The following is a 57,671-nucleotide window of genomic DNA, read 5'->3' as shown; positions in this document are numbered from 1 at the left end:
GTCCTGTATAGGGTAGATGTAATGTATGCAACTGAGGAATAAGCGGTTTAATTTTTAAATAATGCTCTTTGTCATGTTCAAAATAAGGATCATAAACAATAATATATTCACACTCAGGATTAATATCCTGTGCTTGAATCTGCATATCTGCATTTAAATCTGCATCATAAAAATCGGTATAGCGCTTATCGTCTACATCTTCAGGATTGATCGAATATTGTGGCACCATTGCCACCACACGGTTCATTTTGAGTGGCTTAGAATATTTAATTGCAGCATAACCACCCATCGAGCCACCATAGCCGACAATACGTTGATACTTTTGCAAAATGGGTGTTAAAAATTCAAGTAAAGCAGACATACTTACCGCAGGAAACCAAGACTTTTGCTTGGGCATAATGCCGACCATACTATAATCATATTTCATCAATGACTTTTCAGCATTGATCGATGTTCCTTTCGCACGCGTAATTAAATCGCCAAAAGACAACACTAGCGTTTCAGTCGTTCCCTCTAGGTAAATGGCTCTGATATGCTCATCTTCAAAAATTATCTGCTTATCCATCGCAATACCGTGAACCGGACTCTCCAAAAGGCTAAAAAATGAAACAATGAATGACTTGCCGAGCCATTACATGTGGTGTCATATTTTATAGATTCTACACAGATTAAAAAGCGCAAAATATGACACATTATTTACATCCTGCTGCACAAAAAGGCTTCAGTTCAGCAGCTGAATTGTACCAACAAGCACGCCCAGATTATCCTCAAGACATCGTATCTTGGCTCAAAAATGAACTGAATTTAGATCAGGATTCTATTGTTGTCGATCTTGGTTCAGGAACAGGAAAGTTTTTGCCTTATCTCAAACAGATCACACCTCATATTATTGCTGTTGAGCCTGTTTCAGAAATGCTTGAACAATTGAAAATAGTACATCCTGATGTACAAACCATACAAGCGAACAGCGATGAAATTCCACTTAAAAATGAATATGTTGATGCTATTGTATGCGCCCAATCTTTTCATTGGTTTGCAAATGCTGAAAGTCTACGTGAAATCCATCGGATTTTAAAACCCCAAGGACATCTTGGGCTCATTTGGAATCAACGTGATGAACAGGTTAATTGGGTTAAAGCAATTGCTGACTTATTGGCTCAATACGAAGGTGATACCCCACGCTTCCATAGTGATTTATGGAAAAATGCCTTTAACTCAACAGAAATGCAACAATGTTTTGATGCTCCAACATTAAGTACATTCAATCAATTACATACAGGCTTAGTCGAACAAGTCGTGAGCCAACGTTTGCTCTCAACGAGTTTTATTGCCGCTATGCCAAGTGCCTCGCAAGTTCAAATGAAACAACAATTTGATAAACTAGTATATGATTACACAGGAAAGCAAGCTCAGGATGAAATTAGCTTTCCCTATCGAACTTATGCTTACCATTATCAAAAATTGGTCGGTCAGTAATACATAAAAACCATTAAATCAGTGTCAGGATATGAATATGAAGCTCCGTTTTCAACCCGTTGTATTGAGTATGTTGTTCAGCTCCATGGTGTTGGTTGCAGGCTGTTCTCAATCCAATGATGCAAACTCTGATAGTAAAAATAAAGATCTGTCGAGTGATGTAAAAAAAGAGCTTAAAACTGCTCAGATTAAACCATTCCCAAAAACAGCAGATGATAGACATGATATTGATCTACTCATTGAATATGATCAAAAATTCAATGAAATGAATAGTGCGCTTGAAGCTGATTTGAAAAAGATGCTTGATGAAGGTAATCTCACACCTGAACTTGAATTACAACGCAAAAAAGACAGTGTACGTTCTGCTCAAAATATGCTGAAAGATTTAGATTTAAAAACCGAGCAAGGGCGTTATATTCAAGGGTTGCTCTATCAATATTGGGAAAAACAAGCAAAAAAATATAAAAATGGTCAGAGTTCTATGAACCAAAAAGATCATCCCAATAATAAAGTTAAAGGAATGGGCGATTTAATTACTGCCAATAACCAACTTGAATATTGGAAATCACAAAACTCTTATACCGAAACCGATGAAACGAGTAATACAGAGGCTGACGGTGAGGCTTCGAGTGAAGTTCAAACAACCTATTAACCTAATATTTAAAACTTGAAAGATTTCTTCAGGTTTTAAATATCAAACGCATCTTAGGCAATGTTTAGGAAATTCTGACTCGACATTGCCATTGCTCCACACCTTGCATAGATGAATCTTTGGCTTCCCACGGACGAATATGAACGAGGTGAATGTCGTCTTGTCCTATTTTTTCAGCCGTAAATTTAAAGGTTTTTGTACCAGGAACACCCACCATGCCTGCATTGGACTCACCTGCCAAATAGGTTTCTTCCATCTTCAATAAAGTCAGAGGTTTAGCGAGTTGCCACTGATAACCTGTCGATGGATTCTCAGGCAAAGTTACAACAATCACCTCTCCCTGATCAACTTCTAACAATGCAGGACACTTCTGCTTCAAGATATATTGATGTGTTTTACCATCCACTGTTGATCCTGAACTTTGACACGCTGTTAATCCCAACATCAGACAAGTAAATGCCATACCCATGAACAATTTCATAATTTTAAACACTCATACTCTCTTATAAATTTTAACGATATCAAATCTTAAATATTTTGTTTTTCAATCCATTGAATTGAATCTACTCGAATGAGTTTACATGCCCCATCACCAACGCCATTCCAATCGAGTGCCGATTTCCACACCAAATCTTTATCGTTAATTTGTACCAAATCACCTGTTAAATGCACCAAATCACCACGTTTCACTTTTTTAATATCTTCAGCCACTTGCGGATTGGCAGGAATAATATGCATATTACTTACCAATTGCGTTGCCATTTGTGCAGGCAATGGTGGATGTGCCATCTGCCAATTTAAGAAGCGGTCATATTGATTAATCGAAATCTGACGGGCAATATCTGGTCGAGTAAAAACACCTCGTGTCACAGCGTAATCGATGGGTGAAAACTTAGCTTGCTCATCATTAGTATATTCTTTTGAACCCAAAATACGGAACTCACCTTGAAAGGCTTCAAGTACTGAGATTTTTTGATTCGCATCAGTTGGGGCTAAACCATTGGCAATATTATATTCAGGATTAAATTTTTTAAAATTTACCGACTGTGACTTTAATGATGACCTAAATTGCGACTGTGCTTGTTGTTTCGCAATAGCACTGTTTGGATGTGCAATATTCGCTTTCAAGTCACTGACAGCGTTTTGTCTAGTATTCTGTCCTGCAACATTAACCGATTGAAAAGCATAGGACTGTAAAGCAAATAAGCTCAAAGCCCCGATACACAAAAGATATTTTAAGCCTGTTGCCGATGACTTATAAATCTTTGGCTGTACGCACTCAGCATTGTGTTTCATCTGTCCTTGCTTCCCATTCAAACTTTATTCATATTTATCATAAGCCTGAAAACTGAAATAAATATTTGCTTTCGGTAACAATATGCAGAATTTTCGTCAAGCTTTTGTCAGTTCTGCACAGTGACATTTTGGATAGACAGGCTAAAATCATACAATAAAGACGCTATATCAATATCCGACAACACAGCTCACAATAAGAAGCCAAAGCCATGATTTATAAGTATTACCAACAGCATATTTTCCCGCATATTCTGAATCAAGTGATGCAAGTACCAAGCCTCATGGAAAGTCGAGCAGAATTACTCAAAAGCATTCAAGGCGATGTATTAGAAATTGGTTTTGGTACAGGTTTGAATATTCCCTTTTATCAAGCAGTCGATACACTCTATGCGCTTGAACCCAATGCGGATGTCTTTCAGCTTGCTCGAGAGCGTATTTTCAAGGCACCATTTTTAGTTCAGCATTTACAAGCAAGTGCTGAAAAATTACCTTTTGCTGATAACTCTGTTGATCATGTGGTGAGTACGTGGACAATGTGTAGTATTGCCAATTTAGATAAAGCTTTGGCTGAAATTCGCCGTGTGCTCAAACCCACAGGTACACTACATTTGGTCGAGCATGTTGAATATCATAACAATGATACATTGAAAAAATTGCAAAATTTATTAACCCCGATACAAAAAATTATTGCTGATGGCTGTCATCTTAATCGCAATATTGAATTATTAATGCTCAATGCGGGTTTTAAATTTACACAAAAATCTTATTATGATGCTGAAGGTATTCCACACATTGGCAGACGCATGTTTTTTGCTCGCGCACAGAAAATAGCGCAGGAGCATTGATACAGTAGATTAACTTTCAATTCATATTTTAATTGTATAAAAATTGACTCAGGTCTTTGCGCTGACTTAGACCTCATCAAAATCAATACGAATCGTTTCAAAACGTACTCGTCCCTCTCTAATCGCTTGTGCAATCGCTTGTTGCCCTTTGGTTAAACGTGCTCCACCACTTTTAATATCGATCAATACCACTTCAATATCTTCAGCTTGTCCATCACCATCACGAAAATCGGTATAGCCATCAAACACTATATAATCAATAGGGTCACCTAAAAATTTAGCATCACTCGGTAAATACCGAAATTCAGGCATAATTGGTGCCATTTGCTCTGCCATTTTTCCTTTCAGTACAGCACGACTCGTATTTACACTGCGTTTCTGCGCGTGTACCAATGCCTGTTGATGCTCCATTTCAAGCTCAGTAATATACTGCTCGTACTCGGCTTTAATTTTTCCATTTCGTGTTCCCGACAACACAAGCGTTGTCAGTACGATGCCAATGCACGCTCCGATCAACATTGCCATCCCAACGGACATGCGCAATTCCTATATACTTTAGTTTCGCTCAATGTAAACAACTTTCTCATTTTACTCAATGTAAACAAACTTATAACTTTTATGCAATGTAACCTATCTGTGCAAAATTAATGCTAAGCTAAGATAAAGAATGCTGTGCTGAATCAATTATTGAAGGACTCATGAAAACTATACTTATTGCAAATTTAAAAGGTGGTTGCGGCAAAACAATGACGGCGATTACGCTCACTTCAGCACTCGCTCAAAAAGGCTATAAAGTCGCTCTTGCCGATGCTGATACGCAAAAATCTGCATTGCAATGGTTAAAACAACGTCCTGCACATGCAGCACCTATTCAAATTTTAGATTGGCGTCATGAAAAATCGATTGGCGATGCACCCAAAAATTTAGATTATTTAATTATTGATGCACCAGGAGCACTGACAGGTGAACATGCCGAACAACTCATTAGTGAATGTCATGCCATTGTTACGCCACTTCAACCCTCTTTCTTTGACATAGACAGTACCAAACGCTTTTTAAAACATATTCAAGAGATTAAACGTATTCGCAAAGGTAAAGTTGCTATGCATTTACTTGCCAATCGTATAAAAGCCAACAGTGCCAGCTCAAAAGAAATTCAACAATTTTTTGAAAAAATTGAGCATCAGCCTGTCGCATGGATTGCTGAACGTAGTGCCTATGGTCAACTTGCTATGCAAGGTTTAAGCATTTTTGATAAAAATCAAAAAAACTTTTTACAAATTCAGGAACAATGGCAACCTCTACTCAATGCGCTAATTGAAGACTCATCAAGTTGGTTTTAAAACTTTATTATTCAATGCTGAATCACTAAGCTGATCTTGTCGACACTCAGAAAACAGCACATTTTTGAATTTTCATATATGATGGAAACAGAAAGCGAGGATTCTATAACTGGTTTTTATGTTATGAATCGAAATAATAATCTCCTATTCATCCGAGTAATTTGTGCAAGAATTTAATCCGACTTTACAGCGTGCATTGCTATTTGGGCTGCTTTTTATCCTGATTTTTCTTGGATTTGACATACTCAAGTACTTTATCGTGCCTGTGCTATGGGCATGTATTATTGCCTATATGACATGGCCCTTGTATAAGCGGATTCAACGATTTTGTGGTACGCAACGTTCTACACTCAGTGCCTCAATCATGATTACGATCATTGTTTTAGTCATTGGGCTTCCACTCACATTTGCAATTTTTATTTTGCAACACGAAGGTCGAAATCTCTATTTTGATCTACAACGTCAGTTTTCTTCAGGTCATTTAAGCGTTCCCGACTTTATTCGTGAACTACCAATCATTGGTAAAGAAATTAGTCGTACTGTCCGTGAAATTAATACCGATCCAAATAGCTTTTCACAAACCATTGGTGTTTGGATTCAAGGTCACATGAATTACGGTAAATTTGTACTCAATGAAATTACCCGAAATTTAGTGAAACTTGGTTTTGCAGTGATGTCGTTATTCTTTTTTTACCGCGATGGCCAGACTATTGTGGAACAAGTCAGTAAAGCATTACACAAAATTATTGGTCCTCGTGTGCACCACTATATGGACACTATTTCAGAAACAACTCGGGCAGTTGTCTATGGGGTTGGACTGACTGCGATAGCACAATCCATTCTTGCGGGTATCAGTTATTTTGTCGCAGGTGTACCTAACCCAATGGTATTGACCATTGTGACATTCCTTTTCGCTCTCATTCCCTTTGGTCCACCATTGGCTTATGGTGCAGTGTCATTGTGGTTATTTTCACAAGGGCAAACAATGGAGGCAATTGGTGTCATGGCTTGGGGCGTGTGTGTCGTCAGTACTGCCGACAACGTTATTCGCCCATTGGTGATTTCAGGTGCAACTAAAATTCCATTCTTACTGATTATGTTTGGTGTTTTAGGTGGATTGGCAAGTTTTGGCTTAGTCGGACTGTTTATTGGTCCTGTAATTCTAGCTATTTTACTGGCAATTTGGCGTGAATGGTTACACGAAACTACGGCACCTGAGCCAATGCCAGACAGTACACTTGCTTATGATCTTGATGATGATCCTGATTTTAAATAATTGATTTTATTTTTATTTGATAATAACGCGATGCCATTTTCTATAGCATCGCTTTATTTTTCCAATTTCTTCACGCTTCAACGATGATTGTTCTAAAATATTAAAATCATTCAATACTTATTACACACCAACCACGCAATCATCCGTTAATAAATCTATACAATCAAACTGTTAAAAGCTCCTAGTATGACAAGCACACTTTTGTTTGAATAAATAGAATAACAAACAAAATTGGAATACTTTTTCATGCCTCAGGTTTACTCATATTTTCAAATACTCGCTGCATCGACCTTACTTGGTTTTTCTCTCGTAGGCTGTAGCACGACACCATCGAAAGAAAAAAAAAGCACTGAAAAAGTTGTGGTTCTTGTCAATGCTGTAAGTTCAGAAGGTATTGGAGCAAAACTAGGGACAATCACATTGCAAGATACTGCTCGTGGTTTAAGTATCCAGTCTAAGCTCTCTAATCTCCCTTCTGGTTTTCATGGTTTTCATATCCATGAAAAAGGCTCATGTGCTCCTGCTGAAAAAGAAGGCAAGAGTGTCGCTGCACTTGCAGCAGGTGGACACTTTAATCCACATCAATCAGGTCATGGCACACCAAATGATGGTCATATGGGCGACCTACCTGTACTCAATGTCGACTCAAGTGGTAATGCCAATACGACCGTTTTGGCGCCTCGTTTAAGTTTAAAAGATGTGAAAGGGCTTGCGATTATGATCCATGCTGGTGGGGATAATTTCTCAGACTATCCAAAACCATTAGGTGGTGGAGGTGATCGTATTGCTTGTGGTGTAATCCAATAATCTATTTGCGGAAATATTTGTGGATAAAGTAAGCTTTATCCACAATTTTAAAAAGATGTGGATACATTCTATTTCCCTTTCTCAAATATCCACTTTGTTTCGATTAGTGATTACACATAGCACAGTTTATTGCTAAAGATTAAAATAGAAAAATTCCACTCAGGCTTATATTTCCGTGAATTCTTTGCATGCATATTTCCGAAACATCCACTCGAGTTCAATTCTGATCTATTGCTTGCAAATTTTTATTGTGCTGAGTGGAACAACACTAGGTTTATATTTTTCAGGTTATACCGAACTTATTGTTCCAATTACTTTAGGTGCAATTGCGACAGCATTGACCGATTTCGATGATCGTCTTAGTATCCGCCTGCGTAATTTAATCTATGTTTGCATCTTATTTTTTGCAGTCAGCAGTATTTTATATTTACTACATCCTTATAAATTCATCTTTATTTTATACCTATCACTCTCTAGTGGCATGCTCATGCTTATGGGGGCATTTGGTCAACGCTATGCAACCATTTCATTCGGAACAATTTTATTATCAATTTATACCATGTTTGGATTGGGTGAATATGAACATTGGTATCAACAATCGATCTATTTTGTATTAGGTGCATTGTGGTACGGCACGACATCTATTCTATTTTATTTGCTTAAACCGACCCAAGCAGTACAAGACAATTTAGCGCAAAGTTTTCAAGCCCTTGCTCAAGTCCTTGAAAAAAAAGCCAAGCTCTTTGATCCAGATAATACCCACAATGTCGAACAGCTCCTTTATAATTTATCTTTAGAAAATAGTCTTGTGGTGCAACATTTAAATACTACGAAAGCCTCTTTACTCACTCGGCTCAAAGCCTCTCGTGCAAATAGAAACACGATTTATTGGCTAAATTTGTATTTTTTAGCCCAAGATATTCATGAACAAGCGACTTCAAATTATTTGCACTATGAAAATATTCATCAAAATTTTAGTCGTACTGATCTAATCTACCGCATTCAAAAAAACATTCGCCTACAAGCGCGCCATTGCGAACAACTTGCGCAGTGCATTATTCAAAGACAAAGTTTTCAGATTCATCCCGATCATGAAATGATTTTAAATAATTTAGAGAATTCACTTCAAGAATGGATAGAGCAAAATCCACAAAACTTAGAAGTAAAGAACTTACTTTTAGTGTTCAATAATTTACGTAATGTCCAAGCACAATTTAAAAATCTCAGCATTGAGCAAGAAAGCTACCAACAAAGTTATACACGCCATCAAGACAATCTGAATCTACTCGATGATGATATTCATGGCGTAGATGATTTATGGCTCAAGCTTAAACAAAATTTGACCCCAAATTCAGCATTATTTCGTCATTCCATCCGTATTGCCTTTGTCTTTGCTATTGGTTATGCCATTTCACTTTTACCCTTTGCCAAAAATGGCTATTGGATTTTACTCACGAGTTTATTCGTCTGTCAGATCAGCTACTTTGCCACTAAAAGCCGTCTTAAAATGCGAACTTTGGGTACACTTTTGGGTGTTATTTTAGGTATTCCCGTTCTATATTTTGTGCCAAGTATTGAAGGGCAATTGGTGCTCACCATTATTTTTGGCGTGTACTTTTTTTATTTACGTTCCAAAAAATATGCCATGGCGACCCTCATGGCAACACTTATGGTTTTGCTTATTTTCAATCTAAAAGGTGCGGGTTTCTCAATTATTTTACCAAGAATTATGGATACTCTTTTAGGCTGTGCCATCGCATGGTTTGCTGTGAGTTTTATTTGGCCCGATTGGAATTTTCGCAATATTTCCAACAACATCCGTAAAAGTAGCCAAGCCACTTTGGGGTATTTTGATGCTGTAGTTGAACAATACCAACATGGTAAAACCAATAGTATAGAGTACCGTCAATCACGCCGTTTAGCTCATAATGCTCACATTGAGCTATCCAATATGATTTCGAGTTTAAGTACCGAACCTCATCCGAACCAAGATTTAATTCACAATGCATTTCGTTATTTAGTCTATAGCCACAGCCAACTCAGTTATGTGTCAGCTTTAGGCAGCCATCGTACACAGGTACAAGATGCTCAAATTTTAGATTTAATGTTGTGGTGTAAAGAAACATTGAATGATGTCTTACTCAATCAAACCCCTTTAGATCAAACGCTGATTACACAAAAATTGAATGACATTCATCAACTCAGTGAGCAAGATAATCTATCTGATAATCTGCAACTTGCCCTCAAACAAATTAGTTTGTTGCTTGAAACTTTACCTGAATTAGTCAGGCTTAAAACAGCATTGCTTAAGTTGGAAATTAAATAAATTACAATATTTTCACTTTCAAAATGACATTTGTAAAATGTTGAAGTAGAAAATAACGGAATGATATTTTTAAATTTTGTTCAACTTTTCATCCATTTAAGCTACACTCGATATTCATTCTCATTTGATTAAGTGACCATGAATATCAAAAGTTTACGTGTTGTTGGTTTTCTTGAAGGGATTTCCTTCTTACTACTTATTTTTATTGCAATGCCCTTAAAGTATATTTGGGACAATCCTATTTTGGTTAAATATGTCGGTATGGGGCACGGCGTATTATTTATTGCATTTTTAGTTGTTCTTTTTGTTGTATGTGAAAAGCAAAAATGGTCACTTAAAATGTTTTTACTTGGATTAATTGCCTCTATTTTACCCTTTGGCCCTTTTGTTTTTGATCATAAATTGAAAAAATCAGAACAGAATTAAGTTCATATCTCACAGTATTTTCCTGATATTTTGAATAAAGAGGGAAGCTATTTCCCTCTTTATTACTCTACTTAATCATAATAAGATTAAAACTCACCTCTCTCTTTTCTTTCTTGCATAATCTTATTCAAAGTTTGTCGTGGAAAACTAAACCAAATTAAAATCAGTGTGATACAAGATAATGCATAAGCCCACAGGTGAAAATGTACATAAGCGATACGTACCAACTCAATCACAATAAAAAAACTAAACATCATCAGCACTGAAACAGCAGCAGCAACGGTTCCTTTAGATACATTAGATGACATCAGGGCAAAACGATACAAAACTGAAAAGCTAATTCCCTCACCAAAACTAACCAAAGTCATGCCCAAAACAACACTATATAAAAAGTACTCTTGCCATATTAAGCCCAATCCGACTATCAATGTTCCACATAACATTAGGGGTAAACCGATCAATACAGTTTGACCTAATCTCAAACGATCAATCATTTTGATCAGGACAATATTGCCCAAAATCAGCCCACCTAAAACAGGAAATTGTGCCAATCCATATTGCATACTACTCAGACCAAGTTCTTCAACCAACATGACAGGAGATAGCGCAATCCAAAGCATGAGCGGCATGGCTACCATCGGCAGACCTAAAGTCAGTGCTAGAAAGTTTTTATTCTTAAATACTTTCTTATAATCATCCCAAATATAAGCCAATGGCTCTTTTGGAATGCTTACTTTCACTTCAGGCATTTTTGCTTTTAAGCCAAACCAACTGAGAAATGCTAAAATTGCAATGCCAATAAAGCCCCAATGCCACGACACATGATCAATTAAAAATGCACCGACCACAGGACCTAATAAAGGTGCGAGTAGTGAAATATTCGCCATGAGTGCCATGACTTTAATGGCATCTCGTTCTTCAAAACTTTCTTGAATGGCAGCATAACCCACCGCAGCAATCACAGATAAACCAAAACCTTGTAGAAAACGTAAGGTAAGAAAACTTTCAATATTGTGTGTCATTAAAATTAATAAACAGGTAATCACAAAGAATGCGACCCCTGCCAATAACACTTTTTTCCGCCCAAGTCGGTCTGACAATGGGCCAAGTAACCAAGCGACACATGCTCCACCCAACAAATAAAATGACATGGATGAAGGTGCCCAAGCACTGCTCACGCCAAAATCCTTGGTAATGGCAAGCATGGCAGGCTGTACGAGATCATTCCCGATATAAACAGAAAATTCAAACAATACCAATGCTAAGGGAAACATAAATGTGGCACGACTTAACGGTACAGTTTGATGGCTCTGCTCGGATAAATTTTGATTTTGCATACAATTTCAAACTTCTAAGCATTTTGTCAGTAGACAAATCAATCAACTGACACGAATTTTATAATATCTAATCTTTTATCTACTTGAGAAATACAGGAAATTTTAAGAGAAATCTGTATCGTTCCATCAGGAGATTAAGGAACAAAAGATCAGCTTGTTTTTAAATAATATGGATATGCGCTGGATACGCAATTGATGCATCGTGTTCACAAGATGCTATTGAAAAGATCAATAAATATTTAAATTTTAGACTATGAATAATCTAAATATCGTATAAAAAATAGTAAACATCCATCATTACGATACCAATGTCACTCTGCACAGTTTAGCAAATTTTCTGCATGCTGACGAGTATGTAGAAAATAGTGCATGATCAGAAACTTAGAATAATCGGTTTATTCACTGCTTTGTGGATTCAAAAAATGACCATTTTTTAAGTCTTCATAGGCTTGTAAGATTTCAGAATAATTATTCATCACAAAATAGCCTTTACCATAAATGGGTTCATTTAAAGGTTGTCCCGATAAATAAAGAAAATGGCTGTCTTGTATTGTTGTGAATTCAACATCACTGCCTTTATTGGACATAACAGCCATGTCTTGCGCTTCAAGGTGCTCATCAGCATCTAATATGTGTACTCGCCCTGAACGCATATAGAATAATGTCGTACTCCCCTCTTGTGCAGGCAAAGTCAGCGTTTTTCCCGCAGGAACAAAGACGTCAAATACATGCATAGGAGTGTGTGTTTCTGCAGGTCCTTGATGTTGAAAATATTCACCAGCAATCACACGAATATAACCTGCACCATGATTCAATGTTATTTTCGGAATCTGATTTTCACGTAAGCTTTGGTAACGTGCAGGGTTCAATTTATCTTTCGCTGGCAAATTCACCCACAATTGGAGCATTTCAAATGTTCCTCCTGTTTTAGAAAATTCGGGACTAAACACTTCTTCGTGCAATACGCCTGATGCAGCCGTCATCCATTGCACATCGCCCGCACCAATAAGACCACCTCCACCCGATGAGTCTCTATGTTCAATTTCTCCTTTAAAAACAATAGTCACTGTTTCAAAGCCTCGGTGTGGATGTTCACTCACACCTTTGCGTAACCGTGTAGGTTGTAGTACGCCTGGCCATAAATGGTCAAGGAGTAGAAATGGCGAAATGGTATTTCCCAATTCGTAATGGGAAAAAACGGAAACAACAGGGGAAAAATCACCGACTGCGGTTCGTGAATCATTGGAATGGATGAATGCGAGTGTTTTCATTTTTTACACATCATTTAAGTTCTATACGTAGATTAATCAAAGCATTCTTTATTCACTATAGCCCGATGCAAATGCTAGTTCCATTGCATTGTTCAAAGAACATATTTTGGATATGTTTTTTATATTACATTATCCAAATATCCCAACATGATTAACCATAAAAATGTTGCTTTAAATTAAAGCTATACTCTGTCAAATAGTTCTTTAACTTTTCAATATCATTGGTTTGCTCTATTTTACGTGAGCACAATATTTCAATTTTAGCATTCAAAAGTTTTAAGATTTGAATCTGTTCAGCTTCAGGTACTTGAGCTTTTTCTTTTTGCTGTTTTTTGATTTCTAAATAGTCTTCTGCCCAATGAAGTAATGGATCATTGGCATCGATCTGCTCAAATAGTTCAGTAATCAATAACTCAGGCATAATCTGCTGTGTAGCCAACTCTGCTGACATCAAACCACGAATGGAATAAAATACTTTCTTATAAGTGAAATTGTCCGCTACTTGCATCACATTCATTCCACCCTTTGCTAGAGATAAATAATGATAATACAAAGCCTTATAATCTACTTCCTCAAGTAATCTATCTTTAAATTTATCCCATTCAGGAAATTGATTGAAGTAGATAATATGCGCTCGTACCCACTCCAAAACAGTTGGGTTACTTTTCGCTAAAAGCCCAAACATTTTATTCAAATCAAAAGATACAAAATCAAAATCACCATCCATGATTTCGATCAAATCACGATGCTGGCGATAGTCGTAATACTGTGCTTTTGACGGTAAATGAAAACCTCGTACATCATAATCACTGTCTGGGCTTGCCATCCCCCATAAACGACTACCACTTTCAATATAGAACAATGGATGTTCGTCTCGGTTTTGAAATAAGTTCTGGATTTCTTGCTGAATGTTCATAATATTTATACTTTAATCAATCTTCTGAATTTATAGCATTTTCTAAAACAATTTTTGGATTTTCTTTAAATTGAAGCCATTTGTTTTTCATCCAATGTTCCACTTTATCTTTACCTAAAATTGCTAATAGGTTATTTAATAGAGAAAATTTAGCATTTTTATCAAAATAATAAACTATTACTCGTATATTTCGATCACCATCATCATTTAAACTAAATAAATCAATAATATAATCTTTATCTGAAATATCTAACGAGTGTCCCCAAATATAGAAGTTTAAATTCAATTGAGTTTCGCAATTTTGAATTGTCCTATTTAAACTATCTCTATAAGCCCCTCTATTTTCACCTTTCAATTGTTCGTTTAAATCAATTTTTTTCTTTTGATCAAGCAATATGTCATTTTTATATCTATCTAAAAATAAATAATCAGTATCTTTAAAAAGCTTTTGATGATACTTCGTAAAGCCATAGGCTTTTATTTTTTTTAAAGATTCATCTTCTAGGTCAGATACGCCTAAAACAATATTTTGATATTCGCCATGGCTACCATGTAAATACTCAACTTCTACTAAATCATGAATACGTTGATATGTATTTCTATAATTAAAAGAAAATATTTTATCTGGATACATCCAATCTTCACTATCTATAGAAACAGTACTTCCTAGTACTAATGGACTAACTACCAATTCAAGATATAAATTAAATATTTCAATAAAATCTTCTAATTGGCTGTTAAGAAATGACATATATTTTTCAGTACAAAAGCCATACTCTATTTTTTCTTTAACATGAAACCAATTATCGTTTATAAAGCCTTTCCTACTATCAGCAATTTTCCCAAAATCAGAATTTGTAACTTTTCCATAATCTATGTTTAGTTTAAATAATCCCAACTTAATAAGTAGATCAATATCTAATTCAGAAATATAAATCTTTTCATCTTCCTTCTCAGAAGTTATTTTTGTTAAGCTTCTAATTGTTTTATCTATTTTTCCATATTTCTCAAATTTCAAATGAATTTTCTTAATAAATTTAAAAGCCAAAATTAGAGCACTTTCAATTTTTTGTTCAAAATCAATCCATGTTTTTATATCATTGACATGTTTTCTAAAATATTGATACCAACAATTTAATTCCAAACGATACTGTAATTTGAGCACTTCTTTTGCTGATAGTTTGACTTGTTCCGTTAAATAGAACCCTTTAGTCTTTTTAATAAATTTTGGATCTCTTGTTTTAGAATAAAGCTCATCGAAATTCATTGAGTAATCAGGGAAATCTTTTTCCTCCCACATATTTTCTAACATTTCCATCCACGTCCTTACTGAATGAATAGTTAAATCATGTACTTTGCTACCTGTATTTTTCTTTTCTATAGCACCCATAACATCCATGAAATGATCATACTTTGTCGGTAAATAATGTGAAAGATCAAAACCATTGCCTACAATTAAAATATTCATTTATTGTTATTCCCCAAAACAAAAAAGCGCATCAACTGATACGCTTTCTATGAGGCTCTACGGTTAAAATTTCAACTAAAAATCAAATATTTATTAAGGGCATTTTGCTGTTTGGAAGGTCTTGGTATTTTTACCACGTAAGCATTGATACTCTTGTGTCTTATCAATCCGTTGCCACTGACCATCGACATTCTTAAAGCGATAAATACTACGAATTGACTTTACCGAATCATCCATTAAACCTGTTTCAGTCAGTTTAACTTCGGCAGCTGTCGGATTTTCCACCTGATTAAAATATTGACGCAACTCTACAGTCGACAAATTTTTACGTAAGTCCGAACGCTCATTCAGCACTTGAGCGATAGGTGTATCACTACCTCCACTCACTTGACTGACCAATTTTTGCGTTGTCGCGCAACCTGTAAAAACTAAAGTACTTAAGAGAGAAAGACAAATTAACTTGTTCATTATTGTTTTTCCTAAAAAAGAAAGGCTTTACTTATGATGCAATAGCTTTGCAATTTATACTGTGGAAACTATGTTTCTAAAATCAATTTATCTGAAAAACTCGATAGATCTATCACGATTATTCAACTTTAGAATGCTTTTTTGGGACAATAAAAAACGCTCTAAAAAGAGCGTTTTATTCCATTTATTCAATCATTAAAGGTCGAATAATTTACCTGGATTCATAATGCCGTTTGGATCAAAAACTTGTTTCAAAGCCTTCATATAACCAATTTCTTCTTCAGAACGTGTGTAGTCCAAATATGGTTTTTTCGTCATCCCTACACCATGTTCCGCAGAAATTGAACCATCATATTTTTTCACAGTTTCAAACACATATTTATTCACAACCTGACATTTTGCAAAGAACTCATCTTTAGACAAATCGGCAGGTTTTAAAATATTTAAATGTAAATTACCATCACCGATATGACCGAACCAACAAATTTCAAAATCAGGATAGTTTGACTCTACAATTGCATCAATTTCTTTAATAAATGCAGGAACATGCGTGATTAATACTGAAATATCATTTTTATAGGGTGTAAATGGCGCAATTGACTCTGAAATATCTTCACGTAAACGCCATAAGCTGTGCACTTGATCGAGGCTTTGACTCATCACACCATCAAGCACCCAACCTTGCTCCATACAATGCTCGAAGATTTCCATTGCTGCATCCATAATCGGTTCAAATGGCGCTTCAAATTCAAGCAATACATAAAATGGACAAGCTGTTTCAAATGGACGCTGTACATGACCATTATCCAAAACTTTCTGCATTGCCAATTCACCAAAGAACTCAAATGCAGTTAAATCAATTTTATTTTGGAATGCATGAAGTACAGGCATGATTGCATCAAAATCAGGTACACCGAGTACTATCACTTGTAAATCATGTGGTGCACGTTCAAGTTTAATTTCAGCTTCAGTCACTAAACCTAAAGTACCTTCACCACCAATAAATAAATGTTGAAGCGCATAACCCGTTGCATTCTTGATCATACCTTTATTTAAACGCAGTACATCGCCTTTGCCTGTTACAACAGTCAAGCCTAACACCCAGTTACGTGTCATACCGTACTTAATAACTTTAATACCACCTGCATTGGTACCAATGTTACCGCCAATTTGTGATGAACCAGAAGATGCAAAATCTACAGGATAATACATGCCTTTTTCTTCGGCATAGTTTTGTAATTGTTCAGTCACAACACCTGCTTGTACTCGAACCATACGATCTGCAGGATAGAACTCTAAAATTTGGTTCATCTTGTCAAAGCTAATCACGATCTCGCCATCAGCTGCAACCGCACCTGCCGATAAACCAGTACGACCACCTGATGGTGTAATCGCAACACCCCATTGATTGGCTAGTTTCACAATCAACTGCACTTGTTCAGTGCTCGATGGGAAAACGATAACAGATGGATTTGGGTCAAAGTGCTTGGTGTGGTCACGCCCCCAGTTTTGTAGACTATCCGCATCAGTTTTAATACGGCTTTCACCGACAATTTCTGTCAATTGGGTCAATAACTCAGGGGTTAAAGCGACTGGAGCATTCATCGTTTTCAGACCTTGCAAGAAGTAGAACAAGTATTTTCAGGTGTATACGCCTTGTATCAAATACAAGAGCACATCAAGAACATGTGAAGTTTTAATCGGCAATGTATTTATCACCAATATTCACAGAACAATATTATAAGCCATTTTTTACAAAACCCGCAGAAAATCATGTTTTCTAAATGACACCTTTGAAATTACGCATTTAGGTAAAACCTCCGCGACAAGTTTTGACATATTTTTCACAAAAATGATGAAAACAAGATCATTAAAGAAAATGATTATCTGTGATGTCCTATGCTATTATATCGCCACTAAATTTGGCCTTTGTAGCGGAGCCGTAATGAGCCAACATCTTTCTCTACCTAAAGATAAAATTCGTTTCTTGTTGTTAGAGGGCGTTCATCAGAATGCTATCGACACGCTAAATGCTGCTGGTTATACCAACATCGATTCCCGTAAAACTGCGCTTGAAGGTGAAGCGTTGAAAGAAGCGGTTAAAGATGCTCACTTTATTGGTATTCGTTCACGTACTCAATTGACTGAAGAAGTTTTCCAAGCAGCCAATAAATTGATTGCTGTCGGTTGCTTCTGTATTGGTACGAACCAAGTCAATCTAAATGCAGCTATGGAACGTGGTATTCCTGTATTCAACGCACCTTACTCAAATACACGTTCAGTAGCTGAACTTGTACTTGCTGAAGCAATTCTTCTTCTTCGCCGTGTACCTGAAAAATCTACAGATACACATGCAGGCGGTTGGAACAAATCTGCAGTGGGTTCATTTGAAACTCGTGGTAAAGTTTTAGGTATCGTAGGTTACGGTTCTATCGGTTCTCAACTTTCAGTTTTAGCTGAAGGTTTGGGTATGCATGTTATTTATTATGATGCTGTGACGAAACTACCACTTGGTAATGCACGTCAAGTTGGCTCTATGAATGAATTGCTTGCAACTGCTGATGTTGTATCTATTCATGTTCCAGATGTTCCGTCTACACGTAACTTCATGGGTAAAACTCAGTTTGCACAAATGAAACCTGGTTCAATCTTCATCAATGCTGCACGTGGTACATGTGTTGTGATTGAAGATCTTGCTGATGCGCTTAAATCGGGTCACATTGCAGGTGCTGCGGTTGACGTATTCCCGAAAGAGCCTAAAGCAAATGGTGAAGAATTTGTTTCTGCACTTCGTAATATTCCAAACGTGATTTTAACACCGCACGTTGGTGGTTCGACTATGGAAGCGCAAGCGAACATTGGTCTTGAAGTTGCTGAAAAATTTGTTGCTTACTCAGACAAAGGCATGACTTTATCTGCTGTAAACTTCCCAGAAATTGCGTTGCCATTGACTGAAGGTAAACATCGTTTACTTCATATTCATAAAAACGTACCAGGCGTATTGTCTAAAATTAATAACTTATTCGCAGAACACGGTATTAATATTTCTGGTCAGTCTTTAATGACTAAAGGTGATGTTGGTTATCTTGTGATGGATGTAGATGCAACTGCATCTCAAGAAGCGCTTGATACACTTCACGAAGTTGAAGGTACAATCCGCGTACGTGTATTGTTCTAATTTAATTTTGTTTAAAAACCACAGGCTTCGGTCTGTGGTTTTTTTATTGAAAAAACTTAACTTTGGCAGCTTCCGCTCTTCGATTTATCGAAACAAATTTAGTATATTGTCTGCATGCCAAATTTAAAAAATACACCTCATGTTCAAGCCTTGTTTTTGTTACTGATCGCCATGATCAGTATGCAAAGCAGTGGCTCACTTGCCAAAGTTCTGTTTGAGCAATTCCCAATTCTAACTGTTTCAGCCATGCGCTTACTGCTTGGCTCACTCATCCTCGCATTGATTTTTAAAATCTGGCAACTCAATTTTAAACAAGTGAAATGGAAAGCCATTATCAGTTATGGCTTAGCTTTAGCTGGTATGAATGCGTTGTTTTATTTATCTATTGACCGTTTACCCTTAGGCATTGCTGTTTCATTTGAATTTATTGGCCCACTCAGTGTTGCACTTTATCATGCACGGCAAAAGTTTGATTTTGTTTGGGTTGGACTTGCCATTTTAGGATTAGCACTGCTATTTCCTTTTGAACAATCTCATAGTTTAGACCCGATTGGGATTGCCCTTGCATTAGGTGCAGGTGCATGTTGGGCGTTATATATTGTTGCAGGTCAAAAGCCTACAGGCATTTCGGGTAATCATACTGTCTGTTTAGGTATGTTTGTAGGTATGCTCTGTCTAATGCCAATTGCATTATTTATGGGAATGCCGAGTGCCGTTTTTGAGCCTTCTAATTTTATTTATTTCATTGCTTTAGCGATTTTAGCCAGTGCATTACCCTTTTCTTTGGAAATGATTGCTTTACGTAATTTGAGTGCTTTGAGTTTTGGTACACTCATGAGTATTGAACCTGCGATTGCCGCTTTATCTGGTTTTATATTTTTAGGCGAGCAATTACTGTGGACACAGTGGTTAGCATTGGCAACCATTATTAGCGCTTCAGTTGGCTGTACTTATACAACACAGTTGGCAAGAAAAAATAAATAGGCTCTCATGTTTATCAAAAAACTATGAGATGCGTTCTTTATGATAATCAAGCTAAGGCTTTAAATAAATTAAATATATACAAAATCCCGCATCAATGAGAACGGGATTTTAAATTTTACCCATTTCAATCAGGAAATTTTAAACTCAATTGAAGCTGCTTCAATATGCTGATGATCCCGAGCAAGCTGTAAATACTTCAATGCCACTTGTTTATCTTTTCTAACCCCATTACCGTCCTTATATGCTTGAAATAATTCAAAATAAGCATCGACATGACCCAGATCAGCCGCTTGAGTGAGAAAGTCTACAGTTTGCACAGAACATTGAGCTACACCGTGCCCATGACGGTACAACTGTGCAAGCAAATAATATGCATGAGGAATCTGCTGATCTTTAGCCAAATTGAGCCAATATAATGCTTTCGGCATATTTGACTGACGCTGTTCATGTATCGCCATACATAGCATAGCCTGAACATTTCCCTGTTGTGCTGCAGCATCCAGTAATATTAAATGTTGCTCATCATCTAAAGGCAGTAACATTGCCAATTCAAACTGAGCATCTTCATATTGTTGATCTGCAGCATGCTTAAGCCAAAATAGACTCTGTTCTAAATTTTTTTCAACACCCGTTCCATATCTCAAAAACTGCGCATACATATATTGTGCATTGGCATGACCAGATTCAGCTGCTTGCGCTACCAATACAGTCTTTTCAGCATCAGACATAGCGTTTTCTTGTTGCTGCAGAAATGCCATAGCCTGAAGATAATTGGATTCAATTAGATGTTCTGAGCATGCTAAAGTTGGCTGCTTTTTACCAGAATTTATTGTATATAATGTTATTTCAGACATATTTTGCCCTGAATTTGTAAATTTAATTGTCAGTTAATCTCATAGTACCTGAGTTTTAATTTTTTACCAAAATATTACATGAATATTCATATATTTAAAAAATAGTTATACATTGATCTATTAATGATAAAATTTCTTGAGCATTTTCTCAGTATTCATATATGCAAAATACACAGTTAAAAGCCGTGATCTACATGGTACTGTCCATGGTCGCGTACCAAATCAGTGCATCATTTGCCAAGCAACTTTTTGAAGTACTTGATCCACTCACCGTTGTGACCTTGCGACTATGTTTTGCCTCTATTTTAGTTATTTTAATGTTCCGTTCATGGAAAATCATTAAGCGCCTTCCCTATTTAAGATGGTCAGATTTGTTATTTTATAGTGGCTCAGTCTGCCTAATGAATGCCCTCTTTTACGCATCACTTGGAAAGTTGCCACAAGGCATTGCCGTGGGTCTAGAGTTCTTAGGACCTTTAACGCTTGCATTACTTTCAATTAAACAAAAATCCGATTATCTTTGGGTTGCATTGGCGATTGTTGGTGTTTCATTGATGGTGCCTTGGCAAGACACCCAAAGTCCAAATTTTTCATGGTTAGGGGCTACTTTTGCAATAAGTGCTGGTTTTTTCTGGGCTTGTTATATTTATTTTGGACAACGTGTTGTTCGTCAAAATATTGGTATGCATGCACTCAGTATTGCGATTGTATTATCAGCATTGGTTATGTTACCGATCAGCGCCATTCACAATCCAACTGCCCTTTTTCAGTTTCAATATTGGCCTCAGGCCCTAGCTATTGCGTTATTGGCAACAGCTATTCCCTACGCACTTGATCTGATGGCACTCAAGCATTTAAGTAAATTGAGTTATGGAACACTGTCAAGTTTGTCACCTGCTTTGGGTGCATTGGCAGGATTAGTTTTATTAAATGAACATTTAAATCTTTGGCAAATCATTGCCTTAGTCTGCATTACCGCAGCATCTGTGGGTGTTACTTTTAATGCAGCTCGTTCTTCTAATATAGAAACATCTACTTCAAGTTAAAGACTACAAAAACAATGCTATTTTAAGTAATCACTAAAAAGCCGTTATTGATCATTTTCAATAACGGCTTTTATTTAAAATGCTATGCTGTCTAAAAAAATAAATACTCTACTGCGTTATCATTTGATAACCCAAGCGACAAATCAAAATACTGACTAAAATTAAAAATAGAACACGAATAAAACCACTACCGTATTTCAATGCCATTTTCACACCAAGCAATGAACCTGCAACATTCGCCACAGCCATCATTAGCCCCAATTGAAATAACACATGCCCTGTTGGGATAAAGAAACTCAGTGCTGCAAAGTTAGTCATAAAATTTCCAATTTTAGACAATGCTGATGCATGTAAAAAATCGACTTTTAAATAGCGGATAAAATAGAAAATAAAGAAACTACCCGTTCCTGGGCCAAATATTCCATCATAAAAACCAATGAGTAAACCACCTAGACCTGCGAGTAGTAAAATTTTATTGGTCACTTCTTGCTGAATATGTACTTGACCAAATTGCTTTTTAGTAAAGGTATAGATCGCAATCACGATCAGCATAAATAACACAAAGGGTCTTAAAAATGACTGTGGAATTAATGCCACACATGCTGCCCCTCCAAAGGAACTAATACATGCTGTTACAGCAATTACAGCCAATAATTTCCATTGTAGTTTAACTTTTCGCAGATAAGACCATGCTGCAGAGGCTGTCCCACAAATAGAGGCTAGTTTATTCGTACCAAAAACAGTCGCTGTCGCATAATGTGGTAAAGCACCCATTAAGGCAGGAATTTGAATCAGTCCACCACCACCAACTGCCGCATCAATTGCACCTGCACAAAAGGCAAAAAAAATCAGACTGAGTATCAGATCAAATTCCATACAAATTACTCTTCGGTTTTCACAATGTGAGAAATAATAACAATATTGTCATTAAAACAAATACTTTTTCTTAGAGATTAAGCACTCGCTTTGGTATTAGACGTTTTTTATCGCTAATTTCAGCTAATCCTAAACATTTTTCACCATCAAAGACTAAGACTTCAGCTTCTGCAGGATGATCAATATTGCTTTCCATACCACGACTGAAAAATTCAGCACGACCTTCTGGTGCTTGAATCTTTAGAAAATGATCGACTGGTGCGTAAGGCTGAAGTAACAAGGCATCTCGTTCCGCATGCGTCAAACTTTCTAAATATTCAATGGTATATGTTGGAATCAGCTCAAAATGACCTGTTTGAATGCGGTGCAAATAGGTCAAATGCCCTTGAGTTTCTAATGCTTTCGCAATATCTTCACCCAAAACACGAATGTATGTTCCTTTCGAACACGTTACATCAAGCGTAATACTATTTTGAGTAAACTCTATCAATTGTATTGCTAGGATATGAATTGGACGTGCAGGACGATCAATTTCAATGCCCTTACGTGCAAGTTCATACAATGGACGACCATCTTTTTTAAGTGCCGAATACATGGGTGGAATCTGTAAAATGTCACCTGTAAATTTTGCCAATACTGCTTCGATTTTTTCTCGCGTCAGCTCAGGCACAGCCTGTTCATGGAGCACGTCACCTTCGACATCACCTGTTGTTGTGCTATGTCCAAGTTGTATCGTGGTCAAGTAACGCTTATTCGAGTCGAGTAAATAGTGCGAAAACTTGGTTGCTTCACCCAAGCAAATTGGCAATAAACCCGATGCCAATGGATCAAGCGCACCCGTATGTCCTGCTTTTTGCGCATTATATAGCCAGCGAACCTTTTGCAATGCCGCATTAGAGCTTACACCCAATGGCTTATTTAATAAAAAAACGCCACTCAGATGGCGACGATGATTTTTTTGAGATTTCGCTGACATATTTTGAACAAAAAGGAAAATGTTTATGCATTCTAACAAATTCCTTCGATCTATTTTTACAATTTTCAACTTTGCAAAAATTGAAGAATAGACCATTCTTTTTCAACTAAAAATAAAAGTTGAAATAGGATTTTAAACACTATGCAACAACATCAGAAAAAAATTACAGGGCTTATTGCAGCTATTATTTGTATTCTATCTTTAAGTCTATTTTTTTGGCTTAGACCCGATGTAACTCAGGATATACCTACAGCAACACCGACCTCCACACAAGATAATGCCACGAGCACTGAAGCAACATCAGCAATGGATGCCAATTCAGCACACTCACTCGTGAGTAATAGTCAGAAAGACACGCAAATCAATTGCCAAATTCGTATAGATGCATCTAATCGTTTGATTGTGAATGAACAAACTAAAGACTGTTTTGAGTATTTCATTACTCAATACGGCGAAAAAACCATTGAGCAGATTAAGGCAGATTTTCTCACCTATACCAAAGAAAGCTATAAAGATCCTGTCATGTCACAACTTAGTGATTTGTGGACACGCTATATGCAGTACCGCGAACAATTGGGTAATCTTCAAGTACCAACTGCCGATAAAGAATCTGCAAAATATTATCAACAGATTGTGAATAACACCCAAAATTTAAGAAAAAAATTCTTTTCAGATTATGAAATTCAAGGATTATTTGGTACGCAAGATACTTATGATCAATATACAGTTGATCGTATGCAAATCCTTGAAGATAAAACATTATCGGCAATAGAAAAAGCCAATAAACTTCAAGCATTATTTGAAAAATTACCTGAAGATTGGAAAGAAAATTTAAAACAGCTTAATCAACTTGAAGATCTTCGTAAGCTAACTGCAGAGATTAAGGCACGTGGTGGTTCTGCAGATGAATTACGCCAGATGCGCACTAATTTAGTCGGCCCCGAAGCTACTCAACGCCTTGAAACATTAGATGTGCAACGTAATGATTGGAAAGGCAAAGTCACACAATACTTAGCTGAACGTGACAACATCATGAAAAGTAATATGAGTGATTCAGCCAAACAAAGTGCTGTTAACCAATTAAAATTACAACAATTTTCGAATCAACAAGAACAAATCAGATTGCAAACTTTTGAAACTATCTATGACCAAGGAGGAAAATTGCCATTTGCTAATTAGCATCTAAATTTATTTTTTCAAATAGGGAATCTCATGAAAAAACGTAAAACAAAAAATATTTTAGCGTTGAGTTTATGTAGTGCATTATGCCTAGGAATTGGCAGCCAAACTCAAGCGTCACAGGGGCTTTTGCAAATTAAACAAACTGCAAAATCTAACTATACACAAACCAAATATCCAATCGTCATGGTTCACGGGTGGTTGGGTTGGTCACGAATAGGGAACGATAGCTTTAATATCGATTATTGGTATCAAATTTTACCCGACATGGCTCGCAATGGCTCAACTGTATTTGCCGCACAATTATCACCAACAAATACAACCGCTGTTCGTGGTGAACAACTCATTGCTCAGGTTGAAGAAGTCATTGCTCTTACGGGCAAAGATAAAGTCAACCTGATTGGTCATAGCCATGGTGGTCCAACTGTACAATATGTCGCTACGGTTAAACCACAGTTTGTTGCATCAGCAACAGGCGTGGGTGGAACATTCCGTGGTTCAAAAGTTGCCGATGTCATCCAGAATAATTCTGGCCTCAAAACTTTTATGAATATTCTGGGGCAATATATTGTTGGTCCTCTAATCGCATGGGCAGAGGCTAATCCCGACACCCCAATTGATTTTGATGGGTCAATGAAATCACTGACTGAAACAGGTTCAGCAGCATTTAATTTTAAATACCCAACAGCTGCACTGGCTACAGACTGTAATAAAAGCGGTGCAACGAGTGAGAAAGGTATTTATTACTACTCATGGGGTGGTACAAAACAAACGACTAACCTCTTGGATATAGACACCATTTTAATGCAGCTTGGTCCATTGGCATACGGTAACAATGACAATGACGGCATGGTTGCACGTTGTAGCACTCATTTTGGTAAAGTCATTCGTGATAATTATGCGCTTAATCATACGGATCTTGCCAACATGATGTTTGGATTAAGAGGACTACTCTCTCCTGACCCTGTTGATATGTATCGTCAACATGCAAATCGCCTGAAATTACAAGGGCTTTAATTCCTAACTTCGCCTGACAGAAACACACATTCTGTTAGGTTACTTTTCCCAAAAATTAAAACGCAAATAAAAAGAGTAATTGAAATGAAATTTAAAATGAATGCCCTCGGTATTGCTCTAATCCTTGGTCTAAGCACCATGACTGCATCTGCATCTGGACTACAAAAAGTCACTGCTAATTATGTCAGTTCCAATTATGCAAAAACCAAATACCCTATTGTGTTTAACCACGGTATGTTCGGTTTTACACGCTTAGGAACATCCTCTCTAGGCGTAGATTATTTTTACCAAGTCTTACCTGATCTTGCACGTAATGGTGCAAATGTTTTCGCTACACAAGTATCGCCTCTCGAAACCACAGAGCTTCGTGGTGAGCAACTTTTACAGCAGGTCGATGAAGTCATAGCACTGACAGGTTCAACAAAAGTGAATTTGATTGGACACAGTCACGGCGGACCAACCATCCGTTATATTGAAATTGTTGCGCCTGAAAAAGTCTCATCATTGACTTCTGTTGCTGGTACGATCAAAGGCTCAAAAGTTGCAGATGATCTTTTAGCCAATAAGTTTGCCAATAGTACCATGACTATTGTGGGGCAATATATTCTTGCGCCTGTCATCACACTACTTGAAGGTAATCCATCTTTACCAAATAGCTTTGAGCATTCACTACAAAGTATTAGTGAAAAAGGCGCTACCGAATTTAATGCAAAATATCCAAGTGCAGCCATTCCTAAAGATTGTGGAAATGGACAAAAAGTGACTACAAATGGTATCTATCATTATTCATGGACAGGCACATCTCAAGCCACCAATCTATTGGATGTAGTAGACAATGCCATTTCCATCCTTGCGCCTTTATCTTATAAGAATAAAGACAACGATGGATTGGTCAACCGCTGTAATACACATTTCGGACAAGTCATTCGTGACGACTATAATCAAACCCATTTAGATGAGGTCAATCAAATTTTAGGTCTAAAGGCACTATTTGGACAAGATCCTGTCTCTTTATATCGTCAACAAGCCAACCGTTTAAAACTTGAAGGTTTATAATTTTTTTTCAATTACTATTACAATACTGCTCTATGCCATAGAAGCAGTATTGTAAAATCATTAACAAAACCATCCAAATATAACTAAACAATAAGTTTAAATATTATAAATAAAACCATTAATTCAATATGACACAGTTACCATAAAATATAAGTAAAATAAATCACACTATGCATCCATTTTATCTATTATTTCAAAAAAACTCATTAAAACAGATATTAAAGACTTAACTGAAAATGTAAAAGCATCGACCTCAACTTTTAACACTTATTCAAAGATGCAATACCTTATTATTTTTGCCCATGGATTATTCAGTTTCGGTAATGCAGTTGGTATCGACTATTTTTACGCTATTTTATCTGATCTAGCACGTAATGGTGCTGATACTTGAGCAACTCGTGTTTCAACTATGAACTCTAGTGAAATTCATGGAGAACAAACACTGCAACAAGTTGAATGAATTTTAGCCATTATTAAAAAAGCAAAAGTCAACTTAATTGGTCATCGCCATGGTGGGCAATCCATTCGTTATTTTCTAGAATAATTCCCGACAAAATTGTACCTGTCACGCCAATCGGTTCTATTAATAAAGGTGTAAAATTCGCAGATATGCTCAAAGGTGTACTGATTGGTGGAATTTTAGAAGCACCTGATCGTGCAGTTTTTGATAATTTAGTCGCACCTGCTATTACTTTTGCTTCGGATCTTGATCCACAAATTTCCCCATACGATGCAAAGGCAGCATTACAAGCCTTAGGTACGACTAAATCACTTTAATTTAATCAAAAATTTCTAAATGGAGTCACTGCACGAGCTGTAGTGAAGGCACAAGCCAAGTAAATGGAACTTATTATTAATCATTTATCGGCAATTCTTCATTTAATACAATGCTAGAGCCCTACAGATTATGGAATGATCGCTTCATCTCTTATTGCTGGTGATGGTGTAGCTAGTCGTTGCTCTTCTCGATTTGATAAAGTGATTCGTGATACACACAATGGAATCACTTAAACAAATTTAATCAACTACTTGGAATTCTTGGTTTATTCTCTGCTGACCTAGTTCAAGTTTATTGTCAACATGCAAACGGCTTAAAAATACAAGACTTATAATTGGCAACTCAGAATAAGCCATAAAAAATGCGCCTAAAGGCGCATTTTTTTCACTCGTACAAAACTTAAAATTAAGCTTTAACTTTACGAGCTGGTAATTTTTCACGAATACGTGCAGCTTTACCAGACAATTCGCGTAGGTAATAAAGCTTAGCACGACGAACGTCACCACGACGTTTCACTTCGATTTTAGCAACGATTGGAGAATGTGTTTGGAAAACACGTTCAACACCAACACCGCTAGAAATTTTACGTACTGTAAATGCAGAGTTTAAGCCACGGTTTTTCTTAGCGATTACAACGCCTTCGAAAGCCTGAAGACGCTCACGATCGCCCTCTTTAACTTTAACAGAAACAATTACTGTATCACCTGGTGCAAACGCAGGGATATCAGTTTTTAATTGTGCATTTTCAATAATTTGAACTAAAGGATGCTTACCGCTCATGGGGTATCTCCAATGTGTGGGTCAGAAGAGGTCTGATCTCCACGGGGTATAGAGGCTAAAGCGCATAGACCCGATTATCTTTCTCTTTATGCTTGACCACTTCAATGCATAGAGAGCCTATTTAAAGAGTACTTAAATAAGTTTAAGTACTTGCTTGAAAAAACTATTGTTTCTTCTCGCTTTGTAGCCATTTTTTTTGCTGCTTCGTCAACTCAACTTGTTCAACCAGTTCAGGTCGACGTTCAAGTGTACGTTGATAACGCTGCAAAAACCGCCATTTTTCAATATTGGCATGATGCCCAGATTTTAACACCTCAGGCACATCCAAACCTTCAAAATGGTCTGGCTTAGTATATTGTGGACAATCTAAAAGACCATCTACAAATGAGTCTTGCACATGTGATTGCTCATCAGACATTGCACCCGGAAGTCTCCGAATAACGCTATCTAAAAGAACCATCGCAGGAAGTTCACCGCCAGATAAAACATAATCTCCAATTGACCATTCCTGATCAATATAAGTTTGGATCAAACGCTCATCGACCCCTTCATAACGCCCACACAGTACTATCAATCCATCATATTCAACAAACTGTTGTACCGCTGACTCACGTAAGGTTTTCCCTTGCGGTGACATATACACCACAGGAACATGAACCGCACCCGCTTGCTGCGCAAGAATTTTGGCATGCTTGATCGCTTTCGCCAAAGGCTCTGCCATCATGACCATACCAGGACCACCACCAAATGGACGTTCATCCACTCTTTTGTAGTTGCCCTCAGCAAATTCACGAGGATTGATACAATGGACTTGGATCAATTCATTTTTTGCTGCACGCCCGCTAATACCGTACGCTGTAATCGCTTCAAACATTTCAGGAAAAAGCGTAATAACTGCAAAAAACATCGCAGACTCCTCTCTTTTCCTGCTGTGTTAACCCTTGTGAGGATTAATAATCTACGCCCCAATTTACGTAGATACGACCAGCTTCCAAATCAACGCGCTGTACCACATCTTTATGCCATGGAATCATTCGCTCTTCGCCATCGACACTTTCAGGTGTTGCGTGTACCACCATCACGTCATTGGCTCCTGTTTCAAACATTTCATGGATTTTACCGAGATTAACTTCTTGTTCAGCGTCATCTAAACCTAATACAATTAAGCCTTTCAATGCTGTCCAATAATACTCATCCACGCCTGCTTGAGGCAGTTGCGATTTTGAAATCCATACATTTGCGCCAACTAAATTGTCTGCTGAAGTGCGATCACTCACATCTTTAAGCGAAACAACTAAGCCTTTACCATGTGGTTTCCAGCGTTTTACATCTACAATTTGCCAACCTGCTTTGGTTTCAATGTACCAAGGCAGATAGTCAAATATATTGCTCATAGGTTCTGTATTGGAATAGACCCAGAGCCACCCATTTAATCCATATGCTGAACGTAGCTGTCCAATCTGAATACGATCTTCGGGAACATTCTGTGTTGGTGTCATGGGCAATCTACTACCTAATTTTCAAAAATTATGCAGCAGCTGCAGCTTTCTTAGCTTGAGCAGCTAAAGAAGCAACACGTTCAGACGGTTGAGCACCTTGAGCAACCCAATGAGCAAGACGATCAGCATCTAAACGAAGTTTTTCTGCTTTACCTTGTGCTGTTGGGTTGAAGAAACCAATACGTTCGATGAAACGACCATCACGTGCATTGCGGCTATCAGTCACAATGATTTGATAGAAAGGACGTTTTTTAGCACCACCGCGTGCAAGACGAATAACAACCATGATAGAACCTTATAGTTTTTACGGATTATCCTTGTACCGACCATCGGCACAGCTCAAACCCCTTTCATAGAGGGCAATATTTTACGTCATCTTGCACACGAAGGAAAGATCAATTTTTGTTTATCCACATTTTTGAATTTAAGTTTAGCGTCCGTCCCAGTTTGTCGATGCTGAAGGTACACAAGCTACACCAGCATTTTTGTCAGACCCTTTAGTCCAACAACGCTCTCCTCGAAAGTTGATAACAATATGCCCATCTTCAAACTGTTGAGCGGCTGTTCTTGGTGTTGCGACCAATAACCAAGTATTTACTTTTGCCCCTGTAGCACTCAGTGCATTAATTCCATCTATATCTGTTAGTTTTAAATCATACAATACTGTACCTGTTGTAGGAAAAACATTCCCACCAAATACCTTTGTATTAGCTAAGGTTAATCCTGCAAAATTATTATTTGCCATTTTATAATTGGCTAAATTACGAGAAATTTGTAACATAGCCGTCTGCATATCAACTCGTTTTGTCTTTTTTACATACTGTAAATAAGATGGATAAGCAATTGCTGCGAGGATGCCAATAATTGCCACCACAATCATCACTTCAACAAATGTAAAGCCTTTTTGGTGCATTACCACCCCTCCATTCCATTTGTTGCAGAGCCACAATCTGTATAAGAAACATTTGCTGATGTTTTATTTTTACAACGTAAGCCTGAACTCGTTAATAAATAAGTATAGTTTTTATTATTTGCTTCTTTTGATAATGCTTTGATTGCATAGCTACGCCCAACAGCACCATCATCTGTTAATTTCTTACTCGTATCTTGCAGATCCATAATCGTAATAACATATTTAATATTTGTACCTGTTGCACCCGTTGGTAAAGTAATTTCAGTTAAGGGATCATTATTTTTACATTTATTACTGCCAGAGGTATCTACAATCTGACCATAAATATACTTTGGATCAAAACAGCGATATGTAAAGTTTTTAGATTTGAAACGTTCAAGCTGTTCAGCAATTTTCTGAATTTCTTGTTCAGCTGCCGAAGCATCAGCCTTACGAGCATATTGTTGATACGATGGTACGGCAATTACTGCAAAAATCGTAATAATCACAATAACAACCATTAACTCAATAAGTGTGAAGCCTGATTGCTTTGCCTCTTGGTTACTAGCATTTCTGCTAGTAACCAAAGACAAATTCAGCAATCGACTCAATTTATAAATTACTTTATCCATTTATCATACCATTTCGTCGGGTTGATAATTTGTTTACACTCCCATAGCCCAGCGCCCTTTTCATTTCCTGCTAATGTTTTGTCTGGACACGATTTACCACTTATTGGAACCAGAGCCAAACCACGAATACCCGTCCCTATTACATTGGCATTACATTCCGCAGCACCATCAGGGCAATCCGTCTTTTTAGTTTGAAAACCCGTTTTACTTTCCATTCCACTAGCACCACCATCTACCGTGCCATCAGTTTTCAGACATGCTCCATATGGTAAGCAGAATAATTGACGATCTGTCTCACCTACAACCCGAGGCTTACAAGGGTCTTGGCCTGCAACACCTGTACCTTGAGGGTCATATACAGGAACTATTAAATTTCCAGTAATTGCAAAGGGTTCTTCATAAGCTTTCATACCACCAGCAACTCGAAATGCTGTTCCACCACGCTCAGTTCCATCACTCATACTAGATAATGATCTATACCAACCATTTTTGGCACCTGTTGCCTTAAAGAAATAATCTCCAATTTTACCTGTTAACTTCTGAGGATTTTTCTGCAAGCTATCTAATGTTAGACTACTCGTAAGTAAAGTCACATTCGATTTCATTAAATTTATATTTACAAAATCTCGGTCAATTAAACCATAGACATTATTTACAGGTCTGCCACTTAAAGCTGTCGATGGTAAAAGTTTCTCTCGTCCAACTGTTGGTACAACATCCAAAGGTGTACTTCTATTTCCAGAGGCCACACCAACCACAAGGAAAGTATTAGCCCCCTCATCATGAATAGTTAATGTCGGTGCCTCATAAAAACGAGGTGCTTTACTTCCTGTATAATCCCACCCACTGTTATTCGTTGTATCATTGCTTGCAAGATTTGCTATACGCTTTACACGTACCCCAAATGCACTATAGGTAGACCCTGTTTTCGTTTGGTTATTATCGAAATCAGCACGGAATACTTGCCCACCCAAATCACCAAAATAAATATTATCAATTAAACCATCAGCATTGCGATCAATCGCACTGACACGACTCACAATACTATGTTTCAAATATTGTTTATCACCATCTGCAGTAGCACTACTGAATGTTGCAGACCAAAGTAAATCACCTTTTTCCGCATCAACCATATATACAGCGTTACCCTGCGCCTGAGCTTTATTATTACATGCCGTATCTGGGTAATCCGTATTAGACACTGCTGAACTTAATGCAAAATTTGGGTTTTCATAACATTGATCATAACCACCAGCAACAATCATGACTCTTTTATCTACACCCTTAATGCGAACATTTGCGAGTACCGGTTTAGACCAAGATTGGCCCATGCGATCAAAGCCTGTAACATCTTTCCCAAGTCTAAATAGTAATTTAGGGCTCGATGGCGTTAAAACATTCAATGCGTAATAACTCTCCCCCCCCATGCGCATGCCACCATAAATATTCATTTTCAACGCTTTAACAGTACTTGTTTCACCTGTACTAGAAGCTCGCTGCGTTTTATATATTGAATCAGAGATCCACATTCCATCTGCACCAGATACTGGAGAACTACTGTCTGTTTGTCCCTTAACCAAGCCTTTTGAAGCTGAACCATTACGTAAAAGTTCAGATGCCACAAAGACCATTTGCTCCTTACCTGTCTCACTATCTACAATATGTAAACCACCATCCATCGTACCGTAAAGTACAGATTGACTACGCGTTGTTGTTAAATTGCCTGCCTTATCTAACGTTCCTGAATATGTTAATTGTACAGGTAATGAATGAATACTCCCCCCCATAGAAAGGTGTGGAGAATTAGGTACTTCTAATGTAGTAGGTAAAACCAAATCTTCATCAGTTTCATCATATGGAACACTATAACCAAGATAATTGAGTAGCTTGATCTTTGTAGCAATAGGAAAATCTTTTAATGTTGTCTGAGTTTTAAACTGTGATAATACATAATTAGCAGTACTACTTTCAGGTACAGTCCCTCCAGGAACTTTCAGCAATGAAGAACCATTCGTCGCGGATGTTAATGTACTGCCTCCATCCACTTTTACATCTGTAAACAAATTACGGACTGTATTTGCATTAGCAGTATAAGCATATTGCGGAGGTACTAATGCTAAATTTTCAGCTTGCCCTAGTATTGGCATTGGAACTTTTGAATATGCACCACCTAACCGAACAATACCGCCGTCATTATAACTTTTTCCACTATATACGCTGTTACTGTTCCACAAATCTTTGGTGCCACTATTAAATCCACCTTGAGAGTTATAAACCAAAGATCCTCCCGCAGCAGCAAATGCACCCGCATTATTTCCAGTTTGCACAACTTGATATTTTTTAAGATTTCCAGTCCAAATAACTTCACTACTTTGAGGATTAGGCTCTAAACCACGCAAATAACCATAAGGCTGAAGCCCTGAAGGGTTTAGATTATCTACTGGAACAGAAATTGCCCCTGTAGTTAATGGTTCTAAAGGGGCTTTACCTAAGTTGTTAATAAATGCAATTACACTATCCGTAACACCCGATGCTGATTGAGTTGTAAAAAAACCACCATTACCATAACCAGGCGAATTAACAGCATAAGCTCCCTTACCTGGTGAACAAGCATCATCACCACTTCGATCTGCTTGCGTTCTAGAACTCAGTCTACATGCATTTTGCACATACGACTGGGTGAGACTATTCATATCGCTACCAAACCCAACAAATGCAGTCTGGATAGAAACTCCTGTTGGATTTTTATTCGCATCAAAAAGTTTTTTTGCGAATTCTCCCATACAATCCCATGAACTTCCTGTTCCACCACCTGAAAGCCCTCCTGTACAACTAAAGCCTGAACCCTTATCAGCCAAAGCTGTTCGCATAATAGTTGTAGAACGAGCAGTGGTACTGTTATTCGCAGCACCATCGGATAAAACATATACACCCTGACCATCACAACTTACTCTATCTGCTTGTGCTGGTAATGGAGAGATATAATTCCCACCATTTTTAACAGCACTTATAGAGTTATTAAATCCACTATCAGCATTATTTCCTGTAACTTGGATCTCACCTTGAGTGTAGATAATACCTTCAGATGTTTCTAATACTTCATACTTAGCCAATTCATCTGCTGAAGGATTATTTGTAAGTTTTATCCAAGTTGCACAACTTTGAATTCCATTATTTACATCAGTATTATTATAACTACTGCATGAATAATAATTAGTAACAGTTTCTGTTTTCGTTAAAGTAGCTTTTTTATTATTTCCGTAATAATAATTTCCGCTTTTCGATACATAACATCGAATATCACTAGAGTTAAAATTAGGATAGCCTGTAGGACAAGAATAATAATTCGTTGTTTGATCTTGTTGTCGATAAATATATTTGGCAATTTCTCCAGTACCTGTAGTTGTTGTCCCCATCAGATATGCTGCTGCTTCTGCATATGCATGTGCTGTTGGTGTACCACCAGAGGCTGATAAATTTGCAATAGCATTTTTTAATGCAATACGTTGTGCTGAACCAGCCACTCCGAGTGGTTCAGCAGCCACCAATATTCTACCAGACTTACCATTCCCACCAACCGAATAATGCCCAAGACCTACTCGAACATCATTTAAAATAGGGTTCGTACTATTTAGGAAAGTATTCATCCCATTCTTTAAAGTTTGAATCCGATCTTCACGATAGTTATTCTGAGAAGGACTCATTGAACCTGATGTATCCAACATCATCACAATTGTTTTTTTACCTGCTGTTGGGTTCGCATAGATCTGTAAATCACTTGCCTGTACAACAGAAGAGGTTATTAACATTGTTCCCATAAAAGCTGAAGCAAATGTTATTCCCCGACTCAATTGTGTATGCTTCATTTCAGGAATGAACCTATTTTTTTGATTTTTCATTTCCATTCTCCAAATTTAAATCGGCGCTTTAATTTGTATATCACGAGTTCTAAGTTCAAATTCCTGAACCTGCGTACTTAATGGAATTCCATAACCTGATAAACAATCAGCTACAGTCTTTTTACCTTTCAAATTCTCATCAAGATTGTCATTGATATATCCAACCTTACTTCCATTACCTATACATTCTTCTTGAATATTTGAAATATTTTCTCTCGCAAAACTCGGCATAATTGCAGTGGAAGTAACGCGAATAGTAGCTTTAACCAAATCTTTTGCTTCTGTAGATCCAACAGCTTGATTAGAACCTCGATCTAGGTCAGCCCCAATAACTGATTGTTCACCTGAAATGACTTTAACTGAAACTTGTGTTACCACAGCTTCACGCGAACTACCAAAATCTTTAGTTAAATCACAAAAACCTGCCCTGTCTGTATAAACTGAATCAATCGTTGCTTTTGTGTCAGGATCCGCACTTTTATCAGGTGGTATTAAAACGGTCGTATCAAATGCACTATCAATTCTTTCTTTTCCTGTCGGTCTATAACAAAAAATCACTTCGCGCCCACGTTGACCACTTTCATTTAAGGAAATTGCCTGTCCAACTACCGTTGTTGGAGTTGTTAAATTTTCATAACTAGAATTATTTAAAAAATAATTACTAGGCGTATCACTACTTTGAGCAACAAGCTGATTTACCTGACTATTCGTTGCGATATTTAAAGAAGTCATTGCTGTTCGTATGCCCATAATTCCAACAAGTGTCAGCAATACCAGCATAATCAAAACAACAATCATGGTTGCACCCCGTTGAGAGTGCCTCATTAATCTAGAGTTTATATTCATCTAGGCACCCCCATACCATTACGAATCGCAATAGATGTTGTATACACCCTTCTTGCATATTGAGTTTTATCATCAGTTAATGTGACATTTTGATTCAACATCGAAACAGGCTTTGTTAAATCTATATTTTTATTTTTAGTATCATCCAGCGATCTCACCAAGACTGCCATTTTTATAGAAACTATTCTCGGTGCTGCTTCTGCAGGTGCTTTCGCACGGGCTGCTTTTGCTACTTTACGATACTCATTAATTGTATAATAACCTAAATTATTATTTGCACTTCGAGCACCCAATTGAACCGTGAAGTGATCTACTCGAGGCATAATAATTTGACCTGCACCACCAAAACCCGTAATTGATGTTGGTTGAGCAACAGCTGCTGTTCCAAGTGGTGTTGGTGTATTTGCATCACATGCTAAAGCATAATTTGTACCTGTTGTCGCGTCAGCAGGATCACGGCGCAAAAAATAACGCTGAACAACATAATCTCCCTCTTGTACATCCAAACCCTCACAATTTACCATAGCATTTGGTGCAACAAATTGAATCGTAAGTTGGTCACTTGGCAGATTTACATTTGACAAACCTTGCCATTCATTTTTTACATTGCTAACGGCTTCACCACTTCCTAGACTATGGCTTAACAAACCAACCGAAACAAATGGCGCTCCTGCTGGATAAGGAATGTTTGTTGAAGTATCTGTCGCATTTATTGCTGTTAAAACAATACCACCCCATGGTGTTTGATCATTTAAATCAGGACGAGTAACACCGTAATTTGCAAGTCGAATATCTCGCGCAATATAATCCAAGCCAAAAACACCACTATTTTGCAACTCAGCATTTGCCTCCTGCATCCTAGATGTTAAAAAACCGCCAATAAACAACTGAATTGCAGCAGCAGAAATAATTAAACCTAAAGCGAGTGCAACCATTAACTCAAGCAATGTAAAACCATTTTGAGTATTTTTTTTCATATTATTAATATTCATTAATATACCTCCATCATGAGGCATCTAGAAGATGGTGTATAAATACCCGCACTAGACATACAACTCGTCACATCAGCAGTCGTAGCTGTTGCTTTAAAAGTAGTATCATCCCATCCAATAAATAAACATTGGCGCTTAATTGGAGCAACCGAAACACCTGGACAATCTGCCATAGTTACAGTCATGCCTATATCAAATGCTGACTTTGCAACATTATAAGCATCATAATTTGCCATCTCTTCTGGTGTACAAGCAGTTGTAGGATTAAAACAATTTACAGATGGAACAGTTGGGGCAACTGTGCTTGTTGTATAATTACGCACTGTAGCTGGATAGCTTGCCTGCCCTGCTGGATTAGCACGAATATTTTCAGCCAGACCTCTTAAAATAAGCATTCCCTGAGAGCGAGATAAAGCTTCAGAAGATGCGTCTACAGCCCTTAGTTGTAAAACCGTATAACCCAATACACCGATAGCAAGTAAAAGTAATGCTACTAATACTTCCATAAGGCCTACACCTTTTTGATGTTTTATTATTATCATTTAACAGGTTCCTGTTGTCTGTGTGACATTACCTAATGCCAAAATCGTTAATGTTCGCAATTCTTTTCCTGCACACAGACTCATTGTCTGCTCAGAACCGCTAGAACCAACTTCATTAAAAACAACTTTTGTTGTGCTGCCGGACTTCAATTCCACATTTTTATCAACTGCAACTAAAATCACACGGTTTTCCTGAGCATTGATCTTATTAATCGCCGTTAAACTTGCATAATTTGGAATTGCATCTTCAGCACATTTCTTACGGGTATAGTCTAAACCTGCGGGGGTTTTATCTGGGCAAACAGCTACAGATGCTCTTAAAGTCGCGGCTTGAGACTTTGCTAAATTAAAAGCACTGACAAATGCCCGAGTATTACTATTTAATTTTTGACGAGTAACCATTTTGCCAAATGCTGGTGCAGCCATAGCAGCGATAATTGCAAAAATTGCAATTGTGACCATCATTTCAATCAGCGTGAACCCATTATTTTTTTTCATTTTGCCCCCACAACAAAACTTTATCCTATTACAAATCATAGCTTATTTTTTTACAAAACCAATACATGTATGACAAAGGGTATAAAAAAGCGGATAACTGCATAATCACAATTATCCGCTTAAAATTTAGAATAAAAATTTAAGCTTGCGTCACATGAATACGTAATTCTTTCGGCAAGCTAAAAGTAATATTTTCTTCACGACCATTCAATTCTAGTGGTGAAGTCGCTCCCCAATCTTGCAAACGCTGAATGACTTGCTTAATTAAAATCTCAGGTGCAGATGCACCAGCAGTCACCCCAATTTTACTTGTCTCGTTAAACCATTCTTGCTTCAACTCATCGGCATTATCTACAAGATGGGCCTGTTTTCCCATACGCTCGGCAAGTTCCCGTAGACGATTTGAGTTTGATGAGTTTGGTGAACCAACAACAAGTACCACATCACACTGAGTTGCTAAATCACGTACCGCATCTTGACGATTCTGCGTGGCATAGCAAATATCATCTTTACGAGGCCCCTGAATCAATGGGAATTTTTGGCGCAAAGCATCAATTACTTTAGCTGTATCATCAATCGACAATGTCGTTTGCGTAACAAAAGCAACTTTTTCAGGATGTTTAACAGCTAAAGCAGCGACATCATCCTCATCTTCAACCAAATAAATTTCACCGCCTTTTTTCTTATCATATTGCCCCATTGTACCTTCAACTTCAGGATGTCCTTCATGACCAATAAGAATGGCTTCAGTACCTTCACGAGCATATTTGGTGACTTCAATATGCACTTTTGTGACCAATGGGCAGGTCGCATCAAATACTTTTAAGCCTCGGCGATCAGCCTCTTGCTGTACTGCTTTTGATACACCATGTGCGCTAAAAATAACAATATTATCATCAGGCACTTCATCAAGCTCTTCGACAAAAATTGCCCCACGCTGACGTAAGTCATCCACCACAAACTTATTATGTACCACCTCGTGGCGAACATAAATCGGTGGATTAAAACACTCCAAAGCTCGATTGACGATGGCAATTGCACGGTCTACACCTGCGCAGAAGCCTCGTGGATTAGCCAATACAATTTCCATAGTGTCCTCAGCGTTCATAACATTTTTTGGAAAAACTTGATCAATTATATGTAAACAATTTACAAAAACTGTTTTGTTTGATGTTCGTCTACTCTAAAATAGAGAAGATATTTTATCATATCAGGAAAAATATCATGTCGGGTCTATTGTTTGTCGTTTCTGCGGCATCGGGAACAGGCAAAACATCTCTCGTGAAAGCGTTGCTTGAGCGTGTCAGTAATTTACACGTTTCTGTTTCTCATACGACCCGTGGTCAACGACCTGGCGAACTGGACGGTGTTCATTACCATTTTACTTCAAAAGAAAATTTCTTAGATCAAGTGGGTCAAGGTGGTTTTATCGAATATGCAGAAGTATTTGGTAACTATTATGGTACCGCACAAGCAACTGTTCGTGAACAGTTGACAAAGGGTCATGACGTTCTACTTGAAATTGACTGGCAAGGCGCACAGCAAGTTCGTAAACTTTTTCCTGAATCTAAACAGATTTTCATTTTACCGCCAACACAATTTGATTTACGTCAACGCTTGTCAAACCGTGGTACAGACACTATTGAAGTTATTGAGCACCGTTTGAGCTGTGCTGTTGAAGATATGCAGCAATATGTCAATTTTGATTACATCATCATCAATGATGACTTTAATAAAGCATTACATGATCTTGAATCAGTCATTAATGCTAATCGCTTAAAACTCAGTCAACAAAGTGCTCGTCATCAAGCCTTAATTGAAAAGTTAATTACGCCACAAAGTAAATAATTTTGACGTGATTTAAAGATTTTAGTTACTTGAACAGAAATAATTTATTTTTCCTATAGATTCAATAGATTGATATATCAAAAAGAGTATCAATCATAGAAAACCTTGAGTCTATAGTGAAAGCATTTTATACTGAGCAGTCTATTTAAAATTTACCCATAACGAGAATCCCTATGGCACGCGTAACTGTTGAAGATTGTTTAGACCATGTAGACAACCGCTTTGAGCTTGTACTTGTGGCAAGCAAACGCGCGCGTCAATTGGCACGTCAAGGCATTGAACCTACTGTTGAATGGGATAATGATAAACCTACTGTTGTAGCTTTACGTGAAATTGCAGTTGGTCATGTCAACAAAGATATCCTAAAACAACGTGAGCAGGATTATCAAACGTCTAGTCTTGATATGGCACTTTCTGCAAGCAGTTTGAATTTAGATGGTTTCTCTTTCCAATAAGAGTAAACGGTCTTAAAAGCCTGGTTTTCTAACCAGGCTTTTTTATTTAAAAAAATATTGTGAATCATTAGACAAATTAACAAATATTTGTTAAAAAAAATAATGTTTCCCTCTTTTAAAAAATTGACAAGCACGCCAAGATCGTTTTCATTGTTAGATTGAAAAAATGTTGTCAGTTTTTAGATTTTTAATAGGTGTTTTATGCCAGGCCCACAGGTCAGCCAAGCCAAACAACAGCTCAATATAATTATCGACGCTTATCTTCAACCAAGCGAAATCGAGCGAGTTCTTTTGGCCTGTGATTATGCCGATCTAGCACACGACGGTATTACCCGTAAAAGTGGTGAACCTTACATTCTGCATCCAATTGCAGTCAGCTGCATCCTTGCTCATATGCGTATGGATGCCGAAACACTCATGGCTGCTCTACTACATGACGTGATTGAAGACACTGATTTCAGTAAGGATGATATTGCCAATAAATTTGGACGTACAGTTGCTGAACTGGTTGATGGTGTGACTAAACTTAGCCATTCAAGCGATAAAGAATATAACAAAGCGGCAAGTTTCCGAAAAATTCTGCAAGCTACACTACAAGATCCACGTGTCATTATTATTAAACTTGCAGATCGCTATCATAATATGACTACGCTTGGTGCATTACGCCCAGATAAGCGTGCACGTATTGCACAAGAAACCTTTGATATCTTTGTACCTATGGCACGTCTTGTTGGTATGAATGAAATGGCAGATAACCTTGAACATCTGTGTTATCAAAATCTTGACCTCGACATGTATAACAATGTCCAAGAAAATTTACTCAAAACCAAACCTGAACGTTGTCAATACCAAACGGTTTGGGAACAAAAATTAGCTGACCTACTCAATGTTTACAACCTACAAGGTCGTATTAAAAAGAAAAATAATAATATTGAGCTTTTACGTCATTTTGTAAAAAATGAAATTGATTTACAAGAACTTACCCATAGTCATGCTTTTGAAATCATTTTACAGAGCATCGCAGATTGTGATCGCTTAGTTGAAGCTCTACGTGAAAATTTCCAAATCATTAGCTATCAAGATCATATCCGACGTCCACTTCCTGGTGGTAATCAATCACTGATATTACGGCTAAAAGGTGAAAAAACCACATTATCGCTAACGATACAAACTGAACTTATGCGTAAAGCTGCTCGTTTTGGTGTTGTACTCGGTGAAAATGCACCTCAAGCTTGTCGCTCTGCCATTCAAGCATCAATGAAAAATCTCAACCTATTGGTTGGTGGAGAATGTGCTAAAACGACATTTAGCGATTTACTTGATTACTTACATCAAGAAAAAATTTGGGTCTACACACCGCACGGGCAACTCCACGAATTACCACAAGGTGCAACAGCAGTCGACTTTGCCTATTCTGCGAGTTTATTTTTAGGTAATCATGCCGTTGGTGCAAAAATTAATGGTGAACTTAAACCACTTTCAACGCCCTTACAAAGTGGTCAAGTCATCGAGGTCATTACCGATGTACTTGCAACGCCTAATCCTGATTGGCTGAGTTTCGTCAATACTCAAAAAGCTCGTCGCTCTATTCAAAATATTTTGCGTGAACAAGATATTGATGAACAACGCCTCGTTGGACAACAAGCCTTAAATCGTGCTCTAAAACTCTTTAATCGCTCAATTAAAGACTTATCCGATGAAGATTGGGCAGATTTACTCGAATGGCGTCATATCCCAAATAAAGATACTTTATTTGAGCAAATCGCTGTTGGTGATTTATTACCTCAATTGGTCGCAAATCATTTATTTGTTCAAACGCAAAATGATGGACAAGTACACTCAAATCGTTTAATTCAGGGTACTGAGGGCGTAGATGTTAAATATGCCCACTGTTGTAACCCTGTGCAGGGTGACCCAATCCAAGGGCATTTATCACGTCGTGGACTCATTGTGCACCGTGCACGTTGTCATAATTTATTACATGAACAGCATCTACATCCTGAAAATATCATGCCACTTCAATGGACAGCAGAAGATGAAGACGTCAACTTCACTGCTTATTTAAGCATTGAAATGGTGCTTAATGATGAACAAATTTCAGAACTGATCTATTTATGTAGAAAATCTAAAACTGGGGTTGAATCTGTTCGCACGCATGAAAATAAAACCTATGTCGACATTGTCGTAAACAATCGCCGTCAGATCGCACAAATTATTCGTGAGTTACGCATGCAATTTGGTTTCCCACGCATATCACGCTTAGCTATGCCTGTATCGCTACCTGAGATTTCCAAAGCAGTCTGACCCATGGTTCCATCATTTTAAACAATTGATGCTTTCATGAATACAATCCATCGCTTATGATGGATTGAGTTGAAACTAAGGAGAAGTCAATGTCCCGCCAAGTGATCCATACAGAAAATGCACCCGCAGCAATTGGTACCTACTCCCAAGCCATTTTAGTCGACAATACACTGTATCTTTCAGGTCAAATTGGTTTAGATCCATATAGCATGGAATTGGTTGAAGGCATTGAAGCACAAATCCGTCGTGTTTTTGATAACTTAAAAGCAGTTTGTGAAGCTGCGGGTGGCTCGCTAGCAGATATTGCAAAGCTCAACATTTTTTTAACCGACTTATCGAATTTCCAATTGGTCAACCAAATTATGGGCGAATATTTTGCTCAACCTTATCCTGCACGTGCAGCATTAGGTGTTGCAAGCCTACCAAAGAATGCATTGGTTGAAATGGATGGTATTGTGATCATCAATCAATAACACAAAATAGATCAAAAAATAAATTATTGATTATACTGAATAAAAAAATACCACCAATCAGGTGGTATTTTTTTATCTAAAAACTCAATTAATATTTACATATATCTAAATGAATTTCATTGACAAACGATAATAATTATCAATAATATCTATTATCGCATTTAATACTGTGGTTCATTCTCATGTACGTTTGTTTGTGTCGTGGCATTACAGATCAAGATATTAAAGACGCCGTTGCAAATGGCGCTGAAAGCTATCGTGAAATTCGCGACTTGCTTGATCTTGGCACATGTTGTGGTCGCTGCGCACCCGAAGCAAAAAGTATTATCAATGAAGAGTTAGCTGAAATTGCTGGGCGCATATCAATTGCAGCCTAATGAATAAATTTTAACTATAACCAATAATAACTTAAGTTTTCTATGATCCACGGATCATCTTCCTCCCCCGCTCCGACTCAGAGCGGGTTATTTTTATCTGAACACACACTTTCTATTTTAATTGATTACAGTCTTTTATGCGTTTGATTGCGATTTTCATTTGCCGTTCTATAAATCACTTCTAAGCCTATGCAAAGCACGCTAATATAAGCTCAAGATCTGCCTTAATTTTTAAGGCTCAATATAATTCGAAAGGAGCTTTGACCATGAAAGGCAATCGCGATGTCATTCAACAACTCAATCAAGTGCTTTATCATCACCTCACAGCCATTAACCAATATTTTTTACATTCACGTATGTTTAATGATTGGGGTATTGAGCAATTGGGTTCTGCTGAATATAAAGAATCAATTCGTCAAATGAAACATGCAGATAAAATTATTGAGCGTATTTTATTTCTTGAAGGTTTACCAAATTTACAGCATTTGGGTAAATTATATATTGGGCAACATACTGCCGAAGTGCTTACCTGCGATATACGTAAAGTTAAAGAAAATATTGATGCCCTCAAAATTACCGTTGATTTAGCTGAAAAAAGTTTAGATTACGTTACGCGTGATTTGATTCAGGAAATTCTAGAAAAAGAAGAAGAATATTGGGATTGGCTCACCACTCAGCTTGATCTGATTGAGTCAGTTAGCATTGAAAATTACATTCAAAGCCAAATGTAATTTTCGATTGCCAAATATAAAAAATCCCCAAACAATTGGGGATTTTTTATATCAAGGCGTACAATAACTTATTTCACAGTCGAGCTTGGCAGTAAATCTTCATACTTTTTATCAAGCCCATGCAACGTTTTGAGAATCCACAATTGATGTTGAGCCTCTTTGACTTTACCGTTATACGCTAAGACTTGAGCATATTTTTCAATATCATAACGAGAAGCTAAGTTCGCAACCATTAAACGGATATGCTCTAGTTCAGACTCACTTAATTTCGTTGCAGAATTTAAACCAATCCACCAAATACGATCATTAAACTGCGTCAACACCCAAAGCTTTTGATCAAGAACCTGTTGCTGTTCCACAGTCAAAGGTTGCTTTTTATTGACTAAAACACTTTGCTGTTTATACAAGCCATAATCACGATAAACCATTGCACAGACAACCAAACTCAGAATTGTAAATCCATACACAATGGCAGGCTTTAAATTAAATTCAGGTAAATCTTTATATTGTGATTGGATAAAACCGAGTAAAAATCCCATAGGCAGTAAAAAATAAGCATAGTGAATTGGGTATTCCAACATTGCATGAATCAGAATAGCGCAGACCATAAGCGTTGCAACAATTGACTCAATATCACGCACACCCTTATTCAGCCAATATAACCATCCTGTAAAATACAGTAAGATTAGACCACCCAATGGAATACCATTCCAAATGAGTAAATCTAAAACAATGTTATGTGCGCTCTTATACCACTCATGGGATGGATACAAATCGAATGCTGCAATTTGCGCCATTCCTGTCTGATTCCAACCATAGCCCACCCAAGGATGCTGTGTAATCGCAACTAAAGCCTGATTCCACATATCTAAACGTAAATAACCAGAAGATGCTCGCTCTACAACAGATACTGTTTCAGTCACCTGAGCAGGTGAAATACTTTCAATCAATTGATTTAATGATGGTAAAACAAAAATAATTCCGATGAAAAGACCAACCCAAGTGAGCAATTTAAGAAATCCAAATCGCTTTGCCTGCCCAAATTGTTTAATCGCTAAATAACCAAGTGTAAATAAGCATACCACCCAAGCTGTTCTAGACTGAGTTAGTGCAATCGTTAAAATAAAAATCAAAGCCATAGGGACAAGTACAAGACTTGGAGCAATGCGTTTTTCATAAAAATATAATACTCCAAACAATCCTATGGTTAAAAATGTCGCTAGATTATTCGGTTGAGCAAAATTAGCATATGGACGATTACCTTTTAAGATGTTCATATACGGGTAAAATGCTGTATTCAGTTGTAACCACTGTAAAATTGCAATTACACTTGAAAGCAACCCAATGATGATAACCACACTACTAAAAAGTTTAAGAACTTTGACTCGTCCTTGCTGCTGTGCAAGGTTATAGCCAGTCACGATCATGACCCAGAAAAATAAGATATATGCAGTACAAAGTAGTGCATTACTAAAATATAGAATCTGCCCTGCGAGTAGTTGTATTGTTGGTATCGTTAAAAATAGTGCAAGCAACCATTGTGGTTTTGCAATACTAAATTTTTCTTTGTAAAACGTTGCTAAAACTAGTGCACAAGCTGACAAAAAAGTCAGCATTTCACTACCAAATGTTGTCCAAGGAGTTTTATGAAACGGCAATAAGCAGGCTGCAACAAACAGCGCAACCGAGAGCGTATAGAAGTAGGCTTTCATTGGGGGATGCGGAATAAAAAAACTGCGGGTATTATACACGCAGTTTTTGGGTTACTTTTAAGATTATTAAAGGATTAATTCCATGGTCTTAAATCGACAATTTTAACAACTTCAGCTTTTTCTTTATCTAATAAAACGACCATATCTACAGCTGTAGCTCTTAAAGGCAACCATGCATCTGCTTGAGGATATTGTTTTAAAATAGTTGAAACTTCGATTTCTTTATTATACTTTTTTAGATCATCTAATTTTTTCGCATACTTTTGAATACCTTCTTTCGCTTTCCCTAATGTTGTGTAACGTTCAGGGTAATGTGCAGGCATAACTCCCTGTGATAGATCATCAAATAATCTCTTATTTTGCGCTTCAACTGTTGCTTCTTTTTTAATAGATACAAATTGCGGAGTGAACCAATTTATTTTTTTATATTCTGCATCCGCTAAATGCATACCTTTTTGTTCAATTTCATTTGCTCTTACAATATCAAACTTATCAGCATGTTCATAAGAAATCCAAACAGGTCTCCCTTGTGCGATATTAAATACGCCATAACCTAACGCTATTAACTGAATAAGCACAATTACAGTTAAATCCATTTTTAATGTTTTTTTCCCTTCTTTATATACAAGAAGTGTTAGCAAAGGACCAATAATGACATCAATTACGATTAACATTAAAAAAATATGCGTTACACCAATGGCTTTTGCTAAAGGGGTTGGATACCAAATAAAAAAAACCAATCCAATAATCATAATTGCAATGACTATTGAAATAGCCAGATGCCCTAAAAAAAATTTGATACGCTTAGACATATTTTAATCTATTATAAAATAATATAAATTTTATTGAGTTAATCATTTAAACACAACCTATTGGCTTTAAATTAGCAGGAATATCATTCGATGTTGAACACCCCCAACCGCCGTCCTGTATTTTATTCAAATAAATAAACTTATTTTCAATTGCAGATGCTACATTTTTTAATTTACATTCCAATGCTGGGGTTGCTATTCCATTTACAGGCGCATATACCGAATAAGTACAAATATTTGATGGAGAAAATCCAATACTTGCTACTGTAAAACTGCCATTTGAAGCATCTAACATAATTAAATCGTAATGAGCTGTTACCCCCTTTAACTCAATAAAAGCACTTTTAAGTTGGGTCTTCACAACATAGCTTTGGTAAGAAACAACTGCAAGTGCAGATAAAATTCCAATGATTGCGACAGTAATCATCAATTCGATGAGCGTAAAACCATTTTTATATTTTTTCATATTTCGATCTTAAATACTCGTATAATGATTACAAGTATAAACAAGACTAAAATATTGAATAGTCAAAATAAATCGTGTCACAGAAAAAAGAAAAAAGTGACACTTTTTTACATTCCTCAATACAAATTCATTAATCCATCATATATTTTTAGTTTTGTACGATCATATTCCTGTTGTCCATGCTCTGCCTGACCACTTGATAATAAGGTTAATACACCTCCATATTCATCAACAACAACCAAAGAACTTGCACCCAATAATGTCCCATCACGGAAATATACTTTCAAACTTTTAGCATTCTCCTGATATGGAAACATTGCATAACCATAACAATCTCTTAATTTGTTTAGATCACATGAAATATTAGGTTGGCTTAAAATATTAGGCTCAGGTTTATTGATCATTTTCTTCACTTGTTGCGCAAGAGATATTGCACTCCCTGATAAGCCTGCTGATGAATCGAGCGCAGGATAATCAAAAGTAGTATAAATATCACCATAACCTGTCAAACCTGTTTCGATATAACGATACTTCGCCTCATCATCAAAGCGTTTATTTTCTAAAAATCGTATATTATCTTTTTCTAACTCATACTCTTTTTGAATAAATTGTTGATAACTTTGATGTGTTTTTTTTGCAATCATCTGTCCTAACAAACAATAGCCCAAGTTTGAATAACTAAAAGTGGTGTTTGGATTGAAAGCCAATTGAATATGCGATAGCTTTTCAAGTGCAGTTGGACAAAAAGGTTTATCCCCGCTTCTAAACATTTCATCACCCATTAAACCCGTTCGACTAAAACCCGCCCGATGCAACAATAAATCTTCAACTTTAATCTCTTCAACACGTAAATCATCAGGTTTTGGAATATTAGGCAATAAATTTAAAATAGGCTCAGCTAAACTAATTTTCTTTTGTTTAACCAAATCAAGTATTGCATCACTTGTCCAAAGCTTAGAAACACTCGCATAACGAAAACGAATCTCCGCATTGACTTTTTTTGAAAATAACGGCACGCCCAAATAACCACTTTCACAATGAAATAACCGCCCTTGCGGAGATATATATGCAATCTGACTATTTGGTGCTCTGTGTGATAGGCTTACATCTTTTAAAGTTTCTTTTAACCACTCAGGACTTTGATCTGAACAGCTTAATGCTGTTGTTTCAAGTCGAGCCTGTAAGGGATACAGTTTTAAAACCAACTTATTTCGTGCAACAATATTTACATAATAATAAATACCAATCACAGTCACAATTAAGATGAAAGCAACAAGTAAAATTTCTAATAATTTCAGCTGACGATTCATTTTTTCCCCAAAAAAAGAAAACCTCCCATAAAGGGAGGTTTAAATACATCTTAATTATTTAAATTATGGCTTAGCTGCTTTTGCTGGGCAACCAGATGGAGCAAATTTAGCATCAATCGTACCTGCATCACAAGACCACGAACCACCGTCTGTATCTGCCGCACGTGTCCAAGTAATTGTTTTTGTTTTTAAAGCACCAGCTGAAGAAGCACCAAATGTACCTTTAATCGTACCTGCACCCGTTGCTGATACGAAAGAAAGTGTTGGTTGTGTTAAACCAGCTGTATCTTTACCACCACCTTGAGGAACCTCACCTTCTGTAGTAGCACCCAACATGCTTGAGCCAGGAATGTTAAAAGTACATTCTTTACCATCAGTTAAACATAGGTCAACTAATGTACGAAGGCTACCCAACTCACCTACAACACGCGTTACTTGTGCTTTAGTTACATAATTTTGGTACTGTGGAATCGCAATTGCAGCAAGAATACCGATAATCGCAACAACGATCATTAACTCGATAAGGGTGAAACCCTTTTGAACTGATTTCATAACATTCTCCAAATTATAAATTTTTATCGCTTTTCAGCAATTTTCTTTTAAAGCCAACATATTAGAGTAAAAACATATCAACCTTTAACACAATCCTTATTCTAGTTTTTTAGCTAAGCTTTTCAAGGTTTTTTTTCTGAATTGTGTACTTTCGTAGTTTTGTGTAAAAAAGTGACATTTTTGGTCAGTAAAAATTAGATTTAATTCAATATAATTGGACTATTTGTTAACTCATTCTCATTTCCACTCATCTGCTGATCATAAAATTGATTCAACACTTGCCCAATTTCAGAAACGCCATCAATAACAGCTTTTCTGTAGTGCTTTTCTTTTAGCTTGAGCGTTATGGCATTACAAATTATTTGCCAAACTTGCGCTTCCGTCGCTTGGTGAATCCCACGGTCAATCACTATTTCAACCTGTTGTTCACACAAGTTTAAATATAACAACACACCACTGTTATATTCAGTATCCCATACACCAATTTCAGCAAAAAGTTGTTGTGCCCGCAATCGAGTATTTTGATAGTAAGCCGATGATGCAGGAATATGTCCTTCTATGACCACCTGAATTTCACCAACATGCCCCATTTCAGCCTGTTTTACTGCTTCTGCAATCGCAGTTTGATCCACTTTGCTAAAGTAGCGTTTTGATGCAGGCATATACACAAAGTGTTTCAACCATCGCTTAAAGCTCGGTACTGTACGCTGTTGTAAATTCGGTTCAGTAACAAGTTCTGTTGTATCTGTTTTAGTTACCATGAGCCTGATGCACCTCCTCCACCAAAACCTCCACCACCACCACTATAGCCTCCTCCGCCACCAAAGCCACCACCACGCCCTCCTCGACCACCACCTGATAAAAACATTTGGAAAATAAGTTGTGCGAGTGAAGTTAAAATTAAAAAGAAAATACCAAAACCCATCATCAAACTAGTAATAATACCTGCGCCATAAATCAAACCTGCTGCCGTACCTGTTACTCCTGCAACAGCTGCACTTAAACGATTACCTAAAAATGAAGATGCCAACACACCAATCACCAAAATGACCAATGCACTCGTTAATGCTTTATCTTTGGCTTCTTGTTCATGAACAGCTTGAGCCTGACGCTCTTTTAATTCATCGGCAGCTTTTTGTGCCGTTTCAGGATCCATATTTAAAATATTTTCAATTTCATTTATGCCTAAAATTAAACCTTGCCCATATTGTCCATTTTTAAATGCAGGCGTAATTTGATTACGAATAATTCGACTGGCAACAATATCGGGCAACACTCCTTCAAGCCCATAACCTGTGGCTATGTGGATACGCCGATCATTCACGGCAACGGCTATAAGCAAACCATTATCTTGTTTAGCTGAACCGAGCTTCCACTGCTCTGCCACACGCATCGCAAAATCAAAAATACTTTCTTGCCCTGTCGTTGACACAATAATAATGCCAATTTGCGCCTTACCTTGGTTATAAATCTTTCGGATTTGATTTTCGAGTTGCTGTTTTTCACTCGCAGATAAAATATTTGCCTGATCAATGATTGGAGCATTTAGTGTAGGTAATTGTCGAAAATTTTCTCCCGCAGCCATATCATTGGGAACTTGAGGTAATGTCTGGGTTTGCGTTGTTTCTTGTGCAGGTACAGTCGTATTTACTGTGGCTGTCGGCTGACTTTGCCCTGTTACATTGGGAATAGGTAAGTTATGATTCGGTAGAACCTTACCTAGAACCACAGCATCTTCAGCCGTTGTTTGATCTGTTGCTGTTGCAACTTCCGCATGTGCAATTGAGATAAAAATAGAAAACAAAAAACTTATGAAGATGAAAAATATCATATTCATGGATTTTCTATTGATCATTTCATTTTTCAGATCAGACATACACCCTCTCAAGCTCAACTATTGAGTACTTAGTTAAAGCTCACTGTTGGCGCTTTTTGCGCTGTGCTATCGGCACTGAAGTTTTCTTTAGTTTTCATTCCAATCACTTTTGCGGTCATTGCCTGCGGGAATTGACGTACATAAGTATTGTAATCTTGTACAGTTTCAACATAGCGTGTCCGTGCTGTACTAATTCGGTTTTCTGTACCTTCAAGCTGAACTTGTAAATCACGGAATTGTTCATTGGCTTTTAAATCTGGATAATTTTCAGTCACTGCAAGTAACCGTGACAACGCACTCGTCATTTGCGCCTGTGCTTCTTGGTACTTTTTAAATAATTCAGGATTTTCTAGAACTTCTTTATCAACCTTTAAGCCTGCAACATTGGCACGTGCTTCAGTCACTTCTGTAAGCACCTTTTCTTCATGTGTTGCGTAACCCTTTACAACATTCACTAGATTCGGCACAAGATCGGCACGGCGTTGATATTGGTTTTGAACTTCAGACCATGCCGCATTCACTGATTCATCTTTGGCTTGTAAAGTATTATAACCACAACCTGAAAATACCAATGTACTTGTAAGCGTCAGTGCAAGAAGACCTTTTTTTATAGCATTCATTATATAAACCTCAGTTATTTATTTGTATTTGTTGATATAAAATCATTTTAAACAGTTTTTTGAGAAATATTGTATCTTTTCTTTAATGACAAAAACTCCTTTTGGTCCATAGATTACGCTTATCTTCAGCAAGATTTCTACCTCATAACACTCAGAATATCATTACCCAAAAAACAAAAAAGCCACCCAAAGGTGGCTTTTCTATTAAGCATAATACAACTTATTCATCATCTTTTTTTGCTTCATCAGTAGGAGGTAAGTCCTTCACTGCTTCCGCAATCAAACCAAACATATAGTTACCATATGCATTGGTTTTGTCGTAATGGAATCGCAAACGTGGTGTTATACGAGTCTTAATATTACGACTTAATTCATGACGCAGGAAACCTGATGCTTTATTTAAAACCTCAAGTGTTTCCTTGTTTGCAGCTTCACTTTGTTCATCACCAAGTTCACGACCCATTACGGTCACATAAACTTCGGCATAACCTAAGTCTGGGCTGACTTTCACCGCAGAGATGGTTACAAGACCACCTAAGCGTGGATCTTTTAGCTCTTGACGGATGAGCTCAGACAACTCACGTTGTACTGTATCCGCCATGCGCTTGAGACGTTGACTACCCGCCATTAAAGACTCCGTTTAACCAATTTAACATCATACACTTCGATCTTATCGAGTGGTTTAATGTCTTTATAACCTTTAACTGCAAGACCACATTCCATGCCTGCACGAACTTCTTCAACCACTTCTTTATAACGACGAAGAGATTCAAGCTCACCTTGGAACACAACCACGTCATCACGTAATACGCGAATCGGTTTGTTACGATGCAATACACCTTCAAGAACCATACAGCCTGCTGCTGCACCAAATTTACTTGAATGGAATACTTCACGTACTTGCGCCACGCCAAGAATTGTTTCACGGTGTTCTGGTTCAAGTTTACCGCTCATTGCTGCTTTAACGTCATCAATCAATTGATAAATAATTGAATAATAACGAATATCAATACCATCAGCATCTGCTTTCTGACGCGCAGTATTATCTGCACGAACATTAAAGCCAAGCAATACAGCTTCAGAAGATTCAGCAAGTGTTACATCAGACTCAGTGATTGCACCAACGCCCGAACCAATCACACGTACTCGAACTTCATCTGTAGACAAACCATTCAATGCAACTGTAAGCGCTTCCAAAGTACCACGTACATCAGTTTTAAGCACAACATTGACGTAAGGAACATTTTTCTTGCCCATTGATGACATGATATTTTCAAGACGCATTGCAGACTGACGTTCAAGACGCTGTTCACGTTCACGTGCCATACGCGCATCTGCAACTTCACGTGCTTTTTTCTCATCACTTACAACAAGAACTTCATCACCCGCCATAGGCGCTTCTGGAAGACCTAAGATTTCTACTGGAATCGAAGGACCTGCAGATTGAATACGCTTACCATTTTCATCTGTCATCGCACGAACACGACCGTATGATGCACCCGCAAGAACGAGATCACCTACTTTCAATGTACCGTTTTGAACAAGAATTGACGTTACAGCACCACGGCTATTATCAATACGTGCTTCAATAACAACACCTTGTGCAGCACCTTCTTCAGACGCTTTCAATTCTAACAATTCAGCTTGAATTGAGATAAGGTCTAGAAGTTCATCGATACCTTGACCAGAATGCGCTGAAACCATTGCAACAGGAACATCACCACCCCATTGTTCAGGTACGATTTGCTTAGTTGTCAATTCGTTCAATACGCGATCTGGATCAGCAGATTCTTTATCCATCTTGTTGATTGCAACAATGATTGGCGTACCCGCTGCACGTGCATGGTCAATTGCTTCCGCAGTTTGTGGCATAACACCATCATCAGCAGCAACAACAAGAACCACAATATCAGTCGCTTTCGCACCACGTGAACGCATTGCAGTAAATGCAGCATGTCCTGGAGTATCTAGGAAAGTGATAATACCTTTGTCCGTAGTAACGTGATATGCACCAATATGCTGTGTAATACCACCCGCTTCGCCTTGTGCAACTTTCGCACGACGAATACGGTCAAGAAGCGATGTTTTACCATGGTCAACGTGACCCATAATCGTAACAACTGGCGCACGTGTAGATTGTACACCACGCGCTTCTTCAGCAGCTTCCATCAAGTTATCTTCAGCTTGCGTATCAGAAACAAGAACTGGGTTATGACCCATTTCTTCAACGATCAGCGCTGCAATTTCTTGATCAATCGCTTGATTCTGAGTAACAAGCTCACCCATTTTCATAAGTGACTTAATAACTTCACGAACTTTGATCGCCATTTTCGCAGCTAAATCAGCAACAACAATCGTTTCACCGATTTCAACATCGTAAACTTGTTTCTTAACAGGTTTTTCAAAACCATGTTTATTTGAAGAACTTGTTTTCAAGCCACGTTTAGGTTGCTTGCTAAAGCTTTGCTCTTCTTGACCACGACGTCCACCTTTTTTAGGCGCACGTGCAGTTGGTGTATTCGCACCGCGTTTAATATCGCGATCTTCTTTCGCAAATGAATCTTCGTATGCTTGACCTACAAGACCAGCAGCCAACGGAGAATCATCAACTACACGAATAGTTGCAGTTGCATCTTCAGACGAATATTTCGTCGCCATTTGACGCATTTGTTCAAGAGTACGCTGTTGCGCTTCTTCAGCCGATTTTTTACGTGCTGCTTCTTCAGTTGCTTTTAATTTTGCCGCTTCAGCATCACGTGCACGTTTCTGTTCAGGCGTTTCAATCGCTTTTACAGTCGCTTTAGTAATTGGTTTGTTGTTTGATTTACGCTTAACAACAACTGCTGCTTTAGGTGTTTCTTTTGCAGCCGTTTGCTGTTTTGCAGCAGCACGCATTTTTTCAAGGCTTGCCTTTGCAGAATTTCCAGCTTTTTCAGCTTCTTTCTGCACTGGAGCAGCTTGAGTTTTCGCTTCTACAGCTGGCTCTGCTTGCGCTTTCGCTAAAGCTTCAGCTTTAATTTGTTCAGGATCAGGCTTAGTAAACGTATGTTTTTTACGGATTTCAACATTAATCGTTTTGGCTTTACCTGAAGTACTCGCAACTTTAGCGGTACTCGTAGTTGTACGTTTCAACGTGATTTTTCCTGCATTTACATTATCCTGCCCATGAATCTTCTTCAAATGGCTGACCAATGCTTCTTGCTGTTCAGTGGTAATTTTATCTTCTGCTTTCTTTTGCGGAAGACCTGCGTCGCGAACCTGATCAAGCAGTTTTTCAACCGGAAGACCTACACTGACTGCTAACTCTTGAATTGACTTATCCGTCATGTATGACCTCCTAGTTAAACCATGATTCACGTGCTTTCATAATCAATTGACCTGCTGTTTCTTGACTAAGACCTTCGATATCAGAAATATCGTCAGTTGCTTGGTCGGCAAGATCATCAACAGTGATTACGCCACGAGCGGCTAATGCATAAGCAATCTCAGAAGTAATCCCTTCCATCGCTAGAAGTTCTGAGCTCGGTTCTTGAATATTTTCTTGCTGTTGAAGTGCATCCGCCAAAGCAATTTCTTTTGCACGGCTTTGTAATAATTCTACAAGCTCTGCATCAAGTTCAATTTCATCGAATGTTTCAGCTGGAACATAAGCAATCTCTTCTAAAGAAGTGAAACCCATTTCCACTAAAGCCATTGCAAGATCTTCTTCGATATCTAAACGAGATACGAACATGTCAAGATATTGCTGTGCCTCATTTTGCTGACGTGCACGATATTCATCTTCAAGCATCATATTAAGCTTAAAGCCTGTCAATTCAGATGCAAGGCGAACATTTTGACCTTGTGAACCAATTGCACGTGCAAGTTGATCACTCGTTGCAAAAATAATATCCGCTGTATGTTCTTCTTCGTCAAGTACAATACCCGACACATCTGCAGGCTCTAAAGCACTTGCAATGTACTGTGCAGGATCATCAGACCAAACTACAACATCAATACGTTCACCGTTTAATTCAGACTGAACCGCTTGAATACGCGTTCCACGCATACCAATACACGCACCGACTGGATCAATACGATGATCATTCGTCTTCACAGCAATTTTCGCACGAACACCCGGTTGACGAGCCGCGCCTTTAATTTCAATGATTTCTTCAGAAATTTCTGGAATTTCTTTCTTCATCAATGCAATTAGCATTTCAGGTTTAGCACGAGACAACAACAATTGTGCGCCACGACCTTCACGATTTACATTATAAAGGATTGCTGTAATACGCTGTTTTGGACGAAGCATTTCTTTTGGAATCATATCTTCACGAGATAAATATGCTTCAGCATTTTCACCAAGATCAATAATAAAACCATCTTTGGTTTGCTTCTTCACTTCACCGTAAATTAACTCACCAACTTTTTCTTCGTAAGCATCTGCAATTAAAGCACGTTCAGCTTCACGGATTTTTTGCACAATCACTTGTTTCGCAATCTGCGCTGCAATACGACCAAACTCAATTGATGGTACTTCTAGTTCACGTACATCACCAATTGACCATTGTTCAGGATTCATATCAGAAATGGCATCTTGACATGCAGGCATTTCATGATCTTCATCAGCAACGACTGTCCATTGACGGAACGTTCTGTAATCACCTGTTTTGCGATCAATTTCTACACGCAATTGTGCTTCTTCAGCATGCGTGCCGTCATAATATTTTTTTCGAGTTGCAGCGACAAGTGCCTGCTCAAGCGCTTCAAAAATCGCTTCGCGGCTGACACCTTTTTCATTACTGACCGTCTCTGCAACGGTAAGAATTTCACGACCCATAAGTCACCTACTTTTTAAATTCTTATTCGTTAAATTTAAATAAATCTGGTTTAATCCTGATAGATCAAATTCGCTTTATCAATATTACCGCTATCAATTTCAAGCACTTGTTGATTTTCAACTTCAACTTGAATGTATTCATTCTCAAGATCAACAGAAATCAATTTTGCTTGAAACTTACGGCGGTTTTCGACCGCTGCAATTAGACGCAAAGCAACCTGCTGTCCAATATACGCCTGCATTTGTTTAAGTTCAAAAAACGGACGATCCCAACCAGGAGAGGACACTTCAAGCGCATACTCACCCGAAATTGGATCGTGTACATCCATCATTGCACCGACTTGTTGAGTCACACGTACACAATCCTGTACGCCAATACCACGACCCTGCACAAGTTCACCATTTTCATCTAAAACTGGCGCTGCATTCTCATCAATATCTTTATCGATATAAATACGTAATAGGGAGCGTTTACCTTGAGGATTGAATTCAATACCCCATAGATCTACGTTACAAGCCTGCACAGCAGGTGCAATTAAGTCCTGAAGTGCTTGAGTTTTATTTGATAGCTTCATTTACTCTCGTCAATTTGCGCGATTTTATCGGTTATTTATACAACCGAAACCTGATCCATACACACTATAGTAGTAGTGAAACATGACACTTTAACTTTACGCCGTATACGGCTCATATCGACACTACACGATAGCCAATAAAAAAGGGCGTAATCGCCCCTAGTGTTACACAGAAAAACCGTAGTCCACTGTGCAAAAAGACCCACCTATATGTGAGCCTTTTTAGAAACTTGGTAGCGGGAGCTGGATTTGAACCAACGACCTTCGGGTTATGAGCCCGACGAGCTACCAGACTGCTCCATCCCGC

General features: G+C 37.6%; 57 protein-coding genes and 1 pseudogene (1 of these 58 running past the window's edge). 21 read left to right on the top strand and 37 right to left on the bottom strand.

Annotation, left to right across the window (positions count from 1 at the left end; genetic code table 11):
• Positions 1 to 565: the start of a hypothetical protein gene (locus ACK1JC_RS11405; protein WP_409511994.1), read on the bottom strand. Its footprint begins 698 nt before the window's first position; only the first 565 of its 1,263 coding nucleotides appear in the window; its start codon is at positions 563 to 565; the stop codon falls past the left edge of the window.
• A 119-nt stretch (positions 566 to 684) separates the two neighbouring features.
• On the opposite strand from ACK1JC_RS11405, the gene ACK1JC_RS11400 reads away from it, so the two are divergent.
• Positions 685 to 1,476 carry a class I SAM-dependent methyltransferase gene (locus ACK1JC_RS11400; RefSeq protein WP_409511993.1) on the top strand — a complete coding sequence of 264 codons (792 nt, stop codon included), beginning with the start codon at positions 685 to 687 and terminating at the stop codon, positions 1,474 to 1,476.
• Between the two features lie 37 nt (positions 1,477 to 1,513).
• Positions 1,514 to 2,128, top strand: coding sequence for a hypothetical protein (locus ACK1JC_RS11395; protein WP_409511992.1), 615 nt, complete (start codon positions 1,514 to 1,516; stop codon positions 2,126 to 2,128).
• 64 nt (positions 2,129 to 2,192) lie between these two features.
• On the opposite strand, the gene ACK1JC_RS11390 is transcribed toward ACK1JC_RS11395, so the two are convergent.
• Both ACK1JC_RS11390 and ACK1JC_RS11385 read right to left on the bottom strand, forming a co-directional pair.
• Complete coding sequence (locus ACK1JC_RS11390) at positions 2,193 to 2,609, bottom strand: protease inhibitor I42 family protein (protein ID WP_409511991.1); 417 nt, start codon at positions 2,607 to 2,609, stop codon at positions 2,193 to 2,195.
• Positions 2,610 to 2,656: 47 nt separating this feature from the next.
• Positions 2,657 to 3,148: pseudogene (locus tag ACK1JC_RS11385) on the bottom strand (hypothetical protein); the annotation flags it as partial.
• 485 nt (positions 3,149 to 3,633) lie between these two features.
• Between ACK1JC_RS11385 and ACK1JC_RS11380 the strand changes: the two are divergent.
• Entirely contained in the window at positions 3,634 to 4,269 is a 636-nt protein-coding gene (locus ACK1JC_RS11380) for a class I SAM-dependent methyltransferase (protein WP_409511990.1), read from the top strand.
• A gap of 66 nt (positions 4,270 to 4,335) precedes the next feature.
• Here ACK1JC_RS11380 and ACK1JC_RS11375 read toward each other — a convergent pair whose 3' ends face one another.
• Positions 4,336 to 4,806, bottom strand: coding sequence for a Holliday junction resolvase-like protein (locus tag ACK1JC_RS11375; protein ID WP_409511989.1), 471 nt, complete (start codon positions 4,804 to 4,806; stop codon positions 4,336 to 4,338).
• Between the two features lie 161 nt (positions 4,807 to 4,967).
• Between ACK1JC_RS11375 and ACK1JC_RS11370 the strand changes: the two genes are divergently transcribed.
• The 5 genes from ACK1JC_RS11370 to ACK1JC_RS11350 all read left to right on the top strand — a co-directional run bounded on the left by ACK1JC_RS11370 (position 4,968) and on the right by ACK1JC_RS11350 (position 10,447).
• On the top strand, positions 4,968 to 5,612 hold the full coding sequence (locus ACK1JC_RS11370; RefSeq protein WP_409511988.1) for a ParA family protein: 645 nt from the start codon (positions 4,968 to 4,970) through the stop codon (positions 5,610 to 5,612).
• 163 nt (positions 5,613 to 5,775) lie between these two features.
• Positions 5,776 to 6,888: an AI-2E family transporter gene (locus tag ACK1JC_RS11365; RefSeq protein ID WP_409511987.1), complete on the top strand. Its 1,113-nt coding sequence runs from the start codon at positions 5,776 to 5,778 to the stop codon at positions 6,886 to 6,888.
• A 246-nt stretch (positions 6,889 to 7,134) separates the two neighbouring features.
• Entirely contained in the window at positions 7,135 to 7,695 is a 561-nt protein-coding gene (gene sodC / locus ACK1JC_RS11360; protein ID WP_409511986.1) for a superoxide dismutase [Cu-Zn] SodC, read from the top strand.
• A gap of 175 nt (positions 7,696 to 7,870) precedes the next feature.
• Positions 7,871 to 10,021 (top strand): YccS family putative transporter, encoded by a 2,151-nt coding sequence (yccS, locus tag ACK1JC_RS11355; protein ID WP_409511985.1) that lies wholly within the window; start codon positions 7,871 to 7,873, stop codon positions 10,019 to 10,021.
• A 138-nt stretch (positions 10,022 to 10,159) separates the two neighbouring features.
• Complete coding sequence (locus ACK1JC_RS11350) at positions 10,160 to 10,447, top strand: DUF3817 domain-containing protein (protein WP_409511984.1); 288 nt, start codon at positions 10,160 to 10,162, stop codon at positions 10,445 to 10,447.
• A gap of 86 nt (positions 10,448 to 10,533) precedes the next feature.
• On the opposite strand, the gene ACK1JC_RS11345 is transcribed toward ACK1JC_RS11350, so the two are convergent.
• The 6 genes from ACK1JC_RS11345 to ACK1JC_RS11320 all read right to left on the bottom strand — a co-directional run bounded on the left by ACK1JC_RS11345 (position 10,534) and on the right by ACK1JC_RS11320 (position 17,512).
• The gene (locus ACK1JC_RS11345) at positions 10,534 to 11,784 is read right to left on the bottom strand and encodes an MFS transporter (RefSeq protein ID WP_409511983.1); all 1,251 of its coding nucleotides are present in this window, start codon (positions 11,782 to 11,784) and stop codon (positions 10,534 to 10,536) included.
• A 395-nt stretch (positions 11,785 to 12,179) separates the two neighbouring features.
• Complete coding sequence (locus ACK1JC_RS11340; RefSeq protein WP_409511982.1) at positions 12,180 to 13,055, bottom strand: pirin family protein; 876 nt, start codon at positions 13,053 to 13,055, stop codon at positions 12,180 to 12,182.
• A 151-nt stretch (positions 13,056 to 13,206) separates the two neighbouring features.
• Positions 13,207 to 13,971, bottom strand: coding sequence for a DNA polymerase beta superfamily protein (locus ACK1JC_RS11335; RefSeq protein WP_409511981.1), 765 nt, complete (start codon positions 13,969 to 13,971; stop codon positions 13,207 to 13,209).
• Between the two features lie 16 nt (positions 13,972 to 13,987).
• The gene (locus ACK1JC_RS11330) at positions 13,988 to 15,439 is read right to left on the bottom strand and encodes an AbiH family protein (protein WP_409511980.1); all 1,452 of its coding nucleotides are present in this window, start codon (positions 15,437 to 15,439) and stop codon (positions 13,988 to 13,990) included.
• A gap of 93 nt (positions 15,440 to 15,532) precedes the next feature.
• Positions 15,533 to 15,907 (bottom strand): hypothetical protein, encoded by a 375-nt coding sequence (locus ACK1JC_RS11325; RefSeq protein ID WP_409511979.1) that lies wholly within the window; start codon positions 15,905 to 15,907, stop codon positions 15,533 to 15,535.
• A gap of 195 nt (positions 15,908 to 16,102) precedes the next feature.
• The gene (locus ACK1JC_RS11320; RefSeq protein ID WP_409511978.1) at positions 16,103 to 17,512 is read right to left on the bottom strand and encodes an FAD-binding oxidoreductase; all 1,410 of its coding nucleotides are present in this window, start codon (positions 17,510 to 17,512) and stop codon (positions 16,103 to 16,105) included.
• Positions 17,513 to 17,852: 340 nt separating this feature from the next.
• Between ACK1JC_RS11320 and serA the strand changes: the two genes are divergently transcribed.
• A complete protein-coding gene (gene serA / locus ACK1JC_RS11315; RefSeq protein ID WP_409511977.1) occupies positions 17,853 to 19,085 on the top strand; it encodes a phosphoglycerate dehydrogenase in 1,233 nt (410 codons plus the stop codon).
• Between the two features lie 114 nt (positions 19,086 to 19,199).
• Positions 19,200 to 20,069, top strand: a complete 870-nt coding sequence (locus tag ACK1JC_RS11310; RefSeq protein ID WP_409511976.1) for an EamA family transporter — start codon at positions 19,200 to 19,202, stop codon at positions 20,067 to 20,069.
• A gap of 128 nt (positions 20,070 to 20,197) precedes the next feature.
• On the opposite strand, the gene ACK1JC_RS11305 is transcribed toward ACK1JC_RS11310, so the two are convergent.
• Positions 20,198 to 20,923, bottom strand: a complete 726-nt coding sequence (locus tag ACK1JC_RS11305) for a tetratricopeptide repeat protein (RefSeq protein ID WP_409511975.1) — start codon at positions 20,921 to 20,923, stop codon at positions 20,198 to 20,200.
• A 161-nt stretch (positions 20,924 to 21,084) separates the two neighbouring features.
• Between ACK1JC_RS11305 and ACK1JC_RS11300 the strand changes: the two genes are divergently transcribed.
• Positions 21,085 to 21,969, top strand: coding sequence for an EamA family transporter (locus ACK1JC_RS11300; protein ID WP_409511974.1), 885 nt, complete (start codon positions 21,085 to 21,087; stop codon positions 21,967 to 21,969).
• Positions 21,970 to 22,077: 108 nt separating this feature from the next.
• On the opposite strand, the gene ACK1JC_RS11295 is transcribed toward ACK1JC_RS11300, so the two are convergent.
• Both ACK1JC_RS11295 and truB read right to left on the bottom strand, forming a co-directional pair.
• A complete protein-coding gene (locus tag ACK1JC_RS11295; protein ID WP_409512008.1) occupies positions 22,078 to 22,851 on the bottom strand; it encodes a sulfite exporter TauE/SafE family protein in 774 nt (257 codons plus the stop codon).
• Between the two features lie 64 nt (positions 22,852 to 22,915).
• Positions 22,916 to 23,821 (bottom strand): tRNA pseudouridine(55) synthase TruB, encoded by a 906-nt coding sequence (gene truB / locus ACK1JC_RS11290; protein ID WP_409511973.1) that lies wholly within the window; start codon positions 23,819 to 23,821, stop codon positions 22,916 to 22,918.
• 141 nt (positions 23,822 to 23,962) lie between these two features.
• On the opposite strand from truB, the gene ACK1JC_RS11285 reads away from it, so the two are divergent.
• From ACK1JC_RS11285 to ACK1JC_RS11270, 4 genes are all read left to right on the top strand, one after another.
• Positions 23,963 to 25,000: a lipase secretion chaperone gene (locus tag ACK1JC_RS11285; RefSeq protein WP_409511972.1), complete on the top strand. Its 1,038-nt coding sequence runs from the start codon at positions 23,963 to 23,965 to the stop codon at positions 24,998 to 25,000.
• Between the two features lie 33 nt (positions 25,001 to 25,033).
• Positions 25,034 to 26,017: an esterase/lipase family protein gene (locus tag ACK1JC_RS11280; protein ID WP_409511971.1), complete on the top strand. Its 984-nt coding sequence runs from the start codon at positions 25,034 to 25,036 to the stop codon at positions 26,015 to 26,017.
• Between the two features lie 84 nt (positions 26,018 to 26,101).
• Positions 26,102 to 27,073 (top strand): esterase/lipase family protein, encoded by a 972-nt coding sequence (locus ACK1JC_RS11275; RefSeq protein ID WP_409511970.1) that lies wholly within the window; start codon positions 26,102 to 26,104, stop codon positions 27,071 to 27,073.
• 609 nt (positions 27,074 to 27,682) lie between these two features.
• Entirely contained in the window at positions 27,683 to 27,850 is a 168-nt protein-coding gene (locus ACK1JC_RS11270) for a hypothetical protein (RefSeq protein WP_409511969.1), read from the top strand.
• Between the two features lie 406 nt (positions 27,851 to 28,256).
• Here the strand turns inward: ACK1JC_RS11270 and rplS are convergent, their stop codons facing one another.
• From rplS to ispH, 12 genes are all read right to left on the bottom strand, one after another.
• The gene (gene rplS / locus ACK1JC_RS11265) at positions 28,257 to 28,631 is read right to left on the bottom strand and encodes a 50S ribosomal protein L19 (RefSeq protein WP_409511968.1); all 375 of its coding nucleotides are present in this window, start codon (positions 28,629 to 28,631) and stop codon (positions 28,257 to 28,259) included.
• Positions 28,632 to 28,794: 163 nt separating this feature from the next.
• Positions 28,795 to 29,538 (bottom strand): tRNA (guanosine(37)-N1)-methyltransferase TrmD, encoded by a 744-nt coding sequence (trmD, locus tag ACK1JC_RS11260; RefSeq protein WP_409511967.1) that lies wholly within the window; start codon positions 29,536 to 29,538, stop codon positions 28,795 to 28,797.
• A gap of 43 nt (positions 29,539 to 29,581) precedes the next feature.
• Positions 29,582 to 30,130 (bottom strand): ribosome maturation factor RimM, encoded by a 549-nt coding sequence (rimM, locus tag ACK1JC_RS11255; protein WP_409511966.1) that lies wholly within the window; start codon positions 30,128 to 30,130, stop codon positions 29,582 to 29,584.
• 28 nt (positions 30,131 to 30,158) lie between these two features.
• On the bottom strand, positions 30,159 to 30,416 hold the full coding sequence (rpsP, locus tag ACK1JC_RS11250) for a 30S ribosomal protein S16 (RefSeq protein WP_409511965.1): 258 nt from the start codon (positions 30,414 to 30,416) through the stop codon (positions 30,159 to 30,161).
• A 144-nt stretch (positions 30,417 to 30,560) separates the two neighbouring features.
• A complete protein-coding gene (locus tag ACK1JC_RS11245; protein WP_409511964.1) occupies positions 30,561 to 31,043 on the bottom strand; it encodes a type IV pilin protein in 483 nt (160 codons plus the stop codon).
• The gene (locus ACK1JC_RS11240; protein WP_409511963.1) at positions 31,043 to 31,654 is read right to left on the bottom strand and encodes a type IV pilin protein; all 612 of its coding nucleotides are present in this window, start codon (positions 31,652 to 31,654) and stop codon (positions 31,043 to 31,045) included. Before ACK1JC_RS11240 ends, ACK1JC_RS11245 begins: the two co-directional genes overlap by 1 nt.
• Complete coding sequence (locus tag ACK1JC_RS11235; RefSeq protein ID WP_409511962.1) at positions 31,642 to 35,553, bottom strand: pilus assembly protein PilY; 3,912 nt, start codon at positions 35,551 to 35,553, stop codon at positions 31,642 to 31,644. The genes ACK1JC_RS11240 and ACK1JC_RS11235 overlap by 13 nt, the downstream gene beginning before the upstream one ends.
• A 15-nt stretch (positions 35,554 to 35,568) precedes the next feature.
• The gene (locus tag ACK1JC_RS11230; protein ID WP_409511961.1) at positions 35,569 to 36,351 is read right to left on the bottom strand and encodes a hypothetical protein; all 783 of its coding nucleotides are present in this window, start codon (positions 36,349 to 36,351) and stop codon (positions 35,569 to 35,571) included.
• A 44-nt stretch (positions 36,352 to 36,395) separates the two neighbouring features.
• Complete coding sequence (locus tag ACK1JC_RS11225) at positions 36,396 to 37,391, bottom strand: PilW family protein (protein WP_409511960.1); 996 nt, start codon at positions 37,389 to 37,391, stop codon at positions 36,396 to 36,398.
• Positions 37,391 to 37,933 carry a type IV pilus modification protein PilV gene (pilV, locus tag ACK1JC_RS11220; RefSeq protein ID WP_409511959.1) on the bottom strand — a complete coding sequence of 181 codons (543 nt, stop codon included), beginning with the start codon at positions 37,931 to 37,933 and terminating at the stop codon, positions 37,391 to 37,393. Before pilV ends, ACK1JC_RS11225 begins: the two co-directional genes overlap by 1 nt.
• Positions 37,934 to 38,431 carry a GspH/FimT family pseudopilin gene (locus ACK1JC_RS11215; protein ID WP_409511958.1) on the bottom strand — a complete coding sequence of 166 codons (498 nt, stop codon included), beginning with the start codon at positions 38,429 to 38,431 and terminating at the stop codon, positions 37,934 to 37,936. It abuts the gene before it with no gap.
• A gap of 139 nt (positions 38,432 to 38,570) precedes the next feature.
• Complete coding sequence (ispH, locus tag ACK1JC_RS11210) at positions 38,571 to 39,521, bottom strand: 4-hydroxy-3-methylbut-2-enyl diphosphate reductase (RefSeq protein ID WP_409511957.1); 951 nt, start codon at positions 39,519 to 39,521, stop codon at positions 38,571 to 38,573.
• A gap of 134 nt (positions 39,522 to 39,655) precedes the next feature.
• Between ispH and gmk the strand changes: the two genes are divergently transcribed.
• The 6 genes from gmk to bfr all read left to right on the top strand — a co-directional run bounded on the left by gmk (position 39,656) and on the right by bfr (position 44,619).
• Positions 39,656 to 40,279 (top strand): guanylate kinase, encoded by a 624-nt coding sequence (gene gmk / locus ACK1JC_RS11205; protein ID WP_409511956.1) that lies wholly within the window; start codon positions 39,656 to 39,658, stop codon positions 40,277 to 40,279.
• A 173-nt stretch (positions 40,280 to 40,452) separates the two neighbouring features.
• Entirely contained in the window at positions 40,453 to 40,734 is a 282-nt protein-coding gene (gene rpoZ, locus ACK1JC_RS11200) for a DNA-directed RNA polymerase subunit omega (RefSeq protein WP_409511955.1), read from the top strand.
• Between the two features lie 201 nt (positions 40,735 to 40,935).
• On the top strand, positions 40,936 to 43,038 hold the full coding sequence (locus ACK1JC_RS11195; RefSeq protein WP_409511954.1) for a RelA/SpoT family protein: 2,103 nt from the start codon (positions 40,936 to 40,938) through the stop codon (positions 43,036 to 43,038).
• A gap of 89 nt (positions 43,039 to 43,127) precedes the next feature.
• On the top strand, positions 43,128 to 43,511 hold the full coding sequence (locus ACK1JC_RS11190; protein WP_409511953.1) for a RidA family protein: 384 nt from the start codon (positions 43,128 to 43,130) through the stop codon (positions 43,509 to 43,511).
• Between the two features lie 182 nt (positions 43,512 to 43,693).
• Positions 43,694 to 43,888 (top strand): bacterioferritin-associated ferredoxin, encoded by a 195-nt coding sequence (locus ACK1JC_RS11185; protein ID WP_409511952.1) that lies wholly within the window; start codon positions 43,694 to 43,696, stop codon positions 43,886 to 43,888.
• Between the two features lie 266 nt (positions 43,889 to 44,154).
• Entirely contained in the window at positions 44,155 to 44,619 is a 465-nt protein-coding gene (gene bfr, locus ACK1JC_RS11180) for a bacterioferritin (RefSeq protein ID WP_409511951.1), read from the top strand.
• Positions 44,620 to 44,687: 68 nt separating this feature from the next.
• Here the strand turns inward: bfr and ACK1JC_RS11175 are convergent, their stop codons facing one another.
• The 12 genes from ACK1JC_RS11175 to rimP form a co-directional block, all read right to left on the bottom strand.
• Positions 44,688 to 46,331: a Wzy polymerase domain-containing protein gene (locus ACK1JC_RS11175; protein ID WP_409511950.1), complete on the bottom strand. Its 1,644-nt coding sequence runs from the start codon at positions 46,329 to 46,331 to the stop codon at positions 44,688 to 44,690.
• 74 nt (positions 46,332 to 46,405) lie between these two features.
• Complete coding sequence (gene tfpZ, locus ACK1JC_RS11170; RefSeq protein WP_409511949.1) at positions 46,406 to 47,143, bottom strand: TfpX/TfpZ family type IV pilin accessory protein; 738 nt, start codon at positions 47,141 to 47,143, stop codon at positions 46,406 to 46,408.
• A gap of 46 nt (positions 47,144 to 47,189) precedes the next feature.
• Complete coding sequence (locus tag ACK1JC_RS11165) at positions 47,190 to 47,609, bottom strand: type IV pilin protein (protein WP_409511948.1); 420 nt, start codon at positions 47,607 to 47,609, stop codon at positions 47,190 to 47,192.
• A gap of 116 nt (positions 47,610 to 47,725) precedes the next feature.
• Positions 47,726 to 48,919 (bottom strand): serine hydrolase domain-containing protein, encoded by a 1,194-nt coding sequence (locus ACK1JC_RS11160; RefSeq protein ID WP_409511947.1) that lies wholly within the window; start codon positions 48,917 to 48,919, stop codon positions 47,726 to 47,728.
• Between the two features lie 63 nt (positions 48,920 to 48,982).
• Positions 48,983 to 49,471 (bottom strand): pilin, encoded by a 489-nt coding sequence (locus tag ACK1JC_RS11155; RefSeq protein ID WP_409511946.1) that lies wholly within the window; start codon positions 49,469 to 49,471, stop codon positions 48,983 to 48,985.
• Positions 49,472 to 49,671: 200 nt separating this feature from the next.
• On the bottom strand, positions 49,672 to 50,232 hold the full coding sequence (locus ACK1JC_RS11150; RefSeq protein WP_409511945.1) for a TPM domain-containing protein: 561 nt from the start codon (positions 50,230 to 50,232) through the stop codon (positions 49,672 to 49,674).
• On the bottom strand, positions 50,226 to 51,302 hold the full coding sequence (locus ACK1JC_RS11145) for a TPM domain-containing protein (protein ID WP_409512007.1): 1,077 nt from the start codon (positions 51,300 to 51,302) through the stop codon (positions 50,226 to 50,228). The genes ACK1JC_RS11150 and ACK1JC_RS11145 overlap by 7 nt, the downstream gene beginning before the upstream one ends.
• Before the next feature lie 74 nt (positions 51,303 to 51,376).
• Positions 51,377 to 51,967, bottom strand: a complete 591-nt coding sequence (locus ACK1JC_RS11140) for a LemA family protein (RefSeq protein WP_409511944.1) — start codon at positions 51,965 to 51,967, stop codon at positions 51,377 to 51,379.
• Positions 51,968 to 52,187: 220 nt separating this feature from the next.
• Positions 52,188 to 52,595 (bottom strand): ribosome-binding factor A, encoded by a 408-nt coding sequence (locus ACK1JC_RS11135; RefSeq protein WP_409511943.1) that lies wholly within the window; start codon positions 52,593 to 52,595, stop codon positions 52,188 to 52,190.
• The gene (infB, locus tag ACK1JC_RS11130; protein WP_409511942.1) at positions 52,595 to 55,294 is read right to left on the bottom strand and encodes a translation initiation factor IF-2; all 2,700 of its coding nucleotides are present in this window, start codon (positions 55,292 to 55,294) and stop codon (positions 52,595 to 52,597) included. Before infB ends, ACK1JC_RS11135 begins: the two co-directional genes overlap by 1 nt.
• 10 nt (positions 55,295 to 55,304) lie before the next feature.
• Positions 55,305 to 56,789: a transcription termination factor NusA gene (gene nusA / locus ACK1JC_RS11125; protein ID WP_409511941.1), complete on the bottom strand. Its 1,485-nt coding sequence runs from the start codon at positions 56,787 to 56,789 to the stop codon at positions 55,305 to 55,307.
• Positions 56,790 to 56,839: 50 nt separating this feature from the next.
• Positions 56,840 to 57,364, bottom strand: coding sequence for a ribosome maturation factor RimP (rimP, locus tag ACK1JC_RS11120; RefSeq protein WP_409511940.1), 525 nt, complete (start codon positions 57,362 to 57,364; stop codon positions 56,840 to 56,842).
• Between the last annotated feature and the right edge of the window lie 307 nt (positions 57,365 to 57,671).

The organism is Acinetobacter sp. TY2, assembly GCF_046269225.1.
GTDB lineage: Bacteria > Pseudomonadota > Gammaproteobacteria > Pseudomonadales > Moraxellaceae > Acinetobacter.
The sequence above is the reverse complement of the archived record's forward strand: the minus strand, read 5'-3'. Positions and strand labels throughout refer to the sequence as shown.

Bases quoted from the DNA above. Each gene is read 5' to 3' on its own strand.
- ACK1JC_RS11185 (WP_409511952.1), top strand. From the start codon at position 43,694: ATGTACGTTTGTTTGTGTCGTGGCATTACAGATCAAGATATTAAAGAC.
- ACK1JC_RS11275 (WP_409511970.1), top strand. From the start codon at position 26,102: ATGAAATTTAAAATGAATGCCCTCGGTATTGCTCTAATCCTTGGTCTA.
- ACK1JC_RS11155 (WP_409511946.1), bottom strand. From the start codon at position 49,471: ATGAAATCAGTTCAAAAGGGTTTCACCCTTATCGAGTTAATGATCGTT.
- gmk (WP_409511956.1), top strand. From the start codon at position 39,656: ATGTCGGGTCTATTGTTTGTCGTTTCTGCGGCATCGGGAACAGGCAAA.
- truB (WP_409511973.1), bottom strand. From the start codon at position 23,821: ATGTCAGCGAAATCTCAAAAAAATCATCGTCGCCATCTGAGTGGCGTT.
- ACK1JC_RS11160 (WP_409511947.1), bottom strand. From the start codon at position 48,919: ATGAATCGTCAGCTGAAATTATTAGAAATTTTACTTGTTGCTTTCATC.
- rplS (WP_409511968.1), bottom strand. From the start codon at position 28,631: ATGAGCGGTAAGCATCCTTTAGTTCAAATTATTGAAAATGCACAATTA.
- ACK1JC_RS11140 (WP_409511944.1), bottom strand. From the start codon at position 51,967: ATGAATGCTATAAAAAAAGGTCTTCTTGCACTGACGCTTACAAGTACA.
- ACK1JC_RS11320 (WP_409511978.1), bottom strand. From the start codon at position 17,512: ATGAATGCTCCAGTCGCTTTAACCCCTGAGTTATTGACCCAATTGACA.
- sodC (WP_409511986.1), top strand. From the start codon at position 7,135: ATGCCTCAGGTTTACTCATATTTTCAAATACTCGCTGCATCGACCTTA.
- infB (WP_409511942.1), bottom strand. From the start codon at position 55,294: ATGACGGATAAGTCAATTCAAGAGTTAGCAGTCAGTGTAGGTCTTCCG.
- rimP (WP_409511940.1), bottom strand. From the start codon at position 57,364: ATGAAGCTATCAAATAAAACTCAAGCACTTCAGGACTTAATTGCACCT.
- ACK1JC_RS11400 (WP_409511993.1), top strand. From the start codon at position 685: ATGACACATTATTTACATCCTGCTGCACAAAAAGGCTTCAGTTCAGCA.
- ACK1JC_RS11270 (WP_409511969.1), top strand. From the start codon at position 27,683: ATGCTCAAAGGTGTACTGATTGGTGGAATTTTAGAAGCACCTGATCGT.
- ACK1JC_RS11215 (WP_409511958.1), bottom strand. From the start codon at position 38,431: ATGAAAAAAAATAATGGGTTCACGCTGATTGAAATGATGGTCACAATT.
- ACK1JC_RS11175 (WP_409511950.1), bottom strand. From the start codon at position 46,331: ATGAAAGCCTACTTCTATACGCTCTCGGTTGCGCTGTTTGTTGCAGCC.
- ACK1JC_RS11390 (WP_409511991.1), bottom strand. From the start codon at position 2,609: ATGAAATTGTTCATGGGTATGGCATTTACTTGTCTGATGTTGGGATTA.
- ispH (WP_409511957.1), bottom strand. From the start codon at position 39,521: ATGGAAATTGTATTGGCTAATCCACGAGGCTTCTGCGCAGGTGTAGAC.
- rimM (WP_409511966.1), bottom strand. From the start codon at position 30,130: ATGACACCAACACAGAATGTTCCCGAAGATCGTATTCAGATTGGACAG.
- tfpZ (WP_409511949.1), bottom strand. From the start codon at position 47,143: ATGTCTAAGCGTATCAAATTTTTTTTAGGGCATCTGGCTATTTCAATA.
- ACK1JC_RS11195 (WP_409511954.1), top strand. From the start codon at position 40,936: ATGCCAGGCCCACAGGTCAGCCAAGCCAAACAACAGCTCAATATAATT.
- ACK1JC_RS11245 (WP_409511964.1), bottom strand. From the start codon at position 31,043: ATGCACCAAAAAGGCTTTACATTTGTTGAAGTGATGATTGTGGTGGCA.
- ACK1JC_RS11165 (WP_409511948.1), bottom strand. From the start codon at position 47,609: ATGAAAAAATATAAAAATGGTTTTACGCTCATCGAATTGATGATTACT.
- ACK1JC_RS11330 (WP_409511980.1), bottom strand. From the start codon at position 15,439: ATGAATATTTTAATTGTAGGCAATGGTTTTGATCTTTCACATTATTTA.
- ACK1JC_RS11370 (WP_409511988.1), top strand. From the start codon at position 4,968: ATGAAAACTATACTTATTGCAAATTTAAAAGGTGGTTGCGGCAAAACA.
- ACK1JC_RS11145 (WP_409512007.1), bottom strand. From the start codon at position 51,302: ATGATATTTTTCATCTTCATAAGTTTTTTGTTTTCTATTTTTATCTCA.
- ACK1JC_RS11310 (WP_409511976.1), top strand. From the start codon at position 19,200: ATGCCAAATTTAAAAAATACACCTCATGTTCAAGCCTTGTTTTTGTTA.
- ACK1JC_RS11150 (WP_409511945.1), bottom strand. From the start codon at position 50,232: ATGGTAACTAAAACAGATACAACAGAACTTGTTACTGAACCGAATTTA.
- pilV (WP_409511959.1), bottom strand. From the start codon at position 37,933: ATGATAATAATAAAACATCAAAAAGGTGTAGGCCTTATGGAAGTATTA.
- ACK1JC_RS11345 (WP_409511983.1), bottom strand. From the start codon at position 11,784: ATGCAAAATCAAAATTTATCCGAGCAGAGCCATCAAACTGTACCGTTA.
- ACK1JC_RS11135 (WP_409511943.1), bottom strand. From the start codon at position 52,595: ATGGCGGGTAGTCAACGTCTCAAGCGCATGGCGGATACAGTACAACGT.
- ACK1JC_RS11335 (WP_409511981.1), bottom strand. From the start codon at position 13,971: ATGAACATTCAGCAAGAAATCCAGAACTTATTTCAAAACCGAGACGAA.
- rpsP (WP_409511965.1), bottom strand. From the start codon at position 30,416: ATGGTTGTTATTCGTCTTGCACGCGGTGGTGCTAAAAAACGTCCTTTC.
- ACK1JC_RS11240 (WP_409511963.1), bottom strand. From the start codon at position 31,654: ATGGATAAAGTAATTTATAAATTGAGTCGATTGCTGAATTTGTCTTTG.
- trmD (WP_409511967.1), bottom strand. From the start codon at position 29,538: ATGTTTTTTGCAGTTATTACGCTTTTTCCTGAAATGTTTGAAGCGATT.
- ACK1JC_RS11380 (WP_409511990.1), top strand. From the start codon at position 3,634: ATGATTTATAAGTATTACCAACAGCATATTTTCCCGCATATTCTGAAT.
- ACK1JC_RS11225 (WP_409511960.1), bottom strand. From the start codon at position 37,391: ATGAATATTAATAATATGAAAAAAAATACTCAAAATGGTTTTACATTG.
- ACK1JC_RS11395 (WP_409511992.1), top strand. From the start codon at position 1,514: ATGAAGCTCCGTTTTCAACCCGTTGTATTGAGTATGTTGTTCAGCTCC.
- ACK1JC_RS11285 (WP_409511972.1), top strand. From the start codon at position 23,963: ATGCAACAACATCAGAAAAAAATTACAGGGCTTATTGCAGCTATTATT.
- serA (WP_409511977.1), top strand. From the start codon at position 17,853: ATGAGCCAACATCTTTCTCTACCTAAAGATAAAATTCGTTTCTTGTTG.
- ACK1JC_RS11230 (WP_409511961.1), bottom strand. From the start codon at position 36,351: ATGATTGTTGTTTTGATTATGCTGGTATTGCTGACACTTGTTGGAATT.
- ACK1JC_RS11190 (WP_409511953.1), top strand. From the start codon at position 43,128: ATGTCCCGCCAAGTGATCCATACAGAAAATGCACCCGCAGCAATTGGT.
- ACK1JC_RS11280 (WP_409511971.1), top strand. From the start codon at position 25,034: ATGAAAAAACGTAAAACAAAAAATATTTTAGCGTTGAGTTTATGTAGT.
- ACK1JC_RS11375 (WP_409511989.1), bottom strand. From the start codon at position 4,806: ATGTCCGTTGGGATGGCAATGTTGATCGGAGCGTGCATTGGCATCGTA.
- ACK1JC_RS11305 (WP_409511975.1), bottom strand. From the start codon at position 20,923: ATGTCTGAAATAACATTATATACAATAAATTCTGGTAAAAAGCAGCCA.
- bfr (WP_409511951.1), top strand. From the start codon at position 44,155: ATGAAAGGCAATCGCGATGTCATTCAACAACTCAATCAAGTGCTTTAT.
- rpoZ (WP_409511955.1), top strand. From the start codon at position 40,453: ATGGCACGCGTAACTGTTGAAGATTGTTTAGACCATGTAGACAACCGC.
- nusA (WP_409511941.1), bottom strand. From the start codon at position 56,789: ATGGGTCGTGAAATTCTTACCGTTGCAGAGACGGTCAGTAATGAAAAA.
- ACK1JC_RS11300 (WP_409511974.1), top strand. From the start codon at position 21,085: ATGCAAAATACACAGTTAAAAGCCGTGATCTACATGGTACTGTCCATG.
- ACK1JC_RS11235 (WP_409511962.1), bottom strand. From the start codon at position 35,553: ATGAAAAATCAAAAAAATAGGTTCATTCCTGAAATGAAGCATACACAA.
- ACK1JC_RS11350 (WP_409511984.1), top strand. From the start codon at position 10,160: ATGAATATCAAAAGTTTACGTGTTGTTGGTTTTCTTGAAGGGATTTCC.
- ACK1JC_RS11325 (WP_409511979.1), bottom strand. From the start codon at position 15,907: ATGAACAAGTTAATTTGTCTTTCTCTCTTAAGTACTTTAGTTTTTACA.
- ACK1JC_RS11340 (WP_409511982.1), bottom strand. From the start codon at position 13,055: ATGAAAACACTCGCATTCATCCATTCCAATGATTCACGAACCGCAGTC.